This window comes from Bacillus sp. AFS041924, assembly GCF_002577195.1.
In the GTDB taxonomy this organism is placed as follows: Bacteria; Bacillota; Bacilli; order Bacillales; family Bacillaceae_G; genus Gottfriedia.
The window spans coordinates 1-53725 of sequence record NZ_NULG01000125.1 but is presented as its reverse complement, the minus strand read 5'-3'; the positions used below and the strand labels follow the sequence as shown (position 1 = coordinate 53725).

The 53725-nt window shown below is 33.6% G+C and carries 42 protein-coding genes, 2 pseudogenes and 1 riboswitch; of the genes and pseudogenes, 42 read left to right on the top strand and 2 right to left on the bottom strand.

Features of this window, described 5'->3' with window-relative positions; translation table 11 throughout:
• Nucleotides 1-691 precede the first annotated feature (691 nt).
• From rpsB to dpaB, 24 genes and pseudogenes are all read left to right on the top strand, one after another.
• Nucleotides 692-1390: a 30S ribosomal protein S2 gene (rpsB, locus tag COC46_RS20325; RefSeq protein WP_098811721.1), complete on the top strand. Its 699-nt coding sequence runs from the start codon at nucleotides 692-694 to the stop codon at nucleotides 1388-1390.
• Nucleotides 1391-1516: 126 nt separating this feature from the next.
• On the top strand, nucleotides 1517-2401 hold the full coding sequence (tsf, locus tag COC46_RS20320; RefSeq protein ID WP_098811720.1) for a translation elongation factor Ts: 885 nt from the start codon (nucleotides 1517-1519) through the stop codon (nucleotides 2399-2401).
• Between the two features lie 92 nt (nucleotides 2402-2493).
• Nucleotides 2494-3216 (top strand): UMP kinase, encoded by a 723-nt coding sequence (gene pyrH / locus COC46_RS20315; protein ID WP_098811719.1) that lies wholly within the window; start codon nucleotides 2494-2496, stop codon nucleotides 3214-3216.
• A 1-nt stretch (nucleotide 3217) separates the two neighbouring features.
• Nucleotides 3218-3775: a ribosome recycling factor gene (frr, locus tag COC46_RS20310; protein WP_098811718.1), complete on the top strand. Its 558-nt coding sequence runs from the start codon at nucleotides 3218-3220 to the stop codon at nucleotides 3773-3775.
• Between the two features lie 188 nt (nucleotides 3776-3963).
• A complete protein-coding gene (locus tag COC46_RS20305) occupies nucleotides 3964-4743 on the top strand; it encodes an undecaprenyl pyrophosphate synthase (protein WP_098811717.1) in 780 nt (259 codons plus the stop codon).
• A gap of 17 nt (nucleotides 4744-4760) precedes the next feature.
• On the top strand, nucleotides 4761-5549 hold the full coding sequence (locus COC46_RS20300; RefSeq protein ID WP_098811716.1) for a phosphatidate cytidylyltransferase: 789 nt from the start codon (nucleotides 4761-4763) through the stop codon (nucleotides 5547-5549).
• Between the two features lie 33 nt (nucleotides 5550-5582).
• Nucleotides 5583-6734, top strand: a complete 1152-nt coding sequence (gene dxr, locus COC46_RS20295; RefSeq protein ID WP_098811715.1) for a 1-deoxy-D-xylulose-5-phosphate reductoisomerase — start codon at nucleotides 5583-5585, stop codon at nucleotides 6732-6734.
• 13 nt (nucleotides 6735-6747) lie between these two features.
• A complete protein-coding gene (rseP, locus tag COC46_RS20290; RefSeq protein ID WP_098811714.1) occupies nucleotides 6748-8004 on the top strand; it encodes an RIP metalloprotease RseP in 1257 nt (418 codons plus the stop codon).
• Between the two features lie 197 nt (nucleotides 8005-8201).
• Nucleotides 8202-9899: a proline--tRNA ligase gene (locus COC46_RS20285; protein ID WP_098811713.1), complete on the top strand. Its 1698-nt coding sequence runs from the start codon at nucleotides 8202-8204 to the stop codon at nucleotides 9897-9899.
• Nucleotides 9900-10068: 169 nt separating this feature from the next.
• On the top strand, nucleotides 10069-14376 hold the full coding sequence (locus COC46_RS20280; protein WP_098811712.1) for a PolC-type DNA polymerase III: 4308 nt from the start codon (nucleotides 10069-10071) through the stop codon (nucleotides 14374-14376).
• A gap of 243 nt (nucleotides 14377-14619) precedes the next feature.
• Nucleotides 14620-15093: a ribosome maturation factor RimP gene (gene rimP, locus COC46_RS20275; RefSeq protein WP_098811711.1), complete on the top strand. Its 474-nt coding sequence runs from the start codon at nucleotides 14620-14622 to the stop codon at nucleotides 15091-15093.
• 15 nt (nucleotides 15094-15108) lie between these two features.
• Nucleotides 15109-16233 carry a transcription termination factor NusA gene (gene nusA / locus COC46_RS20270; protein ID WP_098811710.1) on the top strand — a complete coding sequence of 375 codons (1125 nt, stop codon included), beginning with the start codon at nucleotides 15109-15111 and terminating at the stop codon, nucleotides 16231-16233.
• A gap of 8 nt (nucleotides 16234-16241) precedes the next feature.
• Nucleotides 16242-16511: an RNase P modulator RnpM gene (gene rnpM / locus COC46_RS20265; protein WP_098811709.1), complete on the top strand. Its 270-nt coding sequence runs from the start codon at nucleotides 16242-16244 to the stop codon at nucleotides 16509-16511.
• The gene (locus COC46_RS20260) at nucleotides 16508-16807 is read left to right on the top strand and encodes a YlxQ family RNA-binding protein (protein WP_098811708.1); all 300 of its coding nucleotides are present in this window, start codon (nucleotides 16508-16510) and stop codon (nucleotides 16805-16807) included. Before rnpM ends, COC46_RS20260 begins: the two co-directional genes overlap by 4 nt.
• 23 nt (nucleotides 16808-16830) lie before the next feature.
• Complete coding sequence (gene infB / locus COC46_RS20255; RefSeq protein WP_098811707.1) at nucleotides 16831-19011, top strand: translation initiation factor IF-2; 2181 nt, start codon at nucleotides 16831-16833, stop codon at nucleotides 19009-19011.
• A gap of 415 nt (nucleotides 19012-19426) precedes the next feature.
• The gene (gene rbfA / locus COC46_RS20250) at nucleotides 19427-19774 is read left to right on the top strand and encodes a 30S ribosome-binding factor RbfA (RefSeq protein WP_025568543.1); all 348 of its coding nucleotides are present in this window, start codon (nucleotides 19427-19429) and stop codon (nucleotides 19772-19774) included.
• Between the two features lie 71 nt (nucleotides 19775-19845).
• Complete coding sequence (truB, locus tag COC46_RS20245; protein WP_098811706.1) at nucleotides 19846-20757, top strand: tRNA pseudouridine(55) synthase TruB; 912 nt, start codon at nucleotides 19846-19848, stop codon at nucleotides 20755-20757.
• A gap of 72 nt (nucleotides 20758-20829) precedes the next feature.
• The gene (ribF, locus tag COC46_RS20240; protein ID WP_098811705.1) at nucleotides 20830-21774 is read left to right on the top strand and encodes a bifunctional riboflavin kinase/FAD synthetase; all 945 of its coding nucleotides are present in this window, start codon (nucleotides 20830-20832) and stop codon (nucleotides 21772-21774) included.
• 135 nt (nucleotides 21775-21909) lie between these two features.
• Nucleotides 21910-22179 (top strand): 30S ribosomal protein S15, encoded by a 270-nt coding sequence (gene rpsO / locus COC46_RS20235; protein ID WP_025568545.1) that lies wholly within the window; start codon nucleotides 21910-21912, stop codon nucleotides 22177-22179.
• A gap of 232 nt (nucleotides 22180-22411) precedes the next feature.
• On the top strand, nucleotides 22412-24526 hold the full coding sequence (gene pnp / locus COC46_RS20230; protein ID WP_098811704.1) for a polyribonucleotide nucleotidyltransferase: 2115 nt from the start codon (nucleotides 22412-22414) through the stop codon (nucleotides 24524-24526).
• Between the two features lie 276 nt (nucleotides 24527-24802).
• On the top strand, nucleotides 24803-25783 hold the full coding sequence (locus COC46_RS20225) for a polysaccharide deacetylase family protein (RefSeq protein WP_098811703.1): 981 nt from the start codon (nucleotides 24803-24805) through the stop codon (nucleotides 25781-25783).
• Between the two features lie 101 nt (nucleotides 25784-25884).
• Nucleotides 25885-27126: a M16 family metallopeptidase gene (locus COC46_RS20220; RefSeq protein WP_098811702.1), complete on the top strand. Its 1242-nt coding sequence runs from the start codon at nucleotides 25885-25887 to the stop codon at nucleotides 27124-27126.
• Between the two features lie 254 nt (nucleotides 27127-27380).
• Nucleotides 27381-28283, top strand: a complete 903-nt coding sequence (dpaA, locus tag COC46_RS20215) for a dipicolinic acid synthetase subunit A (protein WP_098811701.1) — start codon at nucleotides 27381-27383, stop codon at nucleotides 28281-28283.
• A pseudogene (gene dpaB, locus COC46_RS20210) lies at nucleotides 28280-28705 on the top strand (dipicolinate synthase subunit B); the annotation flags it as partial. The gene dpaA and the pseudogene dpaB, both read left to right, overlap by 4 nt.
• Nucleotides 28706-28739: 34 nt before the next feature.
• Here dpaB and COC46_RS20205 read toward each other — a convergent pair.
• Nucleotides 28740-30236 (bottom strand): recombinase family protein, encoded by a 1497-nt coding sequence (locus COC46_RS20205; protein WP_098811699.1) that lies wholly within the window; start codon nucleotides 30234-30236, stop codon nucleotides 28740-28742.
• Nucleotides 30237-30365: 129 nt separating this feature from the next.
• Between COC46_RS20205 and COC46_RS20200 the strand changes: the two genes are divergently transcribed.
• The 6 genes and pseudogenes from COC46_RS20200 to dapA all read left to right on the top strand — a co-directional run bounded on the left by COC46_RS20200 (nucleotide 30366) and on the right by dapA (nucleotide 35069).
• Nucleotides 30366-30542, top strand: coding sequence for a cell division protein FtsZ (locus COC46_RS20200; protein ID WP_098811698.1), 177 nt, complete (start codon nucleotides 30366-30368; stop codon nucleotides 30540-30542).
• A gap of 285 nt (nucleotides 30543-30827) precedes the next feature.
• Complete coding sequence (locus COC46_RS20195) at nucleotides 30828-31361, top strand: Rossmann-fold NAD(P)-binding domain-containing protein (RefSeq protein WP_098811697.1); 534 nt, start codon at nucleotides 30828-30830, stop codon at nucleotides 31359-31361.
• 130 nt (nucleotides 31362-31491) lie between these two features.
• A pseudogene (gene spoVFB, locus COC46_RS20190) lies at nucleotides 31492-31674 on the top strand (dipicolinate synthase subunit B); the annotation flags it as partial.
• 182 nt (nucleotides 31675-31856) lie between these two features.
• A complete protein-coding gene (gene asd / locus COC46_RS20185) occupies nucleotides 31857-32900 on the top strand; it encodes an aspartate-semialdehyde dehydrogenase (RefSeq protein ID WP_098811696.1) in 1044 nt (347 codons plus the stop codon).
• A 25-nt stretch (nucleotides 32901-32925) separates the two neighbouring features.
• The gene (dapG, locus tag COC46_RS20180) at nucleotides 32926-34155 is read left to right on the top strand and encodes an aspartate kinase (RefSeq protein ID WP_098811695.1); all 1230 of its coding nucleotides are present in this window, start codon (nucleotides 32926-32928) and stop codon (nucleotides 34153-34155) included.
• A 20-nt stretch (nucleotides 34156-34175) separates the two neighbouring features.
• Complete coding sequence (dapA, locus tag COC46_RS20175) at nucleotides 34176-35069, top strand: 4-hydroxy-tetrahydrodipicolinate synthase (RefSeq protein WP_098811694.1); 894 nt, start codon at nucleotides 34176-34178, stop codon at nucleotides 35067-35069.
• Nucleotides 35070-35156: 87 nt separating this feature from the next.
• On the opposite strand, the gene COC46_RS20170 is transcribed toward dapA, so the two are convergent.
• Complete coding sequence (locus tag COC46_RS20170; RefSeq protein ID WP_098811722.1) at nucleotides 35157-36689, bottom strand: multicopper oxidase family protein; 1533 nt, start codon at nucleotides 36687-36689, stop codon at nucleotides 35157-35159.
• 842 nt (nucleotides 36690-37531) lie between these two features.
• Here COC46_RS20170 and COC46_RS20165 point away from each other — a divergent pair.
• The 12 genes from COC46_RS20165 (at nucleotide 37532) to yfmH (ending at nucleotide 53469) form a co-directional block, all read left to right on the top strand.
• The gene (locus COC46_RS20165) at nucleotides 37532-38461 is read left to right on the top strand and encodes a hypothetical protein (protein ID WP_098811693.1); all 930 of its coding nucleotides are present in this window, start codon (nucleotides 37532-37534) and stop codon (nucleotides 38459-38461) included.
• A gap of 501 nt (nucleotides 38462-38962) precedes the next feature.
• Entirely contained in the window at nucleotides 38963-40633 is a 1671-nt protein-coding gene (locus COC46_RS20160) for a ribonuclease J (protein WP_098811692.1), read from the top strand.
• A 169-nt stretch (nucleotides 40634-40802) separates the two neighbouring features.
• Entirely contained in the window at nucleotides 40803-41486 is a 684-nt protein-coding gene (locus COC46_RS20155; protein ID WP_255294986.1) for a ClpP family protease, read from the top strand.
• Nucleotides 41483-41695, top strand: a complete 213-nt coding sequence (locus tag COC46_RS20150) for a YlzJ-like family protein (protein WP_098811690.1) — start codon at nucleotides 41483-41485, stop codon at nucleotides 41693-41695. The genes COC46_RS20155 and COC46_RS20150 overlap by 4 nt, the downstream gene beginning before the upstream one ends.
• Before the next feature lie 123 nt (nucleotides 41696-41818).
• Nucleotides 41819-44209, top strand: a complete 2391-nt coding sequence (locus tag COC46_RS20145) for a DNA translocase FtsK (protein ID WP_098811689.1) — start codon at nucleotides 41819-41821, stop codon at nucleotides 44207-44209.
• A 60-nt stretch (nucleotides 44210-44269) separates the two neighbouring features.
• Nucleotides 44270-44371, top strand: a riboswitch (purine riboswitch).
• A gap of 247 nt (nucleotides 44372-44618) precedes the next feature.
• Nucleotides 44619-45344: a GntR family transcriptional regulator gene (locus tag COC46_RS20140; protein ID WP_098811688.1), complete on the top strand. Its 726-nt coding sequence runs from the start codon at nucleotides 44619-44621 to the stop codon at nucleotides 45342-45344.
• 168 nt (nucleotides 45345-45512) lie between these two features.
• Nucleotides 45513-46610: a BMP family lipoprotein gene (locus COC46_RS20135; RefSeq protein ID WP_218012473.1), complete on the top strand. Its 1098-nt coding sequence runs from the start codon at nucleotides 45513-45515 to the stop codon at nucleotides 46608-46610.
• A 239-nt stretch (nucleotides 46611-46849) separates the two neighbouring features.
• Nucleotides 46850-48373 carry an ABC transporter ATP-binding protein gene (locus COC46_RS20130; RefSeq protein ID WP_098811686.1) on the top strand — a complete coding sequence of 508 codons (1524 nt, stop codon included), beginning with the start codon at nucleotides 46850-46852 and terminating at the stop codon, nucleotides 48371-48373.
• Nucleotides 48370-49449 (top strand): ABC transporter permease, encoded by a 1080-nt coding sequence (locus COC46_RS20125; RefSeq protein ID WP_098811685.1) that lies wholly within the window; start codon nucleotides 48370-48372, stop codon nucleotides 49447-49449. The genes COC46_RS20130 and COC46_RS20125 overlap by 4 nt, the downstream gene beginning before the upstream one ends.
• A gap of 4 nt (nucleotides 49450-49453) precedes the next feature.
• Nucleotides 49454-50401: an ABC transporter permease gene (locus COC46_RS20120; RefSeq protein ID WP_098811684.1), complete on the top strand. Its 948-nt coding sequence runs from the start codon at nucleotides 49454-49456 to the stop codon at nucleotides 50399-50401.
• A gap of 513 nt (nucleotides 50402-50914) precedes the next feature.
• Nucleotides 50915-52186 (top strand): EF-P 5-aminopentanol modification-associated protein YfmF, encoded by a 1272-nt coding sequence (yfmF, locus tag COC46_RS20115; protein ID WP_369700073.1) that lies wholly within the window; start codon nucleotides 50915-50917, stop codon nucleotides 52184-52186.
• A complete protein-coding gene (yfmH, locus tag COC46_RS20110) occupies nucleotides 52186-53469 on the top strand; it encodes an EF-P 5-aminopentanol modification-associated protein YfmH (RefSeq protein ID WP_098811682.1) in 1284 nt (427 codons plus the stop codon). The genes yfmF and yfmH overlap by 1 nt, the downstream gene beginning before the upstream one ends.
• Nucleotides 53470-53725 lie beyond the last annotated feature (256 nt).

The following is a 53725-nucleotide window of genomic DNA, read 5'->3' as shown; positions in this document are numbered from 1 at the left end:
CTGTTAATATTAATTGTTGATTTTAGTTAAATTCGAGACTAATTGAAATGGAAGGTACGAGGACTCCTATGGGAAATGCGGGAAGCCTAAAGACCCCGCAGGCTCGCCGAGGAGGCTAAAGAATCTCGCCCCATGGAAAGCGAGCAACCTGTAGTGGAAATTAACCTCACAAGACATCCTTTACGAAAATTTGATTATAAATTGAAAAAAATTTGCTCATTCATAAAATAGTTAAAATTTATATACTACTTATGAAAAATCAATTTAGAGAAGATTATTTTCGAATGAATAAAATAACAGAAATTTCCAATACTGATAATATTATTACATAATCCAGGGATTCAATCGGATTAGACGAATGCCCAAATTTAATGGACTAGCAAATCGAAGGATACAGTAGAAATGTTCGGATCGGATCGTATAAGTGAACAGAACGATTTGTTTATGATCTAAAAAATTAGACTATAATATTATAGAAGATAATTGATTTAATTAAGTAGGAAAAGTAAAAAATGTCGAAACTTCGACAATAAATACTCATAACCACTTGATAATTAATGATGCATATGCTATAGTAGTCCATGGTGTTATTACACACGCTTGCCGATTTTCTTATTGGTGCTACCCAGTATGGGAGTGATAGGAGAAGACGACGTGAGCGGAGGAAAAAGAACCATTAGGAGGAAATAAAATGTCAGTAATTTCTATGAAGCAATTATTAGAAGCTGGTGTTCACTTCGGTCACCAAACTCGCCGTTGGAACCCAAAAATGAAACGTTACATCTTCACAGAGCGTAACGGTATCTACATCATCGACCTACAAAAAACAGTTAAAAAGGTTGAAGAATGTTACAACGTAATGAAAGGTATCGCTGCTGAAGGTGGAAACGTCCTTTTCGTTGGTACTAAAAAACAAGCTCAAGAAGCTATTAAAGATGAAGCAATCCGTTCAGGTATGTACTTCATTAACCAACGTTGGTTAGGTGGAACTTTAACAAACTTCCAAACAATCCAAAAACGTGTTAAACGTTTAAAAGATATCGAAAGAATGCAAGAAGATGGCACATTCGAAGTGTTACCTAAGAAAGAAGTTATTCAACTTAAAAAAGAATTAGAACGTCTTGAAAAATTCTTAGGCGGAATCAAAGATATGAAGCAACTTCCTGATGCATTATTCGTTGTTGATCCTCGTAAAGAGCGTATCGCTGTTGCTGAAGCTCGTAAGTTAAACATTCCTATCATCGGTATTGTTGATACTAACTGTGATCCAGATGAAATCGATCACGTTATCCCAGCAAACGACGATGCTATTAGAGCTGTAAAACTTCTTACATCAAAAATGGCAGATGCGATTCTTGAAGCGAAACAAGGCGAAGAAACAACTGCTTAATGAAACTAAAAAGGTGATAAGAGGGTTTAGCCTTTTATCACCTTTTTTTAAGGTTAAAATAATCGGAAAATGTTTACCTTATTAAACGATTGAATAAAATAAGCTTACATATAGGAGATGAATGAAATGGCAATTACTGCACAAATGGTAAAAGAATTACGTGAAAAAACTGGCGCTGGTATGATGGATTGCAAAAAAGCGTTAACTGAAACTGAAGGTAACATGGACAAAGCAATCGACTACCTTCGTGAAAAAGGTATCGCAAAAGCTGCTAAAAAAGGTGATCGTATCGCTGCTGAAGGTTTAACTTTCGTTGAAGTAGCTGGAAACGATGCAGTACTAATCGAAGTTAACTCTGAAACTGATTTCGTTGCGAAAAACGAAGGTTTCAAAGAATTAGGATCTACACTTGCTAAACATATCGTTGCAAACAAACCTGCAACTGTTGAAGAAGCTTTAGCGCAAACAATGGAAAATGGTGAAACTGTTGAAACTTTCATCAACCACTCAATTGCTAAAATCGGAGAAAAAATCTCTTTACGTCGTTTTGAACTAGTTTCTAAAACAGATGCTGATGCATTTGGTGCTTACTTACACAGTGGCGGTCGTATCGGTGTTCTTTCAGTAGTTGAAGGAACAACTAAAGAAGATGTTGCTAAAGACGTTTCTATGCACATCGCTGCAATCAACCCTAAATATATCTCTCGTGATGCTGTTTCTCAAGAAGAAGTTGAGCATGAGCGTGCAATTTTAACTCAACAAGCATTAAACGAAGGTAAACCAGAAAACATCGTTGCTAAAATGGTAGAAGGACGTATTGGTAAATACTTCGAAGAAATCTGCTTATTAGATCAATCTTTCGTTAAAAACCCAGACGTTAAAGTAGGTCAATTCGTTAAAGCTGCTAACGGAACTGTTAAATCTTTCGTTCGCTACGAAGTTGGAGAAGGCTTAGAAAAACGTGAAGATAACTTTGCTGAAGAAGTAATGAATCAAGTGAAAGGTAACTAATTTAGTTACTTTGAAGAAAAATAGGGGACACTATGTGTTCCCTATTTTTTAAAGAAACGTAAATACATAGGTGTACGTAAATGGAGGGTATTATGAGTAAAGCAAAGTATAATCGCGTAGTATTAAAACTTAGTGGAGAAGCACTAGCAGGTGGACAAGGATTTGGAATTAATCCTGCAGTTATTAAATCAATTGCTGAACAAGTTAAAGAAATTGCAGAACTAGATGTTGAAGTTGCAGTTGTAGTTGGTGCTGGTAATATTTGGCGCGGAAAAACTGGAAGCGAAATGGGAATGGACCGAGCTACAGCAGACTACATGGGTATGTTAGGTACTGTAATGAACTCATTAGCTCTTCAAGATAGTCTTGAAACGCTTGGTGTACAATCTCGTGTACAATCATCAATTGAAATGCGTCAAGTTGCAGAGCCATATATCCGTCGTAAAGCAATTCGTCATTTAGAGAAAAAACGTGTTGTAATTTTTGCTGCTGGTACAGGAAATCCTTATTTCTCAACTGATACTACTGCTGCATTACGTGCTGCTGAAATCGAAGCAGATGTTATTTTAATGGCAAAAAATAATGTTGACGGAGTGTACTCAGCTGACCCATCAATCGATAAAACTGCTGTAAAATACGAAACACTTACATACTTAGATGTATTAAAAGAAGGTTTAGGTGTAATGGATTCAACAGCATCTTCATTATGTATGGACAATGACATTCCATTAATTGTATTCTCAATTATGGAAGAAGGTAATATTAAACGTGCCGTTCTTGGCGAAAATATTGGAACAATAGTAAGGGGGAAATAAAATGTCTAATCAAATCATTTCTTTAGCAAAAGAAAAAATGACAAAAGCTGTTTCAGCTTACTCTAGAGAATTAGCGACTGTTCGTGCTGGTCGTGCAAATCCAGCTATTTTAGATCGAGTTTTAGTTGAATACTATGGTGCTCCAACACCACTTAACCAAATGGCAAATATTTCAGTGCCAGAGGCAAGATTATTATTAATTACTCCTTATGATAAAACTGTTATTAATGATATGGATAAAGCAATTCAAAAAGCTGATTTAGGCTTAAATCCTTCAAATGATGGAACTGTAATTAGAATAACATTCCCACCATTAACTGAAGAGCGTCGCCGCGATTTAGTTAAAAGTGTAAAAAAATTAGCAGAAGATGCAAAAGTTGCAGTTCGTAACATCCGCCGTGATGCAAATGATGATTTAAAGAAAGCAGAAAAAAATGGCGATATTACTGAAGATGAATTACGTGGTCTTGTAGAAGACATTCAAAAACAAACAGATTCACATATCGAAAAAATCGATGGAATCTCAAAAGATAAAGAAAAAGAGATAATGGAAGTTTAATACTGCATTGCAAGGTATATCTTACTAGCGCTTAGAAAAATAATGAATTTTTCAATTTATGGTATTTCATAATCTCATTATTGCATTATAATTAAATCAACTAAGCGCTTTGAGTAAAAAGACCCTCTGTTTAAGGGGGTTTTTTTACTCAATGCTTTAATTAGATATACTTAAACGGAGGATTAAAGATGTTTAAATTAATTTCTTTTTTTAAAAGAAATAAAGTAGAGAAAAATGTACCTCCAATTTCGCAATTAAATGGGGTCGATGGAGTAATTCCTGAGCATGTTGCAATTATAATGGATGGTAATGGTAGATGGGCACAAAAAAGGAATTTACCAAGAGTAAAAGGTCACTATGAGGGAATGAAAGTAGTTCGAAAAATTGCAAGAGCTGCTAATAATATAGGTGTAAAGACTTTGACTCTCTATGCATTTTCAACTGAAAATTGGAAAAGACCAAGAACTGAAGTAGAATTTTTAATGAAGTTGCCACAAGAATTTCTAGGTACGTTTTTGCCAGAATTAATTGAAGAAAATGTACAGGTAAGATTAACGGGGAATAAAGAGCAATTACCAAGCTATACAACAGAAGCAGTATTAAAAGCTGTAGAAGAAACAAAAAACAATACAGGTATGATTTTGAACTTTGCACTAAATTATGGATCCAGAGATGAAATCATATCGGCAGTTAAAAAGATTTCTTCAGATGTATCGGATAATAAACTAAATAAAGAAGAAATTAATGAAGAATTGTTTAAACGTTACTTAATGACAAGTGACGTTAAAGATCCAGATTTATTAATTAGAACAAGTGGAGAATTGAGGATTAGTAATTTTATGCTTTGGCAAATTGCTTATTCTGAACTATATTTTACAGATGTATTATGGCCCGATTTCACTGAAGAAAGTTTAGTTGAAGCGGTGAAGGAATATCAAAATCGTGCAAGAAGATATGGTGGTATTTAAGAAAGCGGTGAACGAATTTGAAACAGCGTATTATAACAGGAGTTATAGCTGGTGCATTATTTTTAGGATTAGTAATATATGGTAAATGGCCGTTTGGATTACTTGTATTTGCACTGGGTAGTATCGGTTATTTTGAATTAATTAAAATGAAAAAGTTTAATTATTTTAGTGCGCAAACCGTACTCGGATTAATTTTAACTTGGGTAGCAATAACTCCAAATGATTTGGCTAATAAGATTTTTCCAATCGAAATTGGTAAAACTGAAATTTCGATTGTGTTAATCCTATTTCTTTTATCATATACGGTAATTACTAAGAATACATTTACTTTTGAAGATGCTTCTTTTGTAGTACTAAGTAGTTTATATGTAGGATTCGGTTTTCATTATATGTATGAAATGAGAAATATGGGTATTTCATATTTCTTCTTCCCATTATTCGTCATATGGGCAACTGATTCAGGAGCATATTTTATTGGTAAAGCAACTGGTAAAACAAAACTTTGGCCAGATATTAGTCCAAATAAAACGATTGAAGGTTCAATAGGTGGAATTATTTGTGCTATTGTTGTTGCAGTAATTTTATCGATTATGTTAACTTTAAATCATTCAATACTATATTTAGTACTAGTAGCTGTTCTTGTATCGATTTTTGGTCAATTAGGTGATCTTGTTCAATCTGCATATAAAAGATTCTACGGTGTAAAGGACTCAGGAAACTTACTTCCTGGACATGGTGGGATTTTGGACAGGTTTGATAGTATCATTTTCACGTTACCAATCGTCTATTTACTTTTTACAATATAGTATTAGGTTTTGTATTTAAGGAGACATAAGAAAATGAAGAAAATCAGCTTACTCGGAGCAACTGGTTCAATCGGTATACAAACACTTGATATAATTAGAAATCAATCAAATGATTTTGAATTAGTCGCGTGTTCTGCTGGGAGAAATATTAATGAATTGTATAAGATCATTTTAGAATTTAAACCAAAACTAGTTTCAGTTGCAGGGAAAGTAGAAGCGGATAAGCTAATGAGCTTAGGGATTCCTTCAAAAACTAAAATTTTATATGGTGAAGAAGGATTAATTGAGGTCGCAGTTCATGAAGACAGTACAATACTTGTGAATGCCGTTGTTGGTAGTGTAGGTTTAGTACCTACTATGAAAGCAATACAAAATGGAAAAACAATCGCACTAGCGAATAAAGAGACATTAGTAACAGCAGGTCATATTGTAATGGCTGAAGCAGAAAAATACGGTGTCTCAATTTTACCAGTTGATAGTGAGCATTCAGCAATCTTTCAATGTTTAAATGGTGAGAATCCTAATGAAATACATAAATTAATCATCACAGCTTCCGGTGGTAGTTTTAGAGATAAAACAAGAGATCAATTAATGGACGTGACAATTGAAGATGCGTTAAATCATCCGAATTGGTCAATGGGTGCTAAAATTACAATTGATTCAGCTACAATGATGAATAAAGGCTTAGAAGTAATTGAAGCCCATTGGTTGTTTAATATGCCATATGAAAAAATTGATGTTGTCCTTCATAGAGAAAGTGTTATTCACTCTATGATTGAATTTGAAGACGGAAGTGTTATGGCACAATTAGGAACTCCCGATATGAGAGTACCGATTGCATATGCACTAAACTATCCTGCGAGAAAGCCAGTTCATAATCATAAACCATTAGATTTAATAAAATTTGGAACACTTCACTTCCAAGAGATGGATTTTAACAGATTTAAATGTTTAGATTATGCTTATCAAGCTGGAAAAATAGGTGGTAGTTTACCGACTGTTTTAAATGCGGCAAATGAAGAAGCAGTAGCTGCTTTTCTACAGAGAAAAATATCATTCTTACAAATTGAGAATTTAATAGAAATCGCTCTTGAAAAACACAATGTAATAAGTAAACCTTCATTAGAAGAAATTCGTAGCATTGATGATCAAACAAGAACATTCGTTTCATCACTAATAAAGTAAGGGTGGTAATTACATGAATACAGTAATCGCGTTTATTGTAATTTTTGGCGCACTTGTATTTTTTCATGAACTTGGACATCTATATTTTGCAAAACGTGCTGGTATATTATGTAGAGAATTTGCAATTGGATTTGGTCCAAAGGTTTTCTCATTTTATCGAAATGAAACAACATACACAATAAGATTATTACCGCTTGGTGGATATGTTCGTTATGCAGGTGAAGACCCAGAAATGGTACAAGTAAAGCCGGGTTCACATACTGGATTGCAATTTAATCCAAATGGAGAAGTGACTAAAATTGTAGTTGATCAATTTGATCGTTTTCAAGACCTTCGTTTTGTTGAAGTTGATTCAATTGATTTAGAACATAAGTTAGAAATCATCGGTACTGAAGAAGGTACTGAAGAAGTATCTAAATTCAATGTACATGAAAAAGCGTTCGTTTATAGTGAGGGACAAGGTCATCAAATCGCGCCTTATAACCGTCAATTTAATAGTAAATCTGTAGGTAAAAGAGCGATTGCAATTTTTGCTGGTCCAATGATGAATTTTGTACTAGCTTTAGTAATTTTCATCCTACTTGGATTACTTCAAGGTACTCCAGTAAATGATGCTAAAATTGGTAAATTACTTCCAAAAGGTGCAGCACAAACTGCAGGTCTAAAAGAAGGCGACATTGTTTTATCAATTGATAATAAAGATGTTTCTAAATGGGCAGAAGTAGTTAAAATTGTAAGAGAAAGCCCTAGTAAAGAATTATTATTTAAAGTGAAAAGAGATAACAAAGTTATTTCAATTCCGATCACTCCAAAATCAGAAGAAATTGATAATAAAGTGAATGGGTTAATCGGTGTATATGCACCTGTTGAAAAAAATGTCTTTTCATCAATTAAATATGGTATAACTGAAACGGTTGGATGGACAAAAGAAATTGTTTTAGCAGTTGGCCATTTAGTTACTGGTCAATTCTCAATCAACAATTTGTCAGGTCCAGTCGGTATTTATCAAGTAACTGATCAAGCTGCACAATCAGGCATTTTCTACTTAATGAAATGGGCAGCATTCTTAAGTATCAACCTTGGTATAATGAACTTATTACCATTACCAGCTCTTGATGGTGGTAGATTAACATTTTTTGCAATAGAAGCATTAAGAGGAAGACCTATTGATCGCCAAAAGGAAGGTGTAGTTCACTTTATTGGCTTTGCGTTATTAATGTTATTAATGATTATTGTAACTTGGAACGATATTAAAAGATTATTCTTATAAGAAGCTCTGTATAATTTAAACGTGTAATTTCTTGAATTTTGTTTATAGAATCCGCGACTTACTTGCTAATAAAACGGGCTTAGTGACAGATTGTTTGTCAAGTTAGCCTGTTTTTAGTGGGAGCGGATTCTTATCGTTATTCATAAAGAATTTTTAGAAAGAATATGAGAATAAAAGAAAATATGAGGTGAATCCTTTTGAAGCAAAGTATTGTATATAGTCCAACTCTTCGTGAAGTACCATCAGATGCAGATATTAAAAGCCATCAGTTATTATTAAGAGCAGGTTTTATTAGACAAAATGCATCTGGTATATATAGTTTTTTACCACTAGGAAATAAAGTTCTTCAAAAAGTAGCAAACATCGTTCGAGAAGAAATGAATAATGCTGGTGCGATGGAAATGTTAATGCCATCAATGCAAGCACAAGAATTATGGGAAGAATCAGGTCGTTGGGAAAATTTTGGTCCTGAATTAATGCGTTTACGTGATCGCCATGGTAGAGGATTCGCTCTAGGTGCGACTCATGAAGAAGTAGTAACTTCTATTATTCGCGATGAATTAAAATCATATAAAAAATTACCGATTACGCTGTATCAAGTACAATCAAAATTCCGCGATGAAAAGCGTCCACGTTTTGGATTACTTCGCGGTCGTGAGTTCTTAATGAAAGATGCATATTCATTCCATGCTTCACAAGAAAGTTTAGATGAAGTATATGATCGACTATATAAAGCTTATAGCAATGTATTTACGCGTTGTGGACTAAATTTCAGAGCGGTTGTAGCTGATTCAGGTGCAATGGGTGGTAAAGATACACATGAGTTTATGGTGTTATCTGACATCGGCGAAGATACTATCGCGTTTTCTAATGAATCGAACTATGCAGCAAATATTGAAATGGCTCCTGTTATTACTACTTATGAACCAACAGATGAGAAATTAGAAGAAGTTCAAAAAGTAGAAACGCCAAATCAAAAAACAATCGATGAAGTAATTGAATTCTTAAATTTACCGATTGAAAAAAGTATTAAATCAATAATTTTCAAAGCAGATGAAAATTTTGTATTAGTTCTTGCACGTGGTGACCACGAAATCAATGATATTAAATTAAAAAATTATTTAGGTGCACATTCAGTAGAGCTTGCTTCCAAAGAAGATGTAAAAGAGCTAATGAACTGTGAAATCGGGTCATTAGGACCAATCGGTGTAAAATCTGATTTATTAGTTTTAGCTGATAATGCAATAAAAGGAATAGTAAATGGTTGCTGTGGAGCAAATGAAGAAGGTCACCACTACATTAATGTTACTGTTAATCGCGACTATAATGTTAAAGATTTTGTAGATTTAAGATTTATTCAAGAAGGTGACCTATCACCAGATGGTAATGGTACAATTTCATTTGCAAAAGGTATTGAGGTAGGTCATGTATTCAAATTAGGTACAAAATATTCTGAGTCTATGAATGCTACATTCCTAGATGAAAATGGTAAATCGAATCCAATCATCATGGGATGCTATGGAATTGGTGTATCTCGTACATTAGCTGCGATTGTAGAACAATATAATGATGAAAAAGGGATTGTTTGGCCAAAAAATCTAGCTCCTTTTGATGTGCATGTAATTACAGTAAATACAAAGAACGAAGATCAAGTAAATTTAGCAGATGATATTTATAAAACGTTAAAAGAGATTGGACAAGACGTATTACTAGATGACCGAAATGAACGTGTAGGTGTAAAATTCGCAGACGCAGATCTTTTCGGAATTCCTGTTCGAATTGTAGTTGGTAAGAAAGCTACAGAAGGAATTGTTGAATTAAAAACAAGAGATGGACAAGTTAGTAAAGAAGTAGAAATTTCTAACCTTGTGAATGAAATAAATATGTTAAAATAAAATAAAAGTGGAAGCGACTCCCTATGGAGGTCGCACACAAAGAAAAAGTACCTCTTATTTGTAGAGGTACTTTCCATTTGTGCAGAAAATCCTACATTTTGATTTTGGACATTTAAGATTTCAAATATATTGGCATTTTCATTGCAATTTTAATAAGGTGGGTGAAAAAATGGGACAAACTCGTCATGAACGTTTTCAGCTATTATTAGATCAGCTGCAATTTCCTCAAGAAATGCGTGAACTGTATTTTAAAAATGGAGAAATCGTAAATCTTGAAGTGAATAAAAGTGAAAAAAAATGGCAGTTTACTTTTAAAATAGAAAATGTTTTACCTTTCGCAACGTTTCAAGTATTTGTTACAAGTTTACTAAGAACTTTTAAACATATAGCGGATGTTTCAGTTGTTATTAAAACAGATAATCCAAAAATTGAAGAACAAAAAGTAATCGATTATTGGTCATTTATGCTTCAATCAGTTGAATCAAAATCCCCAATATTACAACATATTGAATCCGCATTACCTTCTGTAGAAAACAATAAAGTAATGATCAATTTAAATAGTCTAATTGAAGAAAATACATTCACAAATAGATATGTCCCTCAGCTGCAAGACCTATATCAAAAAGTAGGCTTTCCTAAATTAATTTTTGAGAACACAATTAAAGATAATGTTGAAGAAAAAGCCGAGTTTCTTGAGAAAAAAGCTGAAGAAGATCGAAAACGAGCGATGGAAGTACTTGTTGAACTAGATAAGAGAGAAGCCGAAGAAACTGACGGAGGTGAGCCCGAGGGTCCTCTTGTTGTCGGATATTATATTAAAGAAACTGAAATTAATACGATATCGTCAATCATTGAAGAAGAAAAACGAGTTGTCCTCCAAGGGTATGTATTCGATTCGGAAGTTCGTGAACTGAAGAGTGGACGTGTCTTAATTACATTTAAAATGACTGACTATACTAGCTCAATACTTGTGAAAATGTTCTCTAGAGACAAAGAAGACATCCCAATGTTGAATAGAATTAAAAAGGGTATGTGGTTAAAAGTTAGAGGGTCAGTACAAAACGATACTTTTGTGCGCGATTTAGTAATGATTGCAAATGATATAAATGAAATAACACCAGATGAACGTAAAGACGAAGCTCCAGAAGGTGAGCGTAGAATCGAATTACATGCTCATACACATATGAGTCAAATGGATTCAGTCGTATCAGCAGGTGATTTAGTAAAACAAGCAAGTAAATTTGGTCATGAAGCAATTGCCATAACTGATCATGCAGTTGTTCAAGCCTTTCCTGAAGCATTTGGAGCAGGTAAAAAGCATGGAGTTAAAATTCTATATGGTGTCGAAATAAATCTAGTAAACGATGGTGTACCAACTGCATATAACCCGTCTCATGTCTCTTTAGAAGAAGCAACCTATGTAGTTTTTGACGTTGAGACTACTGGTCTTTCTGCCGTCTATGATACGATCATCGAGTTAGCTGCCGTAAAGATTCATAAGGGTGAAATTATCGATCGATTTGAACGATTTGCAAATCCACATCATCCACTATCTGCCACTACGATTGAATTAACGGGAATAACTGACGAAATGGTAAGAGATGCCCCAAACGTTGATGTTGTCCTTCGTGAATTTAAAGAATGGATGGGTGACGATATACTTGTAGCTCATAATGCTTCGTTTGATATGGGCTTTATTCAAATGGGCTTTAAAAAATATGAAATTGGAATTACTAATAACGGCGTAATTGATACGCTTGAGTTAGCTAGAACTTTGTATCCAGATTTTAAAAACTTTCGATTAAATACATTATGTAAAAAATTCGATATTAACTTAACTCAACATCATAGGGCGATTTATGATGCTGAGGCAACTGGATTCTTATTGTTAAAAATGCTGAAAGATGCATCTGAGCAGGATATGAATTATCATGACGAGCTAAACAATAACATGGGGAAAGGTGATGCATATAAACGTGCAAGACCATCCCATGCAACCCTTTTAGCTACGAATGAAACTGGACTAAAAAACTTGTTTAAAATTGTTTCGTATTCTCATATCCATTATCATCATCGAGTAGCAAGGGTTCCTAGATCATTATTAGTAAAACATCGAGAAGGAATTTTAGTTGGATCTGCTTGTGATAAGGGTGAAGTTTTTGAGGCAAGTGTTCAAAAGTCCCCTGAAGAAGCAGAAAAGCTAATGGAATTTTATGATTATATCGAAGTAATGCCACCAGAGACACTTTTACATTTAGTGGAATTAGAAATTGTTCGAAATGAGCAACATCTAAGAGAAGTAATCTCAAAGCTTGTGAAAATGGCTGAAAAGGTAGAAAAAATTGTAGTAGGTACTGGTAATGTACATCACTTACAAAAAGAAGATCAGATTTACCGTAAAATTTTAATTGGTTCACAAGGTGGAGCAAATCCATTGAATCGTCATCGTTTACCAGATGTTCATTTTAGAACTACGAATGAAATGCTATCTGCTTTTGCATTTTTAGGTGAAGAAAAAGCAAAAGAAATCGTTGTTACGAACACTCAAAAAATTGCTAGTTTAATTGAAGATATCAAACCAATTAAGGACGATTTATATACTCCAAAAATTGAAGGTGCTGAAGATGAAGTTCGTGATATGAGCTATCAAATGGCAAGATCTATTTATGGAGATGAGTTACCGGAAATTGTAGAAGCTCGTCTAGAAAAAGAGCTAAAAAGTATAATTGGACATGGTTTTGCCGTAATTTACTTGATTTCGCATAAACTAGTTAAAAAATCGTTAGATGATGGCTATCTAGTAGGTTCGAGGGGATCGGTAGGTTCCTCATTAGTAGCTACAATGACAGAAATAACGGAAGTAAATCCACTTCCACCACATTATGTTTGTCCTAATTGTAAACATTCAGAGTTTTTCAATGACGGGTCAGTAGGTTCTGGATTTGATTTACCAAACAAAGATTGCCCAGAATGTGGAACTGCATATAAAAAAGATGGCCATGATATTCCATTCGAAACCTTCCTTGGATTTAAAGGGGATAAAGTTCCCGATATTGATTTGAATTTTAGTGGTGAATATCAACCAACTGCTCACAACTATACAAAAGTGCTTTTTGGTGAGGACTATGTATATCGTGCAGGTACAATTGGTACTGTTGCAGATAAGACAGCATACGGTTATGTTAGAGGTTATGCAAATGATCATAATTTAAATTTACGTGGTGCAGAATTTGATCGATTAGCTATGGGATGTACAGGTGTTAAAAGAACAACAGGTCAACATCCAGGTGGAATTATAGTAGTTCCAGAGTATATGGACATTTATGATTTTTCACCGATTCAGTTTCCAGCTGATGATGTAAAGTCTGAATGGAAAACAACACACTTTGATTTCCATTCAATTCATGATAATTTATTAAAACTTGATATTCTAGGACACGACGATCCAACAGTAATCCGTATGCTTCAAGATTTAAGTGGAATTGATCCAAAAACGATTCCAACTGATGACCCTGAAGTTATGAAAATATTTGCTGGACCGGAACCATTAGGTGTTTCAGAAGCACAAATAGGCTGTAAAACAGGTACCTATGGAATTCCTGAATTTGGAACAAAATTCGTTCGTCAAATGTTAGAAGATACGAAGCCTTCTACATTCTCTGAATTAGTTCAAATTTCTGGTTTATCACATGGTACAGACGTATGGTTAGGAAATGCATCTGAACTAATAAATAGTGGAACTTGCTCACTTTCTGAAGTAATTGGTTGTCGTGACGATATTATGGTTTATTTAATCTACCAAGGGTTAGAACCTTCATTAGCATTTAAAATAATGGAATCTGTTCGTAAAGGTAAAGGTGTACCAGCAGAATGGGAAGAAGAAATGAGAAATAATAATGTACCTGCATGGTATATTGATTCTTGTAAGAAAATTAAATACATGTTCCCAAAAGCCCACGCTGCTGCGTATGTTTTAATGGCAGTCCGAATTGCATATTTCAAAGTTCATCACCCTATCCTTTATTATGCTGCATACTTTACAGTACGTGCTGAAGATTTCGATATCGAAGCAATGATTGCTGGTCCGAGTACGATTAAAGCTAAAATAGAGGAAATTGCTATTAAAGGATTAGATGCTTCAGTAAAAGAAAGAAGCTTAATGACTGTACTTGAGTTAGCTTTAGAAATGTGTGAAAGAGGCTTTGCATTTGAAAAAATGGATTTATATCGTTCTAGTGCAGATGAATTTTTAGTAAATGGTAACAAGTTAATCCCTCCTTTTAATTCAATTCCGGGATTAGGTACGAATGCAGCTAAAAATATTGTAACGGCTAGAGAAGACGGAGAGTTCCTTTCGAAAGAAGATTTACAACAAAGAAGTAAAATTTCAAAAACTGTATTAGAGTATTTAGATAAACAAGGTTGTTTACAAAATTTACCTGATCAAAACCAATTATCACTATTCGATGGTTTTTAACAGTTTGCAAAACTTGGGAAATATGGTATAGTATTTACAGATGTAATTTAGCACGGGATTTTTTTTGAAGAGCAGGGGCAACCTGCTCTTTCTTATTACCCTTATGACGCAATTCATCTCTTACGTTGAATGTAACTTGAATTTTAAGTTACGATTATTGCGTAAATTGGAAATACTAAAGATAATTTCCCTGCTAAATAGCAGGGAATTTTCATCTTGTAATGTTTGGAAGGAGGATACTTCTTGAGTAAGAAGGTCACAGAGGTTGTAACAGAATTAGCACAACCAATAATTGAACAACTAGGATTAGAATTAGTTGATGTAGAATACGTAAAAGAAGGAAAAGACTGGTTCCTTCGAGTATTTATAGATAATGAGTCTGGAATTGATTTGGAGCAATGTGCTGCAGTAAGTGAAAAACTTAGTGAAGTCTTAGATGAAAAAGATCCAATTGAAAATCTTTACTTTTTAGATGTTTCATCACCAGGTGCTGAGCGTCCTTTAAAGAAAGAACAAGATTTTATAAAAGCAATTGGTAAACAAGTTTTCATCAAAACTTACGAGCCAATCCTTGACGAAAAGAAATTTGAAGGAAAATTATTATCCTATACGTCAGAGGAAGTTCAATTAGAGTTAACAATTAAAACTAGAAAAAAATTGATTACAATTCCAACACCAAAAATCGCAAGTGCAAGACTTGCTGTTACGTTTTTTTAAGTAGGGGGTACTTTAATGAGTTCGGAGTTATTAACAGCATTAGAAATAATTGAAAGAGAAAAAGGGATTAGCAAAGATGTTGTCATCGAAGCGATTGAAGCAGCTTTAATTTCAGCATATAAACGTAATTTTAATCAAGCACAAAATGTTCGAGTTGATTTCAACCTACATAACGGTTCAATTCGTGTTTTTGCAAGAAAAGAAGTTGTAAGCAATGTGTTTGATACGCGTTTAGAAATTACAGTTGAAGAAGCACAACAGCATAATCCAAACTTTATGGTTGGAGACATCATTGAACTTGAAGTAACGCCAAAAGACTTTGGACGAGTTGCTGCAACTACTGCAAAACAAGTTGTAACACAAAGAGTTCGTGAAGCTGAACGCGGTGTAATTTATTCAGAATATATTGACCGTCAAGAAGATATGATGACAGGTACTGTTCAACGTATTGACTCGCGTGCAATTTATGTTAACTTAGGTAAAATTGAAGCAGTTCTTCCAGTAACTGAACAGATTCCAACTGAGAAATACAAAATTCATGACCGCATTAAAGTATTTGTTACAAAGGTTGAAAAAACGTCTAAAGGACCACAAATCTTTGTATCACGTACTCACCCTGGTTTATTAAAGCGTTTATTTGAAACAGAAGTACCTGAAATTTATGATGGAGTTGTAGAAATCCGTTCAGTAGCTCGTGAAGCAGGAGATCGTTCTAAGATTTCAGTTTATACAAGCAATCCTGATTTAGATCCAGTAGGTGCTTGTGTAGGTCAAAAAGGACAACGTGTTCAATCGATTGTTAATGAATTAAAAGGTGAAAAGATTGATATTGTTCGTTGGTCTTCTGATCCAGTTGAATTCGTTGCAAATGCATTAAGTCCATCTCAAGTTATTCGAGTTTTAGTTAATGAAGAAGATAAAGCAACTACAGTTGTTGTACCTGATCATCAGTTATCTCTTGCAATTGGGAAAAGAGGTCAAAATGCTAGATTAGCTGCACGTTTAACAGGCTGGAAAATTGATATTAAATCACAGTCTGATGCAGATAAAATTGGTATTGACTATACATCACCAGCTAAAGAAGTGACAGTTTCTAAAGATGATTTTGAAGCTTACGCTGACGACTTTAATGAGGAGTGAGTAAACTCATGAATCGAAAAATTCCATTACGTAAGTGTGTTGTTACCCAAGAAATGAAACCGAAAAAAGAATTAATCAGAATTGTTCGTTCTAAAGAAGGAGAAGTATCAATTGATCCAACTGGAAAAAAATCGGGTCGTGGTGCATACTTAACAAAATCTGTTGATGTGGTAAAACAAGCTCAACAAAAAAATACTTTAGAGCAACAATTAAATGCTAAAATTGATTCTAGTTTATATGAGGAACTTTTAGCTTATATCGAAAAGGATAAAGCATGACAGATAGAGGATTGTCTTTATTAGGACTTGCAGCGAGAGCTCGAAAAGTGGTTTCAGGCGAGGAGCTTGTTGTTAAAGAAGTCCAGCAAAAAAGAGCAAAACTAGTTATTTTGTCAAAAGATGCTTCTGATTTAACAGCGAAGAAGATAAAAGACAAAACGACTTATTACAATACTCCGCTTTGTTATGTTGAAACTCGATATGAATTAGGGCACGCAATTGGGAAAGATGCTCGCGTGGTCGTTGCAATTACCGATCAAGGATTTGCAACAAAACTTCAGACATTATTAAATTAATGGACTAATCTGGGGGTGAACGTATGACGAAAATTAGAATTTATGAGTATGCTAAAAAGCAAAATGTTTCAAGTAAGGAAATTATTGAAAGACTCAAGGATTTAAAAATCGAAGTAAAGAATCATATGGCCACAATTGCAGAAGATATTGTTGAAAAGTTAAATAAGAGCTTTCAACCAAAATCTGTCGAGATAAAACAACCCCAAAAAGCTGTGTCCAAATCTTCTTTTAAGGTAATTCCTGCATTTAATGTAGAAGCAAGTGATGAGCTTGATTATGTAGTAGACTATCAAATAGAAGATACAACAGTTAAATCGAAAAAGAACAGTAATAAAAAGAAAAAGACTGATAGCCAAAAGCAAAGCAGTCAAAATGAAGATCGACAAACGTCAGGGATAAAGAAGGGCAATCAAAATATGAATCAAAAAAATAACTCAGCAGAGAACACATCTAATAAAATCATTTTCTCAGGTTCATTAAAAGTATCTGAGCTTGCAAAAAAATTAGGAAAAGAACCATCAGAATTAATTAAGAAATTATTTATGTTAGGCATTATGGCAACAATTAATCAAGATCTAGATAAAGACACGATTGAATTATTAGCAAGTGACTACGGCGTTGAAGTGGAAGAAGAAGTTATTGTTGATGAAACAGATTTCGAAAGCTTTATTGATGAAGCTGATGATGAAACAAGTCTACAAGAACGTCCACCAGTTGTAACAATTATGGGTCACGTTGACCATGGTAAAACAACTTTACTTGACTACATCCGAAAATCAAAAGTAACTGCTGGAGAAGCAGGTGGAATTACTCAACATATCGGTGCTTACCAAGTAGAAATCGAAGGAAAGAAAATTACATTCCTAGATACACCTGGTCACGCAGCATTTACGACTATGCGTGCACGTGGAGCACAGGTTACTGATATTACAATTATCGTTGTTGCTGCAGATGACGGTGTTATGCCTCAAACAGTAGAAGCGATTAATCACGCAAAGGCAGCAGAAGTACCAATTATTATTGCTGTGAATAAAATGGATAAAGAATCTGCAAACCCAGATCGCGTAATGCAGGAATTAACTGAGCATGGTATTGTTTCAGAAGCATGGGGTGGAGATACAATCTTTGTTCCAATTTCAGCATTAAACGGTAATGGTGTTGAACAGTTACTTGAAATGATTCTTTTAGTTAGTGAAGTAGAAGAATATAAAGCAAACCCTACACGTAAAGCATTAGGTACTGTAATTGAAGCTGAATTAGATAAAGGTAAAGGTGCAGTTGCAACTTTATTAGTTCAAAATGGTACTCTAAAAGTTGGGGATCCAATCGTAGTTGGTACTTCTTTTGGTCGTGTACGTGCGATGGTAAATGACTTAGGTCGTCGAATTAAAGAAGCTGGCCCATCAACTCCAGTTGAAATTACTGGTTTAAATGAAGTGCCTCAAGCAGGTGACCGTTTCATGGTATTTGCTGATGAGAAACGTGCACGTCAAGTTGGTGAAGCTCGTGCTTCAAAAGCAGTACTTCGACAACGTAGCGAAAGCTCAAAATTATCTCTTGAAGATTTATTTGCACAAATTCAAGAAGGTAATGTTAAAGAAATTAATTTAATTGTTAAAGCAGACGTTCAAGGTTCTGTAGAGGCAATGGCGGCTTCATTACAAAAAATTGAAGTTGAAGGTGTAAAAGTAAAAATCATCCACACAGGTGCTGGTGCAATTACTGAATCAGATGTAATTTTAGCTTCTGCATCTAATGCGATTATTATTGGTTTCAACGTACGTCCTGATGTAAATGCAAAACGTACTGCGGATTTAGAAAATGTAGATATTCGTTTACACCGTATTATTTACAAAGCAATTGAAGAAATTGAAGCAGCGATGAAAGGTATGTTAGACCCTGAATTTGAAGAAAAAGTCATCGGTCAAGCTGAAGTTCGTCAAGTATTCAAAGTATCAAAAGTTGGTACAATTGCTGGATGTTATGTAACTGATGGAAAAATCACTCGTGAGAGCGGAGTTCGTTTAATTCGTGATGGTATCGTTGTATTCGAAGGTCAATTAGACACGTTAAAACGTTTCAAAGATGACGTTAAAGAAGTAGCTACAAACTATGAATGTGGTATTACAATCGAGAAATACAATGATATTAAAGAAGGCGACGTAATCGAAGCTTACGTAATGGAAGAAATTAAACGTAAGTAATAACGAAAAGTGGAAGGCGTTTGCTCAGCCCCGACAAGCATAAGAACAATAGCAGAAAAGGTTGGTTTTAAACCTTAACTGCTATTGGGCTTATGACCTCGAGGGGCTAACGCCTGGAACTAGACATTACGAAAAGTGGAAAAAGCTTGCCCAGCTCTGAAGGGAATATCTCCAACAACTTGAAGAAGTGGTGGTTTGTCCACTTCAAAAGTAGTTGGAATATTACCGAAGAGCTAGCTTTTGGAACTAGACATCATTTTATCTTCTTTTAGAAGATGATTTGAATAGGTAATTAAAAAATATGGACTTTTCACAAATGAATAAGTTCAGCATAATAAATAATTATTTATACAATTAGTTAAACTAATCGTATGGAAGCACGTATTGTTTTGCTTTGTAAGATTGAGGTGAAAGTATGAAAGTTAGAGCACATCGAGTTGGGGAACAAATGAAGAAAGAGCTTGGAGAGATCATTGGTAGAAAAATTAAAGACCCAAGAATCGGCTTCGTAACAGTTACTGATGTTCAAGTAACTGGTGACCTACAACAAGCTAAAGTCTATATTTCAGTATTAGGTGACGATGAACAACGTCAAAATACATTAATTGGATTAGCGAAAGCAAAAGGATTTATTCGTTCTGAGATTGGTCAACGTATTCGTTTACGTAAGACTCCAGAATTAATTTTTGAATTTGATGAATCAGTCGATTATGGTAATCGAATTGAGACGTTGCTAACTCAAATTAATAAAGAGAATAACTGATATGAATGGATAGGCGAGTGATTCGTCTATCCATTTTTCATCATGCTAAAAAATAAACAATAGGTGATAAGATGAATGGCGTAATAGCATTGAATAAACCAGCGGGTCTTACTTCTCATGATTGTGTATTTAAAATTAGAAAGATCCTAAAGACAAAAAAAGTTGGTCATACGGGTACTCTTGATCCAGAAGTAACCGGTGTACTACCAATATGTGTAGGCGAAGCTACAAAGCTAATACCATATCTTACTGATGATCGGAAAAAATATATTGGAGAGATTACATTAGGTTTTTCAACTACTACAGAAGATGCACACGGAGAAATAATTGAACAAAAAAAAGTTAATCGAGTTATTACTCGTGAAGAAATTTTAACTGTATTAAATCAATTAACTGGTGAAATCAGGCAAACCCCTCCAATGTACTCCGCTGTTAAAGTGAATGGTAAAAAGCTTTATGAATATGCCCGTGCTGGAATTGAAGTCGAACGACCAACTAGAACAGTTACTATATATGAAATTGTATTATTAGATGATCGTGAACTATTTGAAGGTGATACAATATCCTTTAAATTTGAAGTGTTTTGTAGTAAAGGTACATATATTAGAACCTTAGCTGTTCAAATGGGTGAAATTTTAGGTTTCCCTGCCCATATGTCTTATTTAACTAGAACGAAGGCTGGTGCATTTACAATTGATGATTGCGTAACGTTAGAGGAGCTAGCAGAGGCTACTGAGTCATCTACTCTTGATCATGTTATGTTAACAATGGAACAAGCACTAAGAGAATATCCACGTTTGAATGTAAATTCAGAGGAGGAAGAAAAGGTTTTTAATGGTGGCTTTTTTCCAAATAAGATGAATTGTAAAGAAGGGGAATTCATTGGAGTATACAATGAAAATAATAAGATTATTGCAATGTACACCCCAAATCCTAAAAATAATAAAGTAATAAAACCGACAAGAGTATTTCATAACCAATAGAAAAAACTATATAAATTTTATTCATTGTTCTATAATGGGAAAAGAGACTTGATTATAGAAAAGGTGATAAATATGACAAAAATAATAAAAATCACCCATCCTCATTCAATAAAAAAAGAAGATTATAAAGAAACGGTCTTAGCGCTTGGCTTTTTTGATGGAGTACATAAAGGACATCAACAAGTCATAAAAACTGCCAAAGAAATTGCGGATGAAAAAGGATTATTATTATCAGTAATGACATTCGACCCTCATCCATCAGCAATTCTAGGGAATCGCGACGACGCGATTTCTTATTTGACCCCTTTGGAACTAAAAGTGAAGTGGATGGAGAAACTTTGTGTAGACCAATTATTTGTTGTTGAATTTTCAGAGGAATTTGCAAATCTCCTACCACAAGAATTTGTCGATCAATATATTATTTCTTTAAATGCTAAACATGTTGTTGCTGGATTTGATTTTTCATTCGGTAAATATGGTAAAGGCAATATGGAATCATTACCATTTCATGCTAGAGGTGAATTTACTCAATCAACTGTTTCTAAATTCATTTTAGATGATGAAAAAGTAAGCTCAACTCGAATTAGAGAAGCAATAAAAGCTGGTGAAATGGAAGAAGCCACTCATTTACTTGGCAGACAGTATCAAATTAAAGGAATAGTTGTAGATGGAGATAAACGCGGTAGAACGATTGGTTTTCCAACTGCTAATATTTCAGTTTCCATCCCGTATGCATTACCTTCAGTAGGCGTTTATGCTGTGAAGTGTATTGTGAACGGTGAATTATATGAAGGTATGTGTAATATTGGATACAAACCAACTTTTTATCATGAGTTCCAAAAACAAACAATTGAAGTAAATATTTTTGATTTTAATGAAGATATTTACGGAAAAGAAGTTGAAATTTTTTGGTACGCAAGAATTCGTGATGAAAAGAAGTTTAATGGAATAAATGAATTAATCGATCAATTACAAAAAGATCGTGAAACTGTAAAAAGTTATTTTCTAAATAACTAATTTAGAAGACTTGCTTTTATTATTAAAACAATGTAAACTTAATAACGTATTTGAAAAACCGTTGCTTGGCAAATCGATTCACCGACGACTGCTAGGTGATAGGTGTTCAACAATAATTTTATGAGGTGAAAAAACATGGCATTAACTCAAGAACGTAAAAACGAAATCATCAGCACTTACAAAACTCATGCAAACGATACTGGTTCTCCAGAAGTTCAAATTGCAGTTTTAACTGAAAACATTAACTCTTTAAATGGGCACTTACGTACTCACAAAAAAGATCACCACTCTCGTCGTGGTTTATTAAAAATGGTTGGTAAGCGTCGTAACTTACTAAACTACTTACGTAACAAAGACATTACTCGTTACCGTGAATTAATTAACAAATTAGGTTTACGTCGTTAATTTCGAGTATTAATTTGATACTTTTAGAAAAAGCGGGATTCTTCCCGCTTTTTCTTATACATATCGATTTTGAAATTAGTGAACAATTGAGATTTAAATTTATAAATATTTATTCTCTTTTTCACGTTAGTTGATTTCTTTACTAAACATAGGAGATAATAGAGAATATACGATTTTTTTACATAATAATTTAGGCTTTGAATTGTAAATTAGAGAGGGGTATTTATACCATATGGAACAACAAAAGCACGTTTTTTCCACGCAGCTTGCGGGTAAAACTCTTACTGTTGAAGTAGGACAATTAGCAAAGCAAGCAAATGGAGCAGTTTTAGTAAGATACGAAGATACAGTCGTATTAGCAACAGCAACTGCATCAAAGGAACCTAAAAAAGTTAGCTTTTTCCCATTAACAGTAAATTACGAAGAGCGTTTATATGCAGTAGGTAAAATTCCTGGTGGTTTTATTAAACGTGAAGGTAGACCAAGTGAAAAAGCAATATTAGCGAGTCGTTTAATTGACCGCCCAATTCGACCATTATTTGCTGATGGATTCCGTAATGAAGTACAAGTAATCAGTATGGTAATGAGTGTCGACCAAGATTGTTCATCAGAAATGGCTGCTATGTTTGGTAGTTCATTAGCTCTATGTGTTTCTGACATTCCTTTTAACGGACCAATTGCTGGAGTAGTAGTCGGACGTATAAACGGCGAATTTATTATTAATCCAACTGTTGAACAAGCTGAAAACAGTGACATTAATTTAACAGTAGCTGGAACGAAAGATGCAATAAACATGGTTGAAGCAGGAGCTAACGAAGTACCAGAAGAAGTGATGCTTGAAGCAATCATGTTTGGTCATGAAGAAATTAAAAAATTAATTGCTTTCCAAGAAGAAATAGTAGCTAAAATTGGTAAAGAAAAAATGGAAATTCAACTTCATGAAATTAATGTGGAATTAGAAAAACAAATTCGCGAAATTTGTGAAGAAGAATTAAACGCAGCAATTCAAGTTCATGAAAAACATGCTCGCGAAGATGCGATTAATGTAGTAAAAGAACGAGTTGTTCAACAGTTTGAAGAAAATGAAGCGGGCGAAGAGACAATTGGACAAGTTAAAGAAATCCTTTCAATGCTTGTAAAAGAAGAAGTGCGCCGATTAATTACAGTTGAAAAAGTTCGTCCAGACGGAAGAAAATTAGATGAAATCCGTCCATTATCATCACAAGTTGGATTATTACCACGTACACATGGTTCTGGATTATTCACTCGTGGACAAACTCAAGCGTTAAGCATTTGTACATTAGGTGCACTAGGTGACGTACAAATCCTTGATGGATTAGGCATTGAAGAGTCAAAACGATTTATGCATCATTACAATTTCCCACAATTTAGTGTAGGTGAAACAGGACCAATTCGTGGACCAGGTCGCCGTGAAATTGGACATGGAGCACTAGGCGAAAGAGCACTTGAGCCAAGTATTCCAGATCAAAAAGACTTCCCATATACAATCCGCCTTGTATCTGAAGTACTTGAATCAAATGGTTCAACTTCACAAGCAAGTATTTGTGCAAGTACGCTAGCAATGATGGATGCTGGTGTACCAATTAAAGCACCGGTTGCTGGTATTGCTATGGGATTAATCAAATCTGGAGAACATTATTCAGTTCTTACAGATATTCAAGGGATGGAAGATCACCTAGGAGATATGGACTTTAAAGTAGCAGGTACAGCTAAAGGTGTAACTGCACTTCAAATGGACATTAAAATTGAAGGTCTATCAGAACAAATTTTAAAAGAAGCATTAGAACAAGCAAAAATTGGACGTATGCAAATTCTTGACTCTATGCTTGCAACTATTAGCGAGCCAAGAACAACATTATCTGAGTTTGCTCCAAAAATCTTAATGATGACAATTAATCCAGAAAAGATTAAAGATGTAATCGGACCTGGTGGAAAACAAATCAATAAAATTATTGAAGAAACAGGCGTAAAAATTGATATTGAACAAGATGGAACAGTATTTATTTCATCTGTAGATCAACCAATGAACGAACGTGCAAAACAAATTATTGAAGATCTTGTACGTGAAGTTGAAGTCGGTCAATTATACATGGGTAAAGTAAAACGAATTGAAAAATTCGGTGCATTCGTTGAAATTTTTGCAGGGAAAGATGGCTTAGTTCATATTTCTGAACTTGCAGAAGAACGTGTAGGAAAAGTAGAAGACGTCTTATCACTTGGTGACGAAATCCTTGTAAAAGTAACTGAAATTGACAAACAAGGCCGTGTAAACCTATCACGCAAAGCAGTATTAAAAGAACAAAAAGAAAAAGCTGAGCAAAACTAAATAAGGGAAGATGTTTGTCTTTCCATAACAATAAAAAACAACAGGCACATTAATAAGTGAGTCTGTTGTTTTTTTAGTTCCCAAACCAAATCTCCCTTATATTTTCCTGAATTAAATGTGTGTCTAAATTTTTTTTGGTTACAATAAGGAAAGTAGAACTAGAAATTACCAAATTAATTAGTATTTAGCTAACTGGATCTTGCATAATTTTGTAGAAAGCTTGTTCTATTTAATAAAAAAATATCATATTCCTTCTAGTAGGAGGGTGTTTAGGAAATGAGTAGAAGTCGGTTAAAAGTCTTAGCATTCGTTATGGCATTATTTCTAGCAATTTTAGTCGTTAGAAATCAGTATACGAATCAATATGTAAGGAACTTAACTGAGAAGTCTTCGTTTGTTACAGCGAAAACTAATGGTTTATATGATGAAATCAAATCGAAAGCGCCATCATACGAAATTCCCCCAAAAGATGCTTATTTGGACTCAGTATGGAAGGCTATTCCCGGTTATAACGGCTTATCAGTTGATATTGACGCATCATATAAGAAAATGAAATCAAAAGGCAAGTTTGACCAGGATAAACTTGTTATTAAAGAAGTTTCTCCTAAAATTCACTTAAAAGATTTACCTCCATCACCCGTGTATAAAGGGAATCCAGAAAAACCAATGGTAGCGTTTACAATAAATGTTGCGTGGGGAAATGAATATGTCCCGAAAATGTTAGAAGTATTAAAAAAGCACAATGCAAAAGCAACATTCTTTCTCGAAGGTAGATGGGTTAAAAATAATCCAACCATTGCTCAATTAATCACTGCTGCAGACCAAGAAGTTGGGAACCATTCTTATTCACATCCTGATATGGCAAGATTAGGTAGTCAGGAAATAAGAAATGAAATAATGGAAACAAATTCAGTCATATTAGCTACAACCGATCAAAAAGTTGAATGGTTTGCTCCTCCAAGCGGTAGCTATCGAGATGAAGTTGTAAAAATAGCTTCAAGTTTAGGGTTAAAAACAATCATGTGGACAGCTGATACGATTGATTGGCAGAAACCGCCAAGAGAAGTCATTATTAATCGGGTTATGAAAAAAGTAGGAAATGGTACGATCGTTCTTATGCATCCAACGAAACCAACAGCTGATGCACTTGATGAATTAATTACAAAAATAGAGGCATCAGGTCGAAGAGTTGTAAATATTTCAACTTTATTAGATGAAAAACGGTACGATATAATTAAAAAAGTTGAAAACAAATGACATTTGCATTCAGCTTTGTTAAGATGATTGTAAAATATAGTTAAATATTTCAATCTTATTACAATAGTGTAAATAGATGGTGTATACATAGGAGGCATTACATGATTGTACGACATACTTGTAAAAATGGAGTCAGAGTAGTAATTGAAAATATTTCAACTGTCCGTTCAGTTGCACTGGGTGTTTGGATAAAAACAGGTTCATACAATGAAACACCAGAACTAAATGGTGTTTCACATTTTCTTGAGCACATGTTCTTTAAAGGTACTAAAACTCGAAATGCTAAAGAAATTGCAGAAAGTTTCGATTCAATCGGCGGACAAGTAAATGCATTTACTTCAAAAGAATATACTTGTTATTACGCTAAAGTGTTAGATACTCATGCTGATTATGCTTTAGAGGTTTTAGGAGATATGTTTTTTAATTCAACTTTTGATGAGGGTGAATTAGAAAAAGAAAAAAATGTAGTTCTTGAAGAAATTAAAATGTATGATGATACACCAGATGATTTAGTACATGATTTATTAAGTAAAGTGATGTATGAAAATCATCCATTAGGTTATCCGATATTAGGTACAGAAGATACATTAAAATCTTTTAACGGTGACACTTTACGCCAATACATGAAGGATTTTTATACACCTGATCAAGTCGTAATTTCGATTGCGGGTAATATTGATGAATCTTTTATTCAACGAGTTGAAGATTTATTTGGAACTTATGAAGGGAAAAAGAAAGAAATAAGCTTCGGAATCCCTACGATTCATAATGGACAAATTTCACGTAAAAAAGAAACAGAGCAAGCACATCTTTGTGTTGGATATAGAGGTCTTGAACTTGGTCATAGTGACTTATATCCATTAATTGCATTAAATAATATACTTGGTGGCAGTATGAGTAGCCGATTATTCCAAGATGTTCGAGAACAAAGAGGGCTAGCATATTCAGTATTCTCTTATCATTCTGCATATCAAGACAGCGGAACAGTTGCCATTTATGCAGGTACTGGAAAAAGCCAAGTAAATCAATTATTTGAAACAATCCAAGAAACTTTAAACATATTAAAGGCTGAAGGGATAACAGAAAAAGAATTAAATAACTGTAAAGAGCAATTAAAAGGTAATTTAATGTTAGGCTTAGAAAGCACAAATAGCAGAATGAGCCGAAATGGTAAAAATGAATTAATGCTAGGAAAACACCGTTCTTTAGATGAAGTTATTCAGTTAATAGATGAAGTTACAATTGATAAAGTAAACGATATTGCAAAATTTGTATTTACTGACGACTATGCAGTAGCATTAGTAAGTCCAGATGGAGTAATTCCATCAAATTTAAAACAGTAAGATTAAAAAGTTAGAGGGTCCTTTTTGATAAGGAGCCTCTTTTTCACGTTTTAAGTAGCTGAAAAAAATTAAGAAAAAACGTAAATGACATAGTTTTCAATACTTTTTTATTACTGGGCTTTAATTTTAGAAAGAACCTTCACCAATGCAAAGGAAGATTCATAAGATATTTAGGAGAAAGATGTTAGGCGGTAGTCCTGCTTACAGAGATTAATTTCCATTTACCATAGTGATGTAAAGAAGGTGAATGCTGCATGTTAACTGGCTTGCATATTGCTGTCATTGGTGGAGATGCTAGACAGCTGGAAGTTATTCGGAAGTTAACAGAGTTAGACGCAAAGGTAACATTAATAGGATTTGAACAATTAGATAGTGGTTTTACAAGTGCATCTAAAGAATTAATGGCAGATGCAGACTTTGAAGATCTAGATGCGATACTTCTACCTGTACCAGGTACGAATATCGAGGGAGTAGTGGATACAATTTTTTCAAACGAAAAAGTTGTTCTGACAAAAGAAATCTTAGACAAAACTCCTGCTCATTGTACGATCTATTCTGGGATAAGTAACTCATACTTAGATAGTATAGTTGCGGCTTCAAATCGAAAGTTAGTAAAATTATTTGAAAGAGACGATGTAGCTATTTATAATAGTATTCCGACTGTTGAAGGTACAATAATGATGGTAATTCAACATACGGAATATACAATTCATAATTCAAAAGTAGCAGTATTAGGTTTAGGTCGTACAGGAATGAGTGTAGCGAGGACTTTTCATAGCTTAGGTGCAAAAGTTAAAGTAGGTGCCCGTAAATCTGAGCATATTGCTCGAATCGTTGAAATGGGTCTAGAAGCTTTTGAATTTAAGAATATTGAAGATGCCTTAAAAGATGTTGATATTGTCATTAACACTGTTCCTGTTCTAATCGTCACAGCAAGTGTCATTTCAAAACTTCAACCACATGCCCTTGTTATTGATTTAGCATCTAAACCTGGAGGAACAGATTTTCGTTATGCTGAAAAAAGAGGGATTAAGGCTTTATTAGCACCAGGTTTACCAGGAATCGTTGCTCCTAAAACAGCAGGTCAAATAATCGGAAATGTACTAACACAGCTATTAAAAGAAGAATTAGACAAAAGGAAGGAGCAACCAAAATGAGTTTGAAAGGTAAGAAAATAGGATTTGGTATCACAGGTTCACATTGTACTTATGAAGAGGTAGTACCTCAAATTCAAAAGTTAGTAGACGATGGAGCTGAAGTTTATCCTGTTGTCACATTTACAGTAAAAAGCACAACAACACGATTTGGTGTTGGCGAAGATTGGATCAAAAAAATTGAAGAAATTACAGGACGTAAAACTGTTGATTCAATTGTCGGGGCAGAACCATTTGGACCAAAAGTACAATTAGATTGTATGGTCATTGCACCGTTAACAGGTAATTCAATGAGTAAGTTTGCTAATGCTCAAACTGATAGTCCTGTATTAATGGCAGCTAAAGCTACTTTAAGAAATGGAAAACCTGTTGTTTTAGGTATTTCTACAAATGACGCTTTAGGTTTAAATGGAACAAATTTAATGTGACTTAGATGGTAATACCAAATGAAATACAATTTTATTGTGGGAGCTTCGGATAAAGAGTTAGAGTAAAATCATCTAATTTTTGATTTGGTTCTTTCTTGTATATAACTTTGATTAAAACGGATTTAAGTAGTCGATTTTTAAGCTCTATATCAGTAGTTTGGAAATATAAATCTAGCACTTTTTCAATGTTTGGAATCACTTGTTCATTTAACTGCTCTCGATTGTTAGATTTTAACAGTTCATTCGAAATTGAGGTCTTACTATCTGAAAGCTCTTTTAGTCGATTAGAAAGGATCTCAGAACGTTCAAGATAGATCGATTCATCATAAATACCTCGTTCTAATAAATTATATAAATTATTTTTTTGATTTGTTAATTCAATCAAATCCATCTCAATTTGTTTAAGTGCATGCTTTTTTAAATGAATAACTTCGTCAACGTCCTGATCAGTTTGATTCGTAAAACTTAATTTATATTCTTTTAACCAGATTTCTAACGCTTGAATGAGCCTTTCTTCAATTAAATGAGTATAGGAAGATCTTGTATTGCAGCGGTTATTTGTACACACGATTTGTCTAGGCTTTCCTTTTGGATAACGCTGCTGTAATTTTGAATCGCATTTACCACAAAAAAGTAAACCAGCTAATTGATTACTTAATTTACTATTATAAGGTGCATGGTATCGACTATTTAATATATCCTGAGCTAATTGGAATACTTCTACATCAATGATTGCTTCATGTTTCCCATCAACGATTAACCATTCAGATTTTGGTTTCCGAATCCCCTTACTCGACTTTTTATTCCAGGTTACTTTCCCGATATAGATAGGATTTTTGATCATCTCTAAGATTGAGTGATAACTCCATTTTTTTCCTGAAAAAGATGGTATATTCATTTGATTTAAACGGTTAGCGATTTCAGATGCGCCAATCAATTCCTTTGTATACCACTCAAAAATACTTTTTATTACCTTTGACTGTGCACTATTAATTTGTAATGAGCGGAATTCCTTTGTTTCATATATTTCGTATCCATACGGTGCGAAGGTGCCAAGATAATTCCCTCTTTGGACAGATAAAACTCGACCTCTTTGAAGTCTACGAGTTATTATTTTTAATTCCTTTCGGGCCATGAATGCTTCAAATTCACTATATTCCTCATCGAACTCATCATGGAGATCATATGTCTTTCTAGGTGTTATGATCTTTGTTTTAGACGATTTAAAGGTTTCTAATATGATTCCTTGTTCCTTCATATTACCGCGACCAAGACGGTCCATATCCATGACAAGAACTCCATCATATTTAAATTCTTCAACTTCTTGTAAAAGCTTTAACATTTCGGGACGATAGACAAGTGATTCACCAGAAGCAATTTCCTGTCGAATCCGAATGATGTTTAAATTATTTTCTTTAGCGAATTTTAGAAGCTGCTCTTTATGTTTTGATAAAGTCTCACCTTCCCCTCGAGCCTCTGCATCTAAATCAGCTCGACTTTTACGCAAGTACAATGCAATTCGTTCCATTTTATATCACCTCATAGACTATATATATGACTAATTAAGGAATTAATTAATTGTTGAACATAACACTTAACCTATAAAAATAGTGGTTAGTCCGTAATCAGGTTAAACATACAATTAATTATGGGGGTGGTGATACTGAGTAAACAAACAGAATATACTGCTACCTATCAATTTGGAAAAACAAAAGTTAATATGATTGGGCCAAATGATGTTTCAGAAGAAGAGATAAATAAAATACTTGAGGAGATCCATACAATTGGTCGGAAGATTATTAAACAAGAATTTTATAAAAATGAAACTAAATAATGTATTGAATGTGCACCTAAAAGGGTGCTTTTTTATTTAGTTAGATTTAATCATTTTTTTGTCCATTTCTAACGGTAAAAAACTAAATATGCAATCATTTTGACGGAAGATATAATAATGTGAATGACGATTAATAATTTTTGATAATACTGCATAACCAAATAAAGCAAATTTACTTGAAGTGTTTATTACTGAGACAGATTATTCAAAAATCTGTCATTTTTTTTACATAACGGTAGTAATTATAGTGATAGTGATTCTAAATCTTCATCAAAGAGAGGAATGTTGGTTATTATCGAATATCATTTAAAAAAACAATTTTTCACAAAGGAAAAACTGATTGATCGTAAGCATGCTGAACAGCTAATAATGAATGTAAGAAATAAAGATGTGGTGGAACTAGCATATAATAACTGGACTTTAGATCAGGCTAAAGGTGTAGTGGCTATTAATCTTACTAATGGTGAATTAATCGGCTATTCTGTTAGTAATGAAACAAATAGACAAGAAAACGATTATGAGATTATTATTTTTGAACTAGATGCTAATGTTGATGTTGAAGATGTTACTGTTTTAATGGGGAATATCGGAGTTAGGGCCGTCCGAACTTTTTTTGAAATTGACGATGAAACATTTTCTAAAAATATGTTGTTTTGGACTGAATGCTATTTACGGTTTCATAATTTGACGATTCAAGCAATTAGAAAGCGATTTTTAAAGGTGTTATTTACGGATTATAAACAAGCTTTTTATAATACTTGCATAAAAAAACAACTTGATTATGCATATGCAAACTATTTTGTTAATCATAATCAATAAGTTGAAATACTTCTTTAAGCTTACTGTTATATCCCCTAATAAATCCTTTAAGAGACTCCTTTTGATCTCAATTTTTTTGTGTCCCAGACCAATGATATTCCTTTTAAACAGGTATTATCCTCTAAGTCATAATTTAATGCGTTTAATGAGTACAAAAAATATCTATTTTATTCCATTTGGCCAAGATGATCCAGTAAAAAAACCAAATTCATTAGTGGCAAGAATGGAAGCATTACTTGACACAGTGAAATCTTCTATTGAAGGAAAACAACTTCAACCTGTATTAGTTGAAAAATATCGTGATCTACAATAAATATTTTAGAAAAAATAGGACTGAACTATTTTTTCTATGTTAGAATGAAGAAAATTGAGTATGTGTCATTAAGATACATACTCGTTACTATGAAAAGAATTATTCAAGTGAAAACCTTTGAATATCAACTTCATTTGACGTAAACTATTTATTAAAAGTGAAAATAGGGATGGTGCAAAAAAGTGGGGAATAAACAAAGTTATGTAGTAGCTGTAGTTGGAGCAACTGGAGCAGTTGGTCAACAAATGATTGCAACATTAGAAAAAAGAAATTTTCCAATAAAAGAAATTAAATATTTATCTTCAAAACGTTCTGCAGGTACAAAACTAACATTTAAAGGTGAAGAGGTTATCGTTCAAGAAGCTACTCCGGAAGCTTTTGAAGGTGTTGATATTGCTTTATTCAGTGCTGGTGGCTCTGTATCGAAGGAACTAGCTCCTGAAGCAGTTAAAAGAGGAGCAGTTGTAGTAGATAATACAAGTGCATTCAGAATGGCTGAAGATGTACCTTTAGTTGTACCTGAAGTAAATGATAAAGATTTATTTAATCATAAAGGTATTATTGCTAATCCTAACTGTTCAACAATTCAAATGGTTGTTGCTCTTGAACCAATTCGTCAAACAATTGGATTAAATAAAGTAGTAGTATCTACTTATCAAGCTGTTTCAGGTGCTGGAGTTACTGCAATTGAAGCATTAAAGGAACAAGCACAAGCATTCTTAAATGGCGAAGAAGCAACTCCATCAGTATTACCAGTAAAAAGTGGTGAGAAACATTATCAAATTGCTTTTAACGCAATTCCACAAATCGACGTATTTACTGAAAATGGATATACTTATGAAGAAATGAAAATGATTAATGAAACAAAAAAAATCATGCATTTACCTGAATTACAAATTAGCGCAACTTGTGTAAGACTTCCTGTAATTTCTGGTCACTCAGAGTCAGTTTACATCGAAGTTGATAAAGAGGTATCAGTAGCTGAGCTAAAATCACTTTTAAGTGATGCACCTGGTATCGTTTTACAAGATGATCCAGATCAACAGTTATACCCAATGCCATTTTATAGTATTGGAAGTAATGAAGTATATGTAGGACGTATCCGTAAAGACTTAGATAATCCATTTGGATTCCATTTATGGATCGTTTCAGATAATCTATTAAAAGGTGCTGCTTGGAATTCAGTGCAAATTGCTGAAAGATTAATTGAGTTAAGCATCATTTAGTGAAAACTGCTAGAGAGGTGCAAGAATGAAAATATTAGTCCAAAAATTTGGTGGGACTTCAGTTCGTGACGAAAATGGAAGAAAGCACGCACTTAAGCATATAAAAAGCGCATTAGAAAAAGGATATAAATTAGTAGTAGTTGTATCTGCAATGGGCCGAAAAGGTGAACCGTACGCAACAGACACACTTTTAAATTTAGTTGGTGCGAAAAAAAGTAAGGTAACACAAAGAGAACTTGATTTATTAATGTCATGTGGAGAAACAATTTCATCAATTGTATTTTCAAATTTATTGAATGAAAACGGTATTCATGCCATGGCAATGACAGGCGCATCAGCAGGTTTCCGAACAAATGATGAATTTGGTAATGCAAAAATTCTTGATATGAAATGTGGCCGTTTACTTAAAGAATTAGAAAACTTTGATGTTGTAGTAGTTGCAGGGTTCCAAGGATCAACATCTAATGGTGATATTACGACATTAGGTAGAGGTGGTAGTGATACTTCTGCATCTGCTCTTGGTGTTGCTGTCGGTGCAGAAACAATTGAAATCTTTACTGATGTTGAAGGTGTAATGACAGCAGATCCAAGAATTGTAAAGGAAGCAAGACCACTGTCCGTTGTTACTTATGCAGAAATTTGTAATATGGCATATCAAGGAGCAAAAGTAATTCATCCTAGAGCTGTAGAAATCGCGATGCAAGGGAAAGTACCGATTCGAATTCGTTCAACGTATTCAACTAGTTTAGGCACGCTTGTAACATCGAATCCAACTCAACGTATTATTGGTGAGGGTATTCAAGATCGTTTAATTACAGGAATTGCGCATGTACCAAATGTTACTCAAATTAGAGTAACATCAAAGGAACATACATTTGATTTGCATTCTCAAGTTTTTAAAGCAATGGCTAATAAAGGAATAAGTGTAGACTTTATTAATATTTCACCTAATGGTGTAGTCTACACTGTAAGTGATGAGGTTGCTTCAAAAGCTGTTGATGTATTAAAAGGAATAGGCTATGAGCCATCATACACAACAGGTTGTGCAAAAGTATCAATCGTTGGGGCTGCAATTGCAGGAGTACCTGGTGTAACTTCAAAAATTGTAACTGCACTTGCTGAAAAAGGTATTCAAATTTTACAATCGGCTGACAGTCATACGACAATTTGGGTGCTTGTAAAAAATGAGGATATGATCGAAGCAGTTACTGCACTTCATGATGCATTTGAACTAAGTTCAGTTAAAGTGGATTAATATTTGATCGGAGTGGAACAATGAGCAGATTTGGTAAGATTTCAACAGCGATGGTAACACCTTTTGATTCAAAAGGAAATATTGATTTTACAAAAACAACAAAGCTTGTGAATTACCTGATAGAAAATGGAACTGATTCAATCGTAGTTTGCGGTACTACTGGCGAATCACCAACATTAACTTCTGAAGAAAAATTAGCGTTAATTAGTCATGTTGTTTCAACTGCTAATGGAAGAGTACCAGTAATCGCGGGTACAGGAAGTAATAATACTCGCGAAACAGTTGAATTAACGAAAAAGGTTTCTGCTTTAGGTGTAGACGCAATAATGGTTGTTGTTCCTTATTATAATAAACCGAACCAAGAAGGACTGTATCAACACTTTAAAGCAGCAGCTGAAAGTACTGAACTGCCTGTAATGCTTTATAATGTACCAGGTAGAACAGTTGCCAGCCTTACTGTAGACACAGTTGTAAGACTAGCAGAAATCGAAAACGTAGTTGCAATTAAAGATGCGACTGGTAACTTAAGTATCATGACTGAAATTATCGATCGTACTCCTGAAGATTTTGAATTATATTGTGGAGATGACGGTTTAACGTTACCTGCATTTGCAATTGGTTCAAAAGGAACTGTTTCAGTAGCATCTCACGTGTTAGGAAATGAAATGCAACAATTAGCTGAATGCTTCTTCACAGGAGACATGGCTAAAGCACAATTCTTACACCGTAAGCTATTACCGTTATTTGAAGGGTTCTTCATGGCTCCAAGCCCAGGTCCAATCAAGACAGCTTTACAAATGAAAGGTCTAGATGTAGGTGGAGTTCGTTTACCACTTGTACCACTTTCAGAAGCTGAACGCACAACATTAGGCATACTCATTAACAAATTAGACGAAGCACTACAAAATAATTAATAACAAAACCACTTATGTACAATCCAATTTTGGATGAACGTAAGTGGTTTTTTGTTGCACTTATTAGTCTATATAATATGATTTCTATTATTGAATCACAATAAATGGCCTCATCATTTCATAGTCCTCGTGTTCTAACATATGACAGTGCCAAACATATAACCCTGTGAAAGGACCAAATTTCATTATGATTCTAGTTACTTGGTTTGGATAAGATTGAACAGTGTCCTTCCATCCATTTTCTTGTGGTTCAGGTGGAATTGCTGGCCCTGTATAATGAATTACCCTTTCTTTTTTATATTTTTCTATATCAAAATTTCTCCGGTCTAAGATTTGGAAATCAATTAAGTGAAGATGTATAGGATGAGCATCAGGCGTTAAGTTAATTAAATACCATATTTCGGTCGATCCTAGCTGTGGGGTTTCTGAAATAGGAGCATCCCACTTTTTATTATCCAATAACATAATTTCTCGTCCAAACTGATCCATCGTGTGATTTAATGTGAGGTAACGCGACATGGAAGCAGACCGTGCATTTAATTTTGGAACATCCTGCAAATATCTGGGAATCATACTTGTATCTATATTTGACAAGTCCAAGGAAACTCTAAATTGCATCACCGTACCTGTGTTTTCATCAACAGTTTTTCCGTTTGGAAATGGAGCGGGTGCATCATTTGTCATCATAATATACTTTCCTTCAAGATTCGTAAAATCGATAATTACTTCAGCACGTTCCGCAGGTGATAACATAAGTTCATTTATTCCTACCGGATGCTGAATGAATCCCCCATCTGTAGCGATTTGATACATAAGTTGACCAGAATCTAGCTTAATCCGAAAAAATCGCGAATTAGAAGCATTTAGTAGTCTAAATCGATATTTTCTTGGTTCTACATTAAAGTATGGATGCACTTTACCATTTACAACAACTGTATCTCCAACAAATTCAGGGAGAATAGACGTTTGTAATTCTTTGACGGGTTTATCTGGTTGACTAGGATACAAAAGCGAACCATCGTAATGAAAACTTTTATCTTGAATCAATAGTGGGACATCATATTTCCCATTCGGTAAATTTAATCTATGTTCATTTTGATCACTGATTAGATAAAATCCGGCCAGTCCCGCATAAACATTGAGTCTAGTAATCCCAAGTGCATGATCATGATACCAAAGAGTGGAAGCACAGTCGCAATTATCGTATCGATATATTTGTTTGGTAAAATAACGCCCAACTTGTTTAAAGTCCTTTGTAAACCAAGCTTCAGGATAGCCATCGCTTGCTGATTCAACACAAGCACCATGAACATGCACTACCGTGCGTACGTCAGGCACATCCTTATGAGCACCGTGAACCGTATAGTCTATAGGAAACAAGTGCTGATCAGGGAGATTATTAATCCATTTAATAAACACGATTTCACCTGATTCAACTCGAATTGTCGGTCCTGGGAAACTACCCTCGTAGCCCCATACAGTTGTGTCATTTAACTCGCTATGAAATGATTGATTAAACTCCGTCATTCTTACTTCATAATAAGTATAAAATTGATCTTTCCAACGAGGTTTTAAAATGGGCGGAATGGGGAGTTCATCTACAAATTTAGAGAGAATCATTTTATTTGAACGTTCTTTATTACTATTCCATTGGTTACTAGATGTGTAATTACATTGTTCTTCATAATAGCTATTGGGAGGTGTACGTTTTATGGAAAAGTTTTTCAAGTCATGAGACTCTCTTTCATTTATATTCATTCAGATCCCCCTTTTCTAAATTATTCATATTCTCCATTTAACTAAAAATTGACCTTTCAATAAGTAAAAAATCCAAAGGGGAAAATAATTGATTGAGAATTATGCGCATTAATTTTAAAAAAGTGCTGTATTAAGGAGCTTTACATGTAATAGGAAAGGTACTTGGAGATGTTTAAACACTGGTGCCACTTCCAGAAACTGAAGGCACAACGTTAAATTTATAAATGAACCAATTAGGTGAAGTTTTATATTATATATAATAAAACCACTTATGCACAATCCATTTTACTGGGATGACATAAGTGGTTTTGTTATTGTGTTGCTATAGTATCATTTCAGTAAACCATTTCATGTGAAGAGTAAAATAAGTAAATTTTACTTTGAAATTAGTAAAATTTTCCAATGGGTAGCTACATAATCGCCATGAACTTTGTCCACATATATTGCTTGTACAGGCAATTTTAAAACTTTGTTACTAATTAATAGTGAATAGTTTTTTACCGTTCCATTACACACACCCAGAGACAAACATTAATACTCTCATAAAACCCAATAAATCCATGCGAAATATGCTCTAAAAGAAATCCCATCCCGTACTTTTCATATCAATCAATTGTTTAATCTACATTGTGTTTAAACAATAACTATTCTAAAACAAATTTAAAAATAAGATGCCTAAGTACAAACTGGAAAGAGGAATAAAAATGTCAACTTTTGATCCAAGAAGAAAACGTATCCCTTTTTATAAAGTTGCTAATAAGTTTAGCAGTCCAACTGATAATAGTAATATTGAAGGTAGTGCAAATAATACTAATTCAACCGATAGCGATGATAATGTCATTAATATAAATACAAGTAAGTCATCTGATAGCAATACTAATGTTAGTAATAAATTAAGCAATTCTACTGATAAGAATGTTATTGATAGTAATTTTAATGTAAGTAGTTCTTTTGATAGCAGTTTCAATGGTGTAAGTATTTATGATACTGATCTTACTAATTGTAAGATTATCAATTGTAAGATTACCAATTGTAAGATTACTAATTGTGAGATTTCTGATAGTATTATCACAAATAGTACTATTTTGGTTTGTATTGTAATGAATAGTACTCTGTCTAATAGCGGTATTACGGATAGTAGCATTATTGATAGTAGTATAATTGATGGCAATGCTAAAGATAGTAATGCCACAGATAGTAACTCTACTGATAACAGTTCTATTGATAACAATTCCATTGTTAATAATGCTACTGATAACAGTTCTACTGATAACAAAGCTACTGTTAACAATTCAACTGTTAACATTTCAACGGTTAACATTTCTTCTGAAAACAATTCCACTGAGAATTTTTCCACTGATAGCAACTCTTCTGACAGTAGTCCGCCTGATAGTATTGTAATCGATAACAATTCAACTGACAGTATTACCATTAAACATGGTAAAGACGGTTTTACAATCAATATTCCAATGAAAAATTATCATAATCATCTAAATCAAGAAAGTGACGCAGTTGTAAAACCAAAAGAAGAAAATACAGTTATTGATTTGCAAATAGATGAAAAAGACGAATATGTAAACCAGGATGAAATAAATTCGAACCAAGATTCGATTGTAAACGATAATAAAGAATAATAAGTTTATTATTTAAATTATCAGTTTTCATGAACTTTCATTTTCTTTCATTTTCCTCTGAATATACAAAATCGATACTTAGCTAAGTTTCGGCTTTGAATTACATGATTCAATAATTTAGTCTTATTTTAAAAAAAACATCAGTTTAAAAAAATTAAAATGAGAATGAGTTTTTCGACCATGCAAACAGTAGTTAAGTTAAATAGAGCCATACTATTGGCTCTATTTTTGTTTAAATAATTATCAAGGAAAGTTAAATAAAAAGTGGGATACATAAAGTAGATGGAAAAATTACAAAGTCGTTCATTTAGAAAAAATCAACTATTCTTCATTTTTAATGAACATCTTTGAAGTGAAAATTGATTATATCATACCTTAAGTAATTCGATTTTCCTATTTAAGGAAGAATGTATCTTGTTTTACTTGTTCCGTCTAGGATATAATGTTTGTAAGATTTTGAACGGTCTGTAAATTTAAAGAATTAACTAGGAGGAACAGGTTGTGGTGAAGGAAATGAAGGAACATGTAAAAGTTTTTGCCCTTGGTGGGGTAGGTGAAATCGGAAAAAACATGTATATAGTCGAAGTTGGAGAATTGATTTACGTGCTAGATGCAGGTTTAAAATTTCCTGACCAAGAAATGTACGGAATAGATCATGTCATACCTGATGTAAGTTATTTAGAAAAAAACGCTCATAAAGTAGTAGGGGTTTTTATCACACATGGACACGAAGATCATATTGGTGCGATTCCATATATTATGAATAAACTTCCGGAAGTAAAGTTTTACACGAATAAATTGGCTTATCTATTTATTAGAGAAAAATTAAGTGAAAAAGGCATTAAAAACCTTGAGCAATTTGAACTATATGACGAAAGCACTTTATTAACATTTGAAAATAGCTCAATTAGTTTCTTTAGAACTACTCATAGCATACCTGACTCATTTGGATTTTGCGTAAATACACCACAGGGAGCAGTAGTTTTTACAGGAGATTTCAAGTTTGATCAATCGAAAAGCCCTTATCCAGGTGCTGATTTAGGAAAACTAGCATTAATAGGTGATAAAAGTGTATTATGTTTACTTTCTGATAGCACAAACGCAGAAAGACAAGGATTTTCGGGGTCTGAGAAGAAAGTAGCGGAAGAAATTAAAAAAGAAATAATAAATGCAAAAGGTAGAGTTTTAGTAGCTTGCTTTTCTTCAAATATTTATCGAATTCAACAAGTTATTAACGCAAGTGTAGCGGCTGAGCGAAAACTAGCAGTAGTCGGTAGTAGCATGATGAAATCGATTGAGTTGGCTAAGGAATTAGATTACTTATCAATCCCTGAAGATTTAATGATTTCTGTAGTTGATACAGATAATTATAAAGAAAGAGATATCGTCATTTTAACGACAGGTACTCAAGGAGAACCAATGGCAGCTCTTTCTAAAATCGCAAAAGGTACTCATAAACAAGTTTCAATCCGAAAAGGTGACACAGTTTTAATGGCAGCAACACCGATCCCAGGGAATGAAATGTTAGTAGCAACATCTGTTAATCTATTATTTAGAGCAGGGGCAAATGTTATTTATGGTTATAAAAAAGTACACGTATCAGGTCATGGATACGAAGAAGAATTAAAGTTAATGCTTGAATTGATGAAGCCTAAATATTTCATACCAGTTCATGGTGAATATAGAATGCAAAAAGCACATTCTCATATTGCAGAAGAAGTAGGGATTGCTAAAGAAGATATATTTATAATTGAAAAAGGAGACGTTGTCTCGTTTAAAAATGGTCAAGCTACTCGAACTGAAAAAATTGAGGTTGGTAACGTTTTAATTGATGGAATTGGTGTTGGGGATGTTGGAAATATCGTTTTACGTGATCGTAAGCTACTTTCTCAAGATGGAATTCTAATAGTGGTTGTAACATTTAATAAGCAAAAAAGGGCGATCATTTCCGGTCCAGAAATTATTACTCGTGGATTTGTTTATGTTCGTGAGTCAGAAAAATTAATAACTAGATCAACAGAAATCGTAAAAGACATCACTGAAAAAATGTTACAGAATGACCAAATTGAATGGACATTATTAAAAAATTCAATTAGAGATGGTTTAAGCGCTTACTTATATGAAGAAACAAAAAGAAGACCGATGATTCTTCCGATCTTAATGGAAGTGTAAATTTAATGAAAAGATGTACTTCTTCTTCTAAAATGGGTATGATTTCCTTCTTATTTTCACATACTAACTTGTATGAAAAATGATAGGGGGAACCGTTTTGACAAATTCAAATAATGAAACACCTATTCCGAACGAAGAAGCACCTCCAAAGCCAAATGATCAAAAAGATATGAGTATTGTTGAAAAAATTCAGCAATTAGGACAAACAAATGTTCCAACAAGTAATGATTCAAAAATTCATTGTCTAACGATTATTGGACAAATTGAAGGTCATGTAGCATTACCACCTCAAAATAAGACAACTAAATATGAGCATTTAATACCTCAATTAGTAGCAATTGAACAAAATCCTAAGATTGAAGGATTATTAATTGTTCTAAATACAGTCGGTGGTGATGTAGAAGCTGGACTTGCTATCTCAGAAATGATCGCAACTTTAACGAAACCTACCGTTTCAATCGTTTTAGGAGGAGGACATAGTATTGGGGTACCAATAGCAGTAAGCACTGACTATTCATTTATTGCTGAAACAGCTACAATGACGATCCATCCAATCCGTTTAACTGGTTTAGTAATAGGTGTACCACAAACATTTGAATACCTTGATAAAATGCAAGAAAGGGTAACTCGTTTTGTTACAAAGCATTCAAATATTACTGAAGAGCGTTTCAAGGAACTAATGTTCACAAAAGGTAACTTAACTAGAGATATCGGCTCAAATGTAGTAGGTGGAGACGCAGTAAAATATGGACTAATTGACGATGTTGGTGGGATAGGTCAAGCACTAAGTAAATTACAGGAATTAATTGACGAAAGAAAAGAAAATTCTACTAAAGAGGAGAATGAATTTTGATTCTTTATACAATTATGCCACTTGAATCGATTTTTCCTATTGATCAGCAGGAATATACTTCTGAGCAATTTATGGAATACAATGGTGTTCCAATGATGGTTGATTGTGTAGGAGGAGCAGCTTTTGAAATTAAAAGAATTGTTAGCACTGATCCTCAGCATTTTATGCAATATTCACCTGGTCAAAGAATTTTAGTTCTTCCAACTTGAGGTAATTATTAACAATACATGGTAAACATATGTTCTGATATGTTATAATAAATTCAATTTAAGAAAGCAGCCAAAAGGCTGCTTTCTTTGGCGAATCAGTATATTTAGATGGGGGTGAATTACATGGCAAAGCAGAAGCAGCAAAAATCAAAAGCTCGAAAGTCATCAAATGGACATGGTTCAATATGGTATGAAATTACTGGTTTGATTTTTATAGCACTATCGATCGTCACAATCTTAAAGCTTGGTATAGTAGGTAAAGCCTTTGTATTATTCCTAAGATTTTTCTTTGGAGAATGGTATATGCTTAGCTTTCTTTTTATAATCGGTTTATCAGCATATAGTATCATTTATCGAAAAAGACCTCCATTTGTTTCGAGCGTAACGATTGGTGGATTGTTGATCTTCTTAAGTATATTGATGTTTAGTCATGTTACTCTATTTGATTTAATAGCAAAAAATAATCAATTTAAAGATCAATCTGTCATTAAAAGAACGCTAGATTTATTCTTAGAAGAAGCGAAAGGGAAAATTGGCGTGGTGGATCTTGGCGGAGGTATGATTGGCGCATTACTTTTTGCAGTTTTATACTTCTTATTTGATCGAACAGGTGCGATTCTTTTTGGCATCATTGCAATTGTTGCGGGAGTATTATTTATTACCGGAAAGCCACTTGGGGGTTATATATATCAATATCTAATGCCGAAAGTAAGAAATACAATTTCAGATAGTTGGAATGATTTTACAAATTTCTGGAAGCGTGGTCGCGAACAAAAAACTACTACAAGTAGACGAGCTGAGGCTAAACAAAAGAGAAAAGCTAAAAAGGATTCATATGAAGATCCTGAGGAAGAAGTTGCGATAAGTAATAATTTAAATTATCAGGTAAATAATTCATATGAAGATGAATTCACCAAGCCGAAAAAAGAAATTCAAATCGAATATTCTCCTACATATCAACCACCAAAGGAACCAGAATTGATCATCGCAAAGGACTCAAATCAAATTCAAGCTCATTTTGCAGAGGAAGAAGATCATTCAATCGAATTGCCAGTTGCAGAAGTTGGTGTTGATGATGATAAGGTAGATTACGTACTGCCTTCATTGGACTTATTAGCCTATCCAAAGGGCGCTAAAAAACGTGAAAATGAATCAAAATTAAAAGAAAATGCGGACAAGCTTGAAAGAACATTTCAAAGCTTTGGCGTAAAGGCTACAGTTACAAAAGTCCATCATGGACCGGCAGTAACGAAATATGAAGTATATCCTGAGGCAGGAGTAAAAGTTAGTCGAATTGTAAATCTTAGTGATGATTTAGCACTTGCACTTGCTGCAAAAGATATTCGAATCGAAGCTCCTATTCCAGGTAAATCTGCTGTAGGTATTGAAGTGCCAAATACAAATATAACGACTGTTTTGCTTAGAGAAGTTCTCGAAGCAAAAAATCCTAAATTACAAAATCCGTTAGCAGTATCTTTAGGAAAGGATATTGCCGGTGATGCTGTATTTGCAGAGCTTAATAAAATGCCGCATTTATTAGTAGCTGGAGCGACAGGTAGTGGTAAGAGTGTCTGTATAAATGGAATCATTGTTAGCATCCTAATGAATGCAAAACCGTCTGAAGTAAAACTTATGTTAATTGATCCAAAGATGGTTGAATTAAATGTTTATAATGGAATTCCACATTTACTAACACCTGTTGTTACAAATCCTAAAAAGGCATCACAAGCTTTACGAAAAGTAGTAAGTGAAATGGAAAGAAGATACGAGCTTTTTTCTCACTCAGGTACAAGAAATATCGAAGGCTATAACGATTTAACAAAGCAAAATAACGCAATGACTGATTCTAAACAACCTTTATTACCATTTATCGTAGTGATTGTTGATGAGTTAGCAGACTTGATGATGGTAGCTTCGAGTGATGTAGAAGATTCAATTACAAGATTAGCTCAAATGGCTCGTGCAGCAGGTATCCACTTAATTATTGCTACACAAAGACCATCAGTTGATGTTATAACTGGGGTTATTAAAGCAAATATACCGTCTCGAATTGCATTTAGCGTATCATCACAAACAGATTCTCGTACAATACTTGATACTGGAGGAGCAGAAAAACTATTAGGTAGAGGAGATATGTTGTATCAACCAATCGGTGCATCAAAACCACTTCGCGTTCAAGGAGCATTTTTATCAGATGATGAAGTTGAACGAGTTGTCGAATTTTCAATCTCTCAACAAAAGGCTCAATACCAAGAAGAAATGATGGTAAAAGAGGAAAAAGATGGGAAATCGGAAGTGGATGATGATCTTTATAATGAAGCTGTTGATTTAGTAACAAATATGCAATCAGCCTCTGTTTCACTACTTCAAAGAAGGTTTAGAATTGGATATACAAGAGCTGCTAGATTGATCGATGCGATGGAAGAAAATGGAATAGTCGGTCCGTATGAAGGTAGTAAACCTAGAGAAGTATTAATTAGTAAACCAGTAGAAGATGAACAAGCATTGTCTTAGAAAAATGAAAAAATTGTCGAAACATTGTTGACAATTTTAGACATAGAATGATATTATTTCTTCAGATAAATTGATAGTCCTCATATAATTTCGACGTTATGGGTCGGAAGTTTCTACATTGCAACCAATATTTGCAATACTATGGGGAAAAAGCATTATTATGGAGAAATGATTTATATTTTAACGAGAAATCAAAAACTCTTATAATCTAGCTTTTTCACCTAGTGAAACTGTAGATTATAAGAGTTTTTTATGTTTAAAATCGTCTAAAGATTCATTAACGAAATAAAAAGTAAAGCGTTTTCAAAAAAGTGTTGAAATGATTAAAAAATAACAGTATAGTAAAGAAGGATTATACGACAGATGTCTAACAACTGATGTCTGAAATCCGAAGTTTGGGGGATGGGAAATGAAGATTAAAACGGATACCAGATTGCTATATCTCCAAGTGATGGATCGAATAAAACAAGATATTGAGAATGGTATTTATTTGCCACATCATAAGTTACCATCAGAGTATGAGTTATCTAAAATATTTGGAGTCAGTAGAGCAACATTAAGAGAAGCATTGAGAGTTTTAGAAGAAGAAAATATTCTAGTTAGAAGACATGGTGTAGGGACATTTGTGAAACCAAAACCTATTTTTAGGACAGGCATTGAACAATTAAGTAGTGTTTCAGAAATGATTGTTGAAGCAGGTAAGACGCCTGGTACAATCTTCTTATCTTCTAAACTATTAGTACCAACTAAAGAAGATTTAAAAAGCTTCTCAATCACAGAAGATGATCGTATGCATGTAGTTGAAAGAATTCGAACTGCAAATGGAGAGCCTGTAGTTTACTGTATTGATAAATTACCAACTAATTATTTTAAACAGGTTCCATCATATGAAGATCATTCGTTTTTTTCATTCATTAAAAAAGAAACTGGTCGAAATATCGAGTACTCAAGTGCAAGAATCGAACCAATTGGATACAACGATAAAGTATCTCCTTTATTACAGTGTGAACCAGATGTTTCATTATTATTAATCGAACAACTACATTTTGATGACTTAAACCGTGCCGTTCTTCATTCTTATAATTATTTCAGAGCGGATCAGTTCAGCTTTAATGTCTTAAGAAAGAGAAATTAAATTGAATAGCCAAGTTTATTTTTACGAAAAATAATTATTGGCTAGTTTTTAAATATTGTTTACAGAAATTTCATTAAATTATTAGGGAGGTGGATCGTTAAGTTAACGATTATAAACCAAGCTAGTACAAAAGTAAATAAAAATTTAAGGGGGCAAATTTTCATGAAGATGAAAAAAGCTGGTCTTGTTCTTTCAATGGCCTTAGCAGCAGGTACAATTTTAGGTGCTTGTGGTAAAGGTGGAGAAACAAAAGACGCAAAAGGCGCATTTAAAGTAGGTATGGTAACAGACGCTGGTACTATTGATGATAAGTCATTTAACCAAGGTACTTGGGAAGGGATCCAAGCTGGAGCGAAAGACTTAGGGTTCGATCTTAAAAAAGATACAAAATATTTAAAACCAGTTGGAACAACTGAAGCAGACTATTTAAAAGAAATGGGTAACTTACACGATGCAGGTTTTAAATTTATCGTAACTCCAGGTTTTAAATTCGAAACTGCAGTATTTAAAGCTCAAGATAAATATAAAGATGATAAATTTGTTATTATCGATGGTACACCGCACTCTGCAGATGATATGAAACCAGTAGTAAAAGATAACACTGTATCAATCTTCTTTGCAGAACATGAAGCTGGATTTGTAGCTGGTGTTGCAACTGCTCTTCAATTAAAAACTGGTGATTTAGGATTTATCGGTGGTATGGAAATTCCAGCAGTACAAAAATTCAATTGGGGATTCCAACAAGGTGTTAAATATGCAAATGATAACCTTGGAACAAAGATGTCTTTAAAAGCTGAGAACGTTGTATACGAAGGTAGCTTCAACAATGTAGCTGGTGGACAACAAATTGCTGCACAAATGTATGACCGTGGAGTTAAAGCAATCTTCACTGCTGCAGGTGGTGTAGGTGTTGGTGCAATCAACGAATCAAAAGCTCGTGCTAAAAACGGTAAAGAAGCTTGGATTATTGGTGTAGACGTTGACCAATATTCTGAAGGTATTTACGAAGGTAAGAAATCAACAATCTTAACTTCTGCAATGAAAGATATTTCTAAAGCAGCTTCTGATATGATGAAAGCTGAAAAAGATGGAAAATTCCCTGGTGGACAAACATTAATTTTCGATGCTAAAAATGATGGTGTAGGCTTACCAAAAGAAAATCCAAACTTAAGTGATGAAACAGTTACAAAAGTTGACGAAGTATATAGCAAAATTAAGTCTGGCGAAATCGTTGTAGCAAGCGAAAGAGGAAGTTTAATTAAATAATCTATGTAATATAAGAAGAAGCATAAGTAAGGTTGACCCTATTTATGCTTCTTCTGACCTAAAATGAATTTTCATGCCTTAACCAATTGAAAGCAATTTGTAAGTAGCGCTTTTAATTGTTTAGGGCATGAGTAAAGGGTGAATCCCCCCTAAAAATATAAAAATAAATGATAAAATATTTCGAATTCACGTGATGCGTTTTTGAATAAATGATTTCGTAATATACGAGGAGGAAGTTTATGGAATATGTAGTGGAAATGTTAAATATAACAAAAGAATTTCCAGGTATTATAGCAAATGATAATATTACACTACGATTAAAAAAAGGTGAAGTTCATGCTCTTCTTGGTGAAAATGGAGCAGGGAAGTCAACTTTAATGTCCGTCCTTTTTGGAATGTATACACCTGAAAAAGGTATGATTAAAGTCAAAGGTAAAGAAGTAAAAATCTCAAATCCAAATGTTGCAAATGAACTAGGAATCGGAATGGTTCATCAACACTTTAAGTTAGTTCAAAACTTTACAGTTACTGAAAATATTATTTTAGGTCTTGAGCCGAAAAAAGGCTTAGTTGTAGATGTCAAAACAGCAGCTAAACGTATTGAAGAGCTATCAAAAACTTACGGTTTAAACGTGGATCCATATGCAAAAATTGAAGATATCTCTGTTGGTATGCAACAAAGAGTTGAAATATTAAAAACTTTGTATCGAAATGCAGATGTTTTAATCTTGGATGAGCCAACTGCTGTTTTAACTCCTCAAGAAATTCAAGATTTAATGAGTATTATTAAAAACTTAATAAAAGAAGGTAAGTCAATTATCATCATTACTCATAAATTAAAAGAGATTAAAGCTGTTGCTGATCAATGTACTGTAATACGTCACGGTAAATACATCGGTACTGTGGATGTTAAACAAACTTCTGAAGCTGAAATGGCATCTATGATGGTCGGACGTCAGGTCTCTTTCAAAGTAAATAAGACTGAATCTAAGCCAGGTGAGGTTGTCCTTCAAGTTAATAATTTAAGTGTGAAAAATAATAAAAAAGTACTTGGTCTAAAAAATGCGTCACTACAAGTTCGTGCTGGTGAGATTGTTGGGATCGCAGGAGTAGAAGGAAATGGACAATCTGAGCTTGTAGAAGCGATTACTGGATTAAGACCAATTGAAGAAGGAAGTATCCAATTAAAAGGTAAAGATATTTCAAAAAACAGTATTCGTGAACGAATTCATAGTGGAATCGCACATATTCCAGAAGATCGACAAAAACGTGGATTAGTACTTGAATATTCAATTGAAGAAAACGTTGTCTTAGAAATATATAATCAGGCCCCATATTCAAAATATGGAGTGTTAAATAAAGAAGCCATTGCTAAACATGCTAAGAAAATCATCGAGGAATTTGATGTTCGCTCAGGTGAAGGAGCGAAAACAGTTGTTGAGTCGATGTCTGGTGGAAATCAGCAAAAAGCAATTATCGGGCGTGAAATTGAATTAAAGCCAGAGTTACTAATTGCTTGTCAACCAACACGTGGATTAGATGTAGGGTCTATTGAGTATATTCATAAGAGATTAATAGAACAAAGAGATAACGGTAAAGCAGTACTACTAATCTCTTTAGAGCTTGAAGAAGTATTAAATCTTTCTGATCGTATTGCAATTGTCAATGCCGGTGAAATTATTGATATAGTTGATGCGAAAAATACGAATGAAGATGAATTAGGGCTGATGATGGCTGGTATAAAGAGAGGTGAAAGGGCATGAAAAAGGGAGGAATAATTTCTTTAATTGCCATATTTTTAGGATTAATTGCCGGAGCGTTATTAATTTTAATTACTGGAAATGATCCAGTAGAAGGTTTTTCATACTTATTTCAAGGTGGGTTAAAGGATCCTGAGCGTATTGGAAATACTTTAGCTACTGCTACTCCATTAATATTAACTGGACTTTCTGTTGCATTTGCATTCAGAACTGGTTTATTTAATATCGGTGCATCAGGACAAATGCTTTTCGGAGGATTTGTAGCATCAGCAATCGGTTTAACTTATGACTTACCGACTTTAATTTTAGTTCCAATTATGGTAATTGCAGGAGCTTTAGCGGGTGCTTTATGGGCATTTATACCAGGTCTACTAAAAGCAAAGTTCAATGTTCACGAAGTAGTTTCAACGATAATGATGAATTGGATTGCTTATTGGACAATTTACTATTTAGTTCCTCAGTACTTTAAAGGAAACACAGAAACTGAATCTAAAATTCTACCGGATGCAGCAACATTAAAAATGCAATTTCTAACTGATTTATTTGGTGGGTCTTGGATTAATTTTGGATTATTTATTGCTGTTATTATGGTAATTATCATTTCATTTATCATTAATCGTACTGTTTTAGGCTATGAGCTAAAAGCTGTAGGTTATAACCGTAGTGCTGCTGAATATGCAGGTATTTCAGTAAATCGCAATGTTATCTTATCTATGATGATATCAGGTGGACTAGCTGGACTTGCTGGTGTAACTCAATATGCTGGTAACTCTTCTTTAATACAGATTGGTGTTTTACCGACAGAAGGTTTTGACGGAATTGCGGTTGCATTATTAGGTATGAACACACCGATTGGTGTATTCTTCTCAGCAATATTCTTTGGTATTTTATACTCTGGTAAAGGATTTATGAGTGCGATGACTGCGATTCCACCAGAAATCGCTGACGTAATTATTGCAATCATCATTTACTTTGCTGCTACAAGTGTTTTAATTAAAAAAGTTATCGATCGTGTTGGTAAATCTCGTAAATACAAAAATGAAGCAGTTAACAGCAAAGATGGAGAGAAGGTGAAATAAGGCAATGGATTTAATCATACAAATTTTCCCATATGCAATTGCCTATACGATTCCTTTATTAATCGTAGCTTTAGGTGGTTTATTTTCTGAACGAAGTGGAGTCGTAAATATTGGTTTAGAAGGTTTAATGGTAGTTGGTGGCTTTACAAGTGCTTTAACAATTTCAAAATTACAAGAAACATATCCAACTGAAACTTGGGTTATCTGGGTAGGGATTCTTGTAGCAATGGTTGCGGGTGCTTTATTTTCACTATTACACGCATTTGCAAGTATAAATTTAAATGCGGATCAAGTTATTAGTGGTATCGCAATTAATATGATTGCAGGAGCATTAACTATTTTCTTAGCAAGAAACTTAACAGGTTCAGGTAACATTCGTATTAATGGTATGATCCGAAGTGATATTCCAGTTTTAAGTGATATACCGGTTATTGGAGATCTGTTCTTTAAAAATGCGTATCCAACGACTTGGCTTGTACTTGTTATCTTAATTGTTAGCACATTTATTATTTATAAAACTCGTATTGGATTACGATTACGTGCTTGTGGTGAATACCCTCAAGCAGCTGATGCAGCTGGGATTAACGTATATCGTATTCGTTATCTAGGTGTAATCGTTTCAGGTGCTTTTTCAGGATTAGGTGGAGCAATCATTCTTGTAACATATTCTGGTGAGTTTACAGGATCAGTTGCTGGTTTAGGTTTCCTTGCAATTGCTGCATTAATTTTTGGACAATGGAAACCACTAGGGATCTTAGCTGCAACATTATTCTTCGGTGTTGCAACTACAATTGCTAATGTATCACAAGTAATTCCTAGCTTGGCTCAAATACCACCATTAGCATTAAAGTTATTCCCATACGTTGTAACTTTAATTGCATTAGTACTATTCTCAAAATCATCTCAAGCACCAAAATCAGTTGGTGTTGCTTATGAAAAAGGTAAACGATAAATAAATGTTTAAGAAGGTGTCCTTTGGGGCACTTTCTTTTTTATGTTCGAAAATAAAATCGGTGTAATTAATAGAAGCGTAGCGGTAGGTATAGTTGAATTGCAAATATGTATAGCCAATTGCAATTAAGTCGTTTGTCTTTGCGATTAGGGAAAGGTGCAAATTGCTTACTGTAAATAAATTTTGAAAATCACAAATATAAATAGGAAGAAACGCAAATAAAATTAACGAAACTGCAATTAAATGTAAAGCATCAAATTATTAAAAAACCGAGATCCCCCCTTGATAATACTCCACGCTACTAACCTTTATATTAGAATCAAATTTTTTCATTATAAGTTTCGAGTGAATTGTAAGTTACAGTGACAATTATAAAAGCCTTTTTTATTTGAAATAATAATTTTGGGTAAACTAAGCAGTAGGTTTTATTTTTGGTAAAATTAGAGATACAATGAAGATATTGGAAATAAATATGAGTAAATAGTAATTGTCTAAGGAGGGTTCAATTTGAATTTGTTACAGTACAAAAATAGCGATATTAATGGTATTAAACTACATGTGGTAACAACAGAAAAATTTAAAACAAATTCGATTACGTTAAAAGTACGTGGAAAGCTAGAAGAAGAAACAGTATCATTCCGTGGAATTTTACCTTATGTATTACAAAGCGGTACAAAAGATCTTCCTACTAATGGCGAAATTAGAAGGAAATTAGAGGATTTATACGGGGCTACATTCTTTGTAGACGTATCTAAAAAAGGTGATTATCATGTTATGTCATTTACAATTGATATTGCAAATGAAAAATACCTTTCAAATCAAAGCTCTTTATTAAATGATGCACTTTCGCTTATAGCTTCAATATGGCAAAATCCATTTTTAGAAAATGGTGCATTTTCAGCTAAACATGTTGAAACTCAAAAAAGAACCCAAATACAACGAATCCAATCCATTAATGATGATAAATTAAAATTTGCAAATCAACGACTAGTAGAAGAAATGTTTAAGGATGAACCATATGCATTACTTGCAAATGGAAAAACTGAAGATGTTAATTCAATAACAGCTGAATCTCTTTATAAATATTATGAAAAAGCTTTACAGCAGGATTTAATTGATCTTTATATAATTGGTGATGTTGCATTTGATCAATGTAAACAATTAGTAGAAGAAAACTTTCGAAATACTACTAGTGAATCTTTGAGTGTTGAAACAGAAAAAGCAAAACCGATTGAAACTCCTAATGAAGTAATTGAAGAACAAAAATTAAACCAAGCTAAACTACACATTGGATATACTACAGAGATTTCAATTAAAGACCCGGATTATTTTGCACTTCAAGTGTTTAATGGACTTTATGGAGGGTTTTCACATTCTAAATTATTTATTAATGTTCGAGAAAAAAATAGCTTAGCATACTATGCTGCATCACGTTTTGAAAGCCATAAATCAATTTTAATGGTCATGTCTGGTATTGCTAGTGAAAATTATGAAAAAGCTACAACAATAATCGCTGAGCAGCTTGAAGAAATGAAAAAAGGAAATTTCACAGAAGAGGAAATTGCTCAAACAAAATTAGTTATTAAAAATAGTCTATTAGAAAGTATGGACACTGCATATGGAATTATTGAAACTTTATTCAATGATCAAGCTGCAGGTAACGAACGTCCGATTGAAGACTGGATTCCTGCAATCGAAAAAGTTACTAAAGATGAAATTGTAGCTGTGGCGAATAAAATACAACTGCATACAACATATTTCTTAAAAGGTCAGGAGGGAGCATAATGGAAAAAAAGTATTTTGAACAATTGAATGAAACTCTATACTTCGAAGAGCTTGAAAACGGATTAAAAGTATATATTCTTCCTAAACAAGGCTACAACAAAACGTATGCGACCTTTACAACAAAATATGGTTCAATTGACTCTGAATTTATTCCATTAGGAAAAGATGAGAAATTAGTTGTACCAGATGGAATTGCCCATTTTTTAGAGCATAAATTGTTTGAAAAGAAAGATGGAGATGTGTTCCAAGTTTTTAGTAAACAAGGTGCTTCTTCAAATGCATTTACAAGTTTTACACGGACAGCTTATTTATTTTCAGCAACGGATAATGTAGAACAAAATTTAATTACATTAGTTGATTTCGTTCAGGATCCATATTTCTCTGATCAAAGTGTGGAAAAAGAAAAAGGAATTATCGGGCAAGAAATTAAGATGTACGAAGATAATCCCGACTGGAGACAATATTTTGGGATGATTGCTAATTTATACGGAAAACATCCTGTTAGAACAGATATTGCTGGCACGGTTGAATCAATTTCAAAAATTACAAAAGAGCTACTTTACACTTGTTACGAAACATTTTATCACCCAAGTAATATGTTGTTTTTTGTTGTAGGACCAGTAGATCCAGAAAAGACAATGAATTTAATTAGAGACAACCAAAGCAAAAAAACATTCAAAGATGCTAACGAAATTAAACGATTTTTCCCAGAAGAAACTCCTGAATCTGCAGAAAAGAAAAAAGTACTGCATATGAATGTTCAATCTTCGAAAGTACTTGTTGGAATTAAAGACTTTACAGCACCTATAGGAGGAAACGAATTACTAAAGCATGAATTAACAGTTTCCGTATTATTAGATTATTTATTTGGCAAAGGATCAAATACTTATCAAGAAATGTATGAAGATGGTTTAATCGACGATACATTCTCATATGATTACTCAGCTGAAAATGGTTTTGCGTTCGCAATTATTGGAGGAGACTCAACCTCACCAGAAAAACTTTCTGAAAAAGTAAAGGAAGTTTTATTAAACTCCATTCATCATAATTGGGAAAAGGAAATTGTTGATCGTGTAGTTAAGAAGAAAATTGGCGGATTCTTACGATCATTAAATTCACCAGAATATATCGCAAACCAATTTACACGATACGCTTTCTTAGATATGCATTTATTTGACATTGTATCTGTGTTACAATCTATCTCTGTAGAGGATCTAAAAGCAAGTGCTAGTCATTTAATAAATGAAGACTATATGAGTGAATTTTTCGTTCTTCCTCATTAATCTGAATTAAAAAGCATCCTTTTAGGATGCTTTTTGTAATTATGATATAAAAATTTAAGGTTATTTAAAGAATCAAAGTGTACTATTTATAAGGTAATGAATTTTTAGAGCTTATTTCTCTTTTCTTTTACCCCTTATATTCCTTAAATTTTAGGCTCTGTTAATATTAATTGTTGATTTTAGTTAAATTCGGGACTAATTGAAATGGAAGGTGCGAAGACTCCTATGGGAAATGCGGGAAACTTGAGACCCCTAA

Coding starts and splice junctions, on each gene's coding strand:
- rpsB (WP_098811721.1), top strand. CDS start 692: ATGTCAGTAATTTCTATGAAGCAATTATTAGAAGCTGGTGTTCACTTC.
- tsf (WP_098811720.1), top strand. CDS start 1,517: ATGGCAATTACTGCACAAATGGTAAAAGAATTACGTGAAAAAACTGGC.
- pyrH (WP_098811719.1), top strand. CDS start 2,494: ATGAGTAAAGCAAAGTATAATCGCGTAGTATTAAAACTTAGTGGAGAA.
- frr (WP_098811718.1), top strand. CDS start 3,218: ATGTCTAATCAAATCATTTCTTTAGCAAAAGAAAAAATGACAAAAGCT.
- COC46_RS20305 (WP_098811717.1), top strand. CDS start 3,964: ATGTTTAAATTAATTTCTTTTTTTAAAAGAAATAAAGTAGAGAAAAAT.
- dxr (WP_098811715.1), top strand. CDS start 5,583: ATGAAGAAAATCAGCTTACTCGGAGCAACTGGTTCAATCGGTATACAA.
- rseP (WP_098811714.1), top strand. CDS start 6,748: ATGAATACAGTAATCGCGTTTATTGTAATTTTTGGCGCACTTGTATTT.
- COC46_RS20280 (WP_098811712.1), top strand. CDS start 10,069: ATGGGACAAACTCGTCATGAACGTTTTCAGCTATTATTAGATCAGCTG.
- nusA (WP_098811710.1), top strand. CDS start 15,109: ATGAGTTCGGAGTTATTAACAGCATTAGAAATAATTGAAAGAGAAAAA.
- rnpM (WP_098811709.1), top strand. CDS start 16,242: ATGAATCGAAAAATTCCATTACGTAAGTGTGTTGTTACCCAAGAAATG.
- COC46_RS20260 (WP_098811708.1), top strand. CDS start 16,508: ATGACAGATAGAGGATTGTCTTTATTAGGACTTGCAGCGAGAGCTCGA.
- infB (WP_098811707.1), top strand. CDS start 16,831: ATGACGAAAATTAGAATTTATGAGTATGCTAAAAAGCAAAATGTTTCA.
- rbfA (WP_025568543.1), top strand. CDS start 19,427: ATGAAAGTTAGAGCACATCGAGTTGGGGAACAAATGAAGAAAGAGCTT.
- truB (WP_098811706.1), top strand. CDS start 19,846: ATGAATGGCGTAATAGCATTGAATAAACCAGCGGGTCTTACTTCTCAT.
- ribF (WP_098811705.1), top strand. CDS start 20,830: ATGACAAAAATAATAAAAATCACCCATCCTCATTCAATAAAAAAAGAA.
- rpsO (WP_025568545.1), top strand. CDS start 21,910: ATGGCATTAACTCAAGAACGTAAAAACGAAATCATCAGCACTTACAAA.
- pnp (WP_098811704.1), top strand. CDS start 22,412: ATGGAACAACAAAAGCACGTTTTTTCCACGCAGCTTGCGGGTAAAACT.
- COC46_RS20225 (WP_098811703.1), top strand. CDS start 24,803: ATGAGTAGAAGTCGGTTAAAAGTCTTAGCATTCGTTATGGCATTATTT.
- COC46_RS20220 (WP_098811702.1), top strand. CDS start 25,885: ATGATTGTACGACATACTTGTAAAAATGGAGTCAGAGTAGTAATTGAA.
- dpaA (WP_098811701.1), top strand. CDS start 27,381: ATGTTAACTGGCTTGCATATTGCTGTCATTGGTGGAGATGCTAGACAG.
- COC46_RS20205 (WP_098811699.1), bottom strand. CDS start 30,236: ATGGAACGAATTGCATTGTACTTGCGTAAAAGTCGAGCTGATTTAGAT.
- dapG (WP_098811695.1), top strand. CDS start 32,926: ATGAAAATATTAGTCCAAAAATTTGGTGGGACTTCAGTTCGTGACGAA.
- dapA (WP_098811694.1), top strand. CDS start 34,176: ATGAGCAGATTTGGTAAGATTTCAACAGCGATGGTAACACCTTTTGAT.
- COC46_RS20170 (WP_098811722.1), bottom strand. CDS start 36,689: ATGATTCTCTCTAAATTTGTAGATGAACTCCCCATTCCGCCCATTTTA.
- COC46_RS20165 (WP_098811693.1), top strand. CDS start 37,532: ATGTCAACTTTTGATCCAAGAAGAAAACGTATCCCTTTTTATAAAGTT.
- COC46_RS20155 (WP_255294986.1), top strand. CDS start 40,803: ATGAGTATTGTTGAAAAAATTCAGCAATTAGGACAAACAAATGTTCCA.
- COC46_RS20145 (WP_098811689.1), top strand. CDS start 41,819: ATGGCAAAGCAGAAGCAGCAAAAATCAAAAGCTCGAAAGTCATCAAAT.
- COC46_RS20140 (WP_098811688.1), top strand. CDS start 44,619: ATGAAGATTAAAACGGATACCAGATTGCTATATCTCCAAGTGATGGAT.
- COC46_RS20135 (WP_218012473.1), top strand. CDS start 45,513: ATGAAAAAAGCTGGTCTTGTTCTTTCAATGGCCTTAGCAGCAGGTACA.
- COC46_RS20130 (WP_098811686.1), top strand. CDS start 46,850: ATGGAATATGTAGTGGAAATGTTAAATATAACAAAAGAATTTCCAGGT.
- COC46_RS20125 (WP_098811685.1), top strand. CDS start 48,370: ATGAAAAAGGGAGGAATAATTTCTTTAATTGCCATATTTTTAGGATTA.
- COC46_RS20120 (WP_098811684.1), top strand. CDS start 49,454: ATGGATTTAATCATACAAATTTTCCCATATGCAATTGCCTATACGATT.
- yfmH (WP_098811682.1), top strand. CDS start 52,186: ATGGAAAAAAAGTATTTTGAACAATTGAATGAAACTCTATACTTCGAA.